General features: G+C 62.6%; 51 protein-coding genes (1 of these 51 cut by a window edge). 30 read left to right on the top strand and 21 right to left on the bottom strand.

Annotation, left to right across the window (positions count from 1 at the left end; all coding sequences use genetic code 11):
- A protein-coding gene (locus OO306_RS09600; protein WP_323055827.1) for a GNAT family N-acetyltransferase crosses the window boundary here: on the bottom strand, positions 1 to 9 show its 5' end (the start). The gene continues 396 nt to the left of window position 1, outside the view; only the first 9 of its 405 coding nucleotides appear in the window; the start codon lies at positions 7 to 9; its stop codon lies off the left edge, out of view.
- A gap of 340 nt (positions 10 to 349) precedes the next feature.
- On the opposite strand from OO306_RS09600, the gene OO306_RS09595 reads away from it, so the two are divergent.
- Entirely contained in the window at positions 350 to 607 is a 258-nt protein-coding gene (locus OO306_RS09595; RefSeq protein WP_027593162.1) for a DUF2790 domain-containing protein, read from the top strand.
- Between the two features lie 66 nt (positions 608 to 673).
- Here OO306_RS09595 and OO306_RS09590 read toward each other — a convergent pair whose 3' ends face one another.
- Positions 674 to 2035, bottom strand: coding sequence for a PLP-dependent aminotransferase family protein (locus OO306_RS09590; protein WP_265968491.1), 1362 nt, complete (start codon positions 2033 to 2035; stop codon positions 674 to 676).
- 76 nt (positions 2036 to 2111) lie between these two features.
- Here OO306_RS09590 and OO306_RS09585 point away from each other — a divergent pair, with 76 nt between their 5' ends.
- The 7 genes from OO306_RS09585 to OO306_RS09555 all read left to right on the top strand — a co-directional run bounded on the left by OO306_RS09585 (position 2112) and on the right by OO306_RS09555 (position 7172).
- Complete coding sequence (locus tag OO306_RS09585; protein WP_027593160.1) at positions 2112 to 3077, top strand: threonine dehydratase; 966 nt, start codon at positions 2112 to 2114, stop codon at positions 3075 to 3077.
- 54 nt (positions 3078 to 3131) lie between these two features.
- Positions 3132 to 3464: a type II toxin-antitoxin system HicB family antitoxin gene (locus OO306_RS09580; protein ID WP_008098794.1), complete on the top strand. Its 333-nt coding sequence runs from the start codon at positions 3132 to 3134 to the stop codon at positions 3462 to 3464.
- A gap of 79 nt (positions 3465 to 3543) precedes the next feature.
- A complete protein-coding gene (locus OO306_RS09575) occupies positions 3544 to 4188 on the top strand; it encodes a LysE family translocator (protein WP_027593159.1) in 645 nt (214 codons plus the stop codon).
- A gap of 424 nt (positions 4189 to 4612) precedes the next feature.
- The gene (locus OO306_RS09570) at positions 4613 to 5038 is read left to right on the top strand and encodes a nuclear transport factor 2 family protein (protein ID WP_265968490.1); all 426 of its coding nucleotides are present in this window, start codon (positions 4613 to 4615) and stop codon (positions 5036 to 5038) included.
- Positions 5039 to 5082: 44 nt separating this feature from the next.
- Positions 5083 to 5427, top strand: a complete 345-nt coding sequence (locus OO306_RS09565) for a YciI family protein (protein ID WP_027593157.1) — start codon at positions 5083 to 5085, stop codon at positions 5425 to 5427.
- 21 nt (positions 5428 to 5448) lie between these two features.
- On the top strand, positions 5449 to 5934 hold the full coding sequence (locus OO306_RS09560; protein ID WP_027593156.1) for an SRPBCC family protein: 486 nt from the start codon (positions 5449 to 5451) through the stop codon (positions 5932 to 5934).
- A complete protein-coding gene (locus OO306_RS09555) occupies positions 5934 to 7172 on the top strand; it encodes an RNA polymerase sigma factor (protein WP_265968489.1) in 1239 nt (412 codons plus the stop codon). Before OO306_RS09560 ends, OO306_RS09555 begins: the two co-directional genes overlap by 1 nt.
- Before the next feature lie 143 nt (positions 7173 to 7315).
- Here OO306_RS09555 and OO306_RS09550 read toward each other — a convergent pair whose 3' ends face one another.
- Positions 7316 to 7786, bottom strand: a complete 471-nt coding sequence (locus tag OO306_RS09550) for a MaoC family dehydratase (RefSeq protein WP_265968488.1) — start codon at positions 7784 to 7786, stop codon at positions 7316 to 7318.
- A 34-nt stretch (positions 7787 to 7820) separates the two neighbouring features.
- Positions 7821 to 8765: an alpha/beta hydrolase gene (locus OO306_RS09545; RefSeq protein WP_265968487.1), complete on the bottom strand. Its 945-nt coding sequence runs from the start codon at positions 8763 to 8765 to the stop codon at positions 7821 to 7823.
- A 230-nt stretch (positions 8766 to 8995) separates the two neighbouring features.
- Between OO306_RS09545 and fadD2 the strand changes: the two genes are divergently transcribed.
- Both fadD2 and fadD1 read left to right on the top strand, forming a co-directional pair.
- Positions 8996 to 10684: a long-chain-fatty-acid--CoA ligase FadD2 gene (gene fadD2, locus OO306_RS09540; protein ID WP_085272463.1), complete on the top strand. Its 1689-nt coding sequence runs from the start codon at positions 8996 to 8998 to the stop codon at positions 10682 to 10684.
- Between the two features lie 264 nt (positions 10685 to 10948).
- Positions 10949 to 12646, top strand: coding sequence for a long-chain-fatty-acid--CoA ligase FadD1 (fadD1, locus tag OO306_RS09535; protein WP_027593151.1), 1698 nt, complete (start codon positions 10949 to 10951; stop codon positions 12644 to 12646).
- A 101-nt stretch (positions 12647 to 12747) separates the two neighbouring features.
- On the opposite strand, the gene OO306_RS09530 is transcribed toward fadD1, so the two are convergent.
- A complete protein-coding gene (locus tag OO306_RS09530; RefSeq protein ID WP_265968486.1) occupies positions 12748 to 14055 on the bottom strand; it encodes an FAD-binding oxidoreductase in 1308 nt (435 codons plus the stop codon).
- A gap of 25 nt (positions 14056 to 14080) precedes the next feature.
- Positions 14081 to 15445, bottom strand: a complete 1365-nt coding sequence (locus OO306_RS09525) for a glutamine synthetase family protein (RefSeq protein ID WP_265968485.1) — start codon at positions 15443 to 15445, stop codon at positions 14081 to 14083.
- A gap of 554 nt (positions 15446 to 15999) precedes the next feature.
- On the opposite strand from OO306_RS09525, the gene hrpA reads away from it, so the two are divergent.
- Together hrpA and OO306_RS09515 are read left to right on the top strand one after the other, a co-directional pair.
- A complete protein-coding gene (gene hrpA, locus OO306_RS09520; protein WP_265968484.1) occupies positions 16000 to 19905 on the top strand; it encodes an ATP-dependent RNA helicase HrpA in 3906 nt (1301 codons plus the stop codon).
- A 174-nt stretch (positions 19906 to 20079) separates the two neighbouring features.
- Positions 20080 to 21201 (top strand): beta-ketoacyl-ACP synthase III, encoded by a 1122-nt coding sequence (locus OO306_RS09515; protein ID WP_099430154.1) that lies wholly within the window; start codon positions 20080 to 20082, stop codon positions 21199 to 21201.
- 196 nt (positions 21202 to 21397) lie between these two features.
- On the opposite strand, the gene OO306_RS09510 is transcribed toward OO306_RS09515, so the two are convergent.
- Positions 21398 to 22642 carry a putative porin gene (locus tag OO306_RS09510; protein WP_027593146.1) on the bottom strand — a complete coding sequence of 415 codons (1245 nt, stop codon included), beginning with the start codon at positions 22640 to 22642 and terminating at the stop codon, positions 21398 to 21400.
- 263 nt (positions 22643 to 22905) lie between these two features.
- Here OO306_RS09510 and OO306_RS09505 point away from each other — a divergent pair, with 263 nt between their 5' ends.
- A complete protein-coding gene (locus OO306_RS09505; RefSeq protein WP_265968482.1) occupies positions 22906 to 24033 on the top strand; it encodes a GNAT family N-acetyltransferase in 1128 nt (375 codons plus the stop codon).
- Between the two features lie 276 nt (positions 24034 to 24309).
- On the opposite strand, the gene OO306_RS09500 is transcribed toward OO306_RS09505, so the two are convergent.
- From OO306_RS09500 to OO306_RS09485, 4 genes are all read right to left on the bottom strand, one after another.
- The gene (locus OO306_RS09500) at positions 24310 to 26142 is read right to left on the bottom strand and encodes an ABC transporter ATP-binding protein (RefSeq protein ID WP_027593144.1); all 1833 of its coding nucleotides are present in this window, start codon (positions 26140 to 26142) and stop codon (positions 24310 to 24312) included.
- Positions 26143 to 26204: 62 nt separating this feature from the next.
- Positions 26205 to 26762 (bottom strand): peptidylprolyl isomerase, encoded by a 558-nt coding sequence (locus tag OO306_RS09495; RefSeq protein WP_265968480.1) that lies wholly within the window; start codon positions 26760 to 26762, stop codon positions 26205 to 26207.
- On the bottom strand, positions 26756 to 27568 hold the full coding sequence (locus OO306_RS09490; RefSeq protein WP_027593142.1) for an alpha/beta fold hydrolase: 813 nt from the start codon (positions 27566 to 27568) through the stop codon (positions 26756 to 26758). The genes OO306_RS09495 and OO306_RS09490 overlap by 7 nt, the downstream gene beginning before the upstream one ends.
- A gap of 13 nt (positions 27569 to 27581) precedes the next feature.
- A complete protein-coding gene (locus tag OO306_RS09485; protein ID WP_027593141.1) occupies positions 27582 to 28505 on the bottom strand; it encodes a LysR family transcriptional regulator in 924 nt (307 codons plus the stop codon).
- A 48-nt stretch (positions 28506 to 28553) separates the two neighbouring features.
- Here OO306_RS09485 and OO306_RS09480 point away from each other — a divergent pair, with 48 nt between their 5' ends.
- From OO306_RS09480 to OO306_RS09465, 4 genes are all read left to right on the top strand, one after another.
- The gene (locus OO306_RS09480; RefSeq protein ID WP_085272465.1) at positions 28554 to 28871 is read left to right on the top strand and encodes a 3-phosphoglycerate kinase; all 318 of its coding nucleotides are present in this window, start codon (positions 28554 to 28556) and stop codon (positions 28869 to 28871) included.
- A gap of 107 nt (positions 28872 to 28978) precedes the next feature.
- Positions 28979 to 29578, top strand: coding sequence for an FMN-dependent NADH-azoreductase (locus OO306_RS09475; protein ID WP_265968477.1), 600 nt, complete (start codon positions 28979 to 28981; stop codon positions 29576 to 29578).
- 283 nt (positions 29579 to 29861) lie between these two features.
- Positions 29862 to 30737, top strand: coding sequence for a carboxylate/amino acid/amine transporter (locus OO306_RS09470; protein WP_085272467.1), 876 nt, complete (start codon positions 29862 to 29864; stop codon positions 30735 to 30737).
- Between the two features lies 1 nt (position 30738).
- Complete coding sequence (locus OO306_RS09465; RefSeq protein ID WP_265968476.1) at positions 30739 to 31674, top strand: AEC family transporter; 936 nt, start codon at positions 30739 to 30741, stop codon at positions 31672 to 31674.
- Between the two features lie 114 nt (positions 31675 to 31788).
- Here OO306_RS09465 and OO306_RS09460 read toward each other — a convergent pair whose 3' ends face one another.
- Positions 31789 to 33075, bottom strand: coding sequence for a mechanosensitive ion channel family protein (locus OO306_RS09460; RefSeq protein WP_265968474.1), 1287 nt, complete (start codon positions 33073 to 33075; stop codon positions 31789 to 31791).
- Between the two features lie 104 nt (positions 33076 to 33179).
- Between OO306_RS09460 and OO306_RS09455 the strand changes: the two genes are divergently transcribed.
- Positions 33180 to 34541, top strand: a complete 1362-nt coding sequence (locus OO306_RS09455) for a DEAD/DEAH box helicase (protein WP_027593135.1) — start codon at positions 33180 to 33182, stop codon at positions 34539 to 34541.
- Positions 34542 to 34597: 56 nt separating this feature from the next.
- Here OO306_RS09455 and OO306_RS09450 read toward each other — a convergent pair whose 3' ends face one another.
- Positions 34598 to 34870 (bottom strand): hypothetical protein, encoded by a 273-nt coding sequence (locus OO306_RS09450; RefSeq protein ID WP_099455003.1) that lies wholly within the window; start codon positions 34868 to 34870, stop codon positions 34598 to 34600.
- A 271-nt stretch (positions 34871 to 35141) separates the two neighbouring features.
- Between OO306_RS09450 and OO306_RS09445 the strand changes: the two genes are divergently transcribed.
- The 4 genes from OO306_RS09445 to OO306_RS09430 all read left to right on the top strand — a co-directional run bounded on the left by OO306_RS09445 (position 35142) and on the right by OO306_RS09430 (position 37157).
- A complete protein-coding gene (locus OO306_RS09445) occupies positions 35142 to 35420 on the top strand; it encodes a BrnT family toxin (protein ID WP_265968472.1) in 279 nt (92 codons plus the stop codon).
- On the top strand, positions 35398 to 35652 hold the full coding sequence (locus OO306_RS09440; RefSeq protein WP_099430144.1) for a BrnA antitoxin family protein: 255 nt from the start codon (positions 35398 to 35400) through the stop codon (positions 35650 to 35652). Before OO306_RS09445 ends, OO306_RS09440 begins: the two co-directional genes overlap by 23 nt.
- Positions 35653 to 35729: 77 nt before the next feature.
- Positions 35730 to 36125, top strand: a complete 396-nt coding sequence (locus OO306_RS09435; RefSeq protein WP_027593132.1) for a hypothetical protein — start codon at positions 35730 to 35732, stop codon at positions 36123 to 36125.
- A gap of 105 nt (positions 36126 to 36230) precedes the next feature.
- Positions 36231 to 37157, top strand: a complete 927-nt coding sequence (locus OO306_RS09430) for a DMT family transporter (protein WP_265968468.1) — start codon at positions 36231 to 36233, stop codon at positions 37155 to 37157.
- A 133-nt stretch (positions 37158 to 37290) separates the two neighbouring features.
- Here the strand turns inward: OO306_RS09430 and OO306_RS09425 are convergent, their stop codons facing one another.
- On the bottom strand, positions 37291 to 38472 hold the full coding sequence (locus tag OO306_RS09425) for a YbfB/YjiJ family MFS transporter (RefSeq protein ID WP_265968465.1): 1182 nt from the start codon (positions 38470 to 38472) through the stop codon (positions 37291 to 37293).
- Positions 38473 to 38578: 106 nt separating this feature from the next.
- On the opposite strand from OO306_RS09425, the gene OO306_RS09420 reads away from it, so the two are divergent.
- Together OO306_RS09420 and OO306_RS09415 are read left to right on the top strand one after the other, a co-directional pair.
- A complete protein-coding gene (locus OO306_RS09420; protein WP_265968464.1) occupies positions 38579 to 39472 on the top strand; it encodes a LysR family transcriptional regulator in 894 nt (297 codons plus the stop codon).
- Between the two features lie 124 nt (positions 39473 to 39596).
- Positions 39597 to 39725, top strand: coding sequence for a PA1414 family protein (locus OO306_RS09415; RefSeq protein WP_256214945.1), 129 nt, complete (start codon positions 39597 to 39599; stop codon positions 39723 to 39725).
- Positions 39726 to 39803: 78 nt separating this feature from the next.
- Here OO306_RS09415 and OO306_RS09410 read toward each other — a convergent pair whose 3' ends face one another.
- Entirely contained in the window at positions 39804 to 41183 is a 1380-nt protein-coding gene (locus tag OO306_RS09410; RefSeq protein WP_027593128.1) for a sodium:solute symporter, read from the bottom strand.
- A gap of 154 nt (positions 41184 to 41337) precedes the next feature.
- The gene (speB, locus tag OO306_RS09405; protein ID WP_027593127.1) at positions 41338 to 42288 is read right to left on the bottom strand and encodes an agmatinase; all 951 of its coding nucleotides are present in this window, start codon (positions 42286 to 42288) and stop codon (positions 41338 to 41340) included.
- 224 nt (positions 42289 to 42512) lie between these two features.
- On the opposite strand from speB, the gene OO306_RS09400 reads away from it, so the two are divergent.
- The 3 genes from OO306_RS09400 to OO306_RS09390 all read left to right on the top strand — a co-directional run bounded on the left by OO306_RS09400 (position 42513) and on the right by OO306_RS09390 (position 45783).
- The gene (locus tag OO306_RS09400; RefSeq protein WP_027593126.1) at positions 42513 to 43406 is read left to right on the top strand and encodes a LysR family transcriptional regulator; all 894 of its coding nucleotides are present in this window, start codon (positions 42513 to 42515) and stop codon (positions 43404 to 43406) included.
- 136 nt (positions 43407 to 43542) lie between these two features.
- Complete coding sequence (locus OO306_RS09395; protein ID WP_265968463.1) at positions 43543 to 45108, top strand: PAS domain-containing methyl-accepting chemotaxis protein; 1566 nt, start codon at positions 43543 to 43545, stop codon at positions 45106 to 45108.
- 75 nt (positions 45109 to 45183) lie between these two features.
- A complete protein-coding gene (locus tag OO306_RS09390; RefSeq protein WP_265968462.1) occupies positions 45184 to 45783 on the top strand; it encodes a tRNA-uridine aminocarboxypropyltransferase in 600 nt (199 codons plus the stop codon).
- 142 nt (positions 45784 to 45925) lie between these two features.
- On the opposite strand, the gene OO306_RS09385 is transcribed toward OO306_RS09390, so the two are convergent.
- The 3 genes from OO306_RS09385 to OO306_RS09375 all read right to left on the bottom strand — a co-directional run bounded on the left by OO306_RS09385 (position 45926) and on the right by OO306_RS09375 (position 48637).
- On the bottom strand, positions 45926 to 47299 hold the full coding sequence (locus OO306_RS09385; RefSeq protein ID WP_027593123.1) for a TolC family outer membrane protein: 1374 nt from the start codon (positions 47297 to 47299) through the stop codon (positions 45926 to 45928).
- 380 nt (positions 47300 to 47679) lie between these two features.
- Positions 47680 to 48042 (bottom strand): YbaN family protein, encoded by a 363-nt coding sequence (locus tag OO306_RS09380; RefSeq protein WP_027593122.1) that lies wholly within the window; start codon positions 48040 to 48042, stop codon positions 47680 to 47682.
- A 7-nt stretch (positions 48043 to 48049) separates the two neighbouring features.
- Entirely contained in the window at positions 48050 to 48637 is a 588-nt protein-coding gene (locus OO306_RS09375) for a YecA family protein (protein ID WP_027593121.1), read from the bottom strand.
- 246 nt (positions 48638 to 48883) lie between these two features.
- Between OO306_RS09375 and recQ the strand changes: the two genes are divergently transcribed.
- Positions 48884 to 51028 (top strand): DNA helicase RecQ, encoded by a 2145-nt coding sequence (gene recQ / locus OO306_RS09370; RefSeq protein ID WP_085272475.1) that lies wholly within the window; start codon positions 48884 to 48886, stop codon positions 51026 to 51028.
- A gap of 150 nt (positions 51029 to 51178) precedes the next feature.
- Complete coding sequence (locus tag OO306_RS09365) at positions 51179 to 51616, top strand: MarR family transcriptional regulator (protein WP_027593119.1); 438 nt, start codon at positions 51179 to 51181, stop codon at positions 51614 to 51616.
- 29 nt (positions 51617 to 51645) lie between these two features.
- Here OO306_RS09365 and OO306_RS09360 read toward each other — a convergent pair whose 3' ends face one another.
- Positions 51646 to 53832, bottom strand: coding sequence for a patatin-like phospholipase family protein (locus OO306_RS09360; protein ID WP_027593118.1), 2187 nt, complete (start codon positions 53830 to 53832; stop codon positions 51646 to 51648).
- A 67-nt stretch (positions 53833 to 53899) separates the two neighbouring features.
- Here OO306_RS09360 and OO306_RS09355 point away from each other — a divergent pair, with 67 nt between their 5' ends.
- Positions 53900 to 54181: a SelT/SelW/SelH family protein gene (locus OO306_RS09355; RefSeq protein ID WP_027593117.1), complete on the top strand. Its 282-nt coding sequence runs from the start codon at positions 53900 to 53902 to the stop codon at positions 54179 to 54181.
- Here OO306_RS09355 and OO306_RS09350 read toward each other — a convergent pair whose 3' ends face one another.
- Positions 54182 to 55072, bottom strand: coding sequence for a DMT family transporter (locus tag OO306_RS09350; RefSeq protein WP_027593116.1), 891 nt, complete (start codon positions 55070 to 55072; stop codon positions 54182 to 54184).
- Positions 55073 to 55177: the final 105 nt, after the last annotated feature.

Raw genomic sequence — 55177 nt, 5'->3', positions numbered from 1 at the left:
ATCGAGCAGGCGACGCTCCGTGTCCGACAACTCGGAGCAATGCAGATAATCAGAAATGGCGTGTATCCCGTGTTTAAACAGCCAAGTTGGGCAGGTACGTGCCAGAGGCTCTAGCCCACTATTCCTAACCCATTATGTCGCAGATTGTTGCAAAACCGGCAAGGGTGAATATCCGACTTCGGGGTTCAACTATTGCAAACCGGGAGTAGACTTTTACTCATCCCACCAGCAGTACGACGAAGCGGGATCGGTACTTCGTGTCATCTTTGCAGTCGATGACAACTTCTCCGCGCCAGTGACGGCATTAGAAGTCAATCGATCAGCTTGATTGCGTTATAGGCAAACCCACATGAAACCATTACTGATTCTTGCATTGGTCGGTATGTCCTCGTTCGCCCTCGCCGATGAGGTCAAACCTGTCTCCAACGAGCCCGTGGCCCAGCAATACGACTACTCCATGAACTTGGATATCAAACGGGTCATCAACCTGTCGACCATCCCCAATGTCTGCGAAGTAGTGCCTGCGACCATGACCTACGAAGACCACCAAGGCCAGGTGCACACCATTCAGTACCGCGCCATGGGCGAGGGTTGCCAGCAGGGTTGATACTGCAACGCCAACCGCCTCTTCGCGCCGAGCCGTCGCGAAGAGGTGGCCAGGCCGGCCTCGGTGTCATGGGCTGGACATTACCTGGCGCACCACCTCCAGCCCGCGTTTCAGCTCGGCCCGGCTAGCCGCCGCCGACAGGCTGATACGCACCGCCTGCACCTCGGTCGCACCAATGGCGAAGACACTGGCCGGGACGATTTCCACACCCTGCTCGCGACACCGTCTTACCACCCCCTCCGCACCCTGCGGTGTGGCCAACCATGCGTGGGGTGAAGGCTGCGCTGTGTTGTGCAGGCCATCGCCCAGCAGCCTTCGCGCAAGGCGCCAACGCTCGGTAATTTCCGCCCGCTGCCAGGCCAGCCGCCGCGCAGCCGTACCGTCTTCGATCCACTGGCAGGCGATGTGCAGGTTCAACGGCGATACAGGCCAGTGGCTGGCTTGGGCATGCGGGTCGACCTGTGCCAGCAGCTGTGGGCTGGCCACGATCCACCCCAGGCGCAACCCGGCAGCCACGGTCTTGGACAAGCTACTGATGAAAATCCCTTGCTCGCCCAACAGGGGGTACAGCGGCGGCCTGTCGCTGAGTGCGCCATAGACATCGTCCTCGATCACCAGCAGCCCCAGGCGTTTGACGACCGCAGCGAGCGCTTCGCGGCGAGCGTCATCCATGCAGGCGCCGGTAGGGTTGTGCAGGGTGGGTGTGGTCACCAGCACACGGGCACCGCTGGCGCGGGCGACGCGGTCAAGGTCGTCGGGGCGCAGGCCTTGGCTGTCCAACGCCACACCATGCACGGGCAAGCGCAACTGTCGGCAGGCCGCCTTGATGCCGGGTGCGGTCAAGGCTTCGAGCATGACCGGCTCACCGGCCTGGCAGAACGACTGCAGCACCAGGGTCAGAGCTTGTTGCGCACCGCTACTGAGCAGCAGTGCGTCCGGGGGCAGGGCCAAGCCGCGATTGGCCAGCCATTGCGCGCCATGAATGCGGCCCAGCAGTAACTGCTCGGGCCCCAGGTAATGATCCAGCAGGCCACTCTCGTGCCGTTCCAGCAGGTGACGCAGGCTGCTTTGCAGGTCCTGATTGTGCGGGTCGGCCACCGGGACGTTGGTCGACAGGTCGATCAACGGCTGTTGCCCATCGTGGTGCTTGAGCCGAAACAGCGTCGCTTCCTTGCTGCCCGCCAGCACGTAGGTGCCGCGGCCGACTTCACCTGCCACCAAGTGGCGCGCGGCAGCTTCACGGTAGGCCTGCTGGGTGGTGCTGGGGTTGAGGTCGAGCTTCCAGGCCAGGCGCCGTTGGGGTGGCAGGCGGTCGCCGACCTTGAGCTCGCCGCGCTCGATGGCGTCGGCAATCGCATCGACCAAGGCCAGGTAGCGGGGTTGGTCATCATCTACAAGCGTTGGGATCCACACGAAATTGCTACCCATGCAATATAAGGTTGTACCCATACAATGCCCGGCGCTTAGGATCGGATCAACCACCTACCGATGAGGGATGATCGCCATGTTCGACTTGAAAGCCTTGCGCGAAGCCGCCGATTTCGTTCACCAGCATGTGCCCGCAACGCCCCAGCACGCCTGGCCTTTGCTGGCCGAGCGGCTGGGCTGCCAAGTGTGGGTGAAACATGAAAACCACGCGCCCACCGGGGCGTTCAAAGTGCGCGGCGGGTTGGTCTACGTGCGTTCGCTGCTGGCGGATGGCGCGCCGCCCCGTGGCCTGGTCACCGCCACGCGCGGCAACCACGGCCAGAGCATGGCACTGGCTGCACGCCAGGCGGGCATACCGTTGGTGATCGTCGTGCCCGAAGGCAACTCCACCGAGAAGAACGCCGCCATGCGCGCCCTGGGTGCCGAGCTGGTGGAGCACGGTGTTGATTTTGATGTGGCCCGGGAAGAGGCGGCCCGGCTGGCTGACGAATTGGGCTACATGATGGTGCCGTCGTTTCACCCGGAGCTGGTGCGCGGGGTAGCCACCTATGCCTTGGAACTGTTCGAGGCCGTGTCTGAGCTGGACTGTGTATACGTGCCTATCGGCATGGGGTCGGGCATCTGCGGGCTGATCCAGGCACGCAACCTGCTGGGGTTGAAGACCGAGATCGTGGGGGTGGTGTCCAGCGCGGCCGATGCCTATGCGCAAAGCTTCGAGCGCGGGCGCATCGTCACCACTGCCACTGCCGACACCTTCGCCGATGGCATGGCCTGCCGGGTACCGCACCCGGAGGCGTTCGCCTTGGTGTGCGAGCATGCCGCGCGCATCGTGCGGGTGAGTGACAGTGAAGTCGCCGAAGCCATGCGCGTGTACCACGAGGCCACGCATAACACCGCCGAAGGTGCGGGCGCTGCGGCGCTGGCGGCGTTGATGCAGGAGCGCGAGCGGCAAGTGGGCCGGCGGGTGGCCGTGGTGCTGAGCGGGGCGAACGTGGATCGCGCGCGTTATGCGCGGGTGCTGGCGGGTGATGAAAAATCCTGAATGACACGCAATAAGTGCTATCGTCTTTTGATAGCACTTGGCAGGAGTCAGCCTATGAGTTGCATGCGCTACAAGGGCTATGCCGCCCGAATCGAATACGATGAGCGTGACGACATTTTTGTGGGTCGCGTGCTTGGCATGCGCGACATCATCAGCTTTCACGCAAGCTCCGTTCCTGAGTTGCATGAAGCCTTCCGTGAAGCGCTCGAGGACTATCTCGCCGATTGTGCAGAACAGGGCATCACCCCTGAAAAGCCGGCATCAGGCAAGGTCATGCTGCGTATCCGGCCAGAAGTCCACGCGGCTGCCAGCATTGCCGCCCGGGCCGCCGGCAAGAGCCTGAACCAATGGGCGGATGAGGTATTCGAGCAGGCGGCCTTTGCCTGATCGAACACTTCTTCTTCCCATCCCCTGATCACTCGTGGCAGGCTCTACGGCGCTTAATTGGCCGGTCATCGAGTGCTCAATGCCTTTCTCCAATGGTTTTCTCCTCAGCCTGTCCCTGTGTCTGGACATCGGCATCGCCAACATCGCCATGATCACCTTGGCCATGCAGCGTGGTTTTCTCAAAGGTTTCTGGCTGGGGCTGGGGACCTGTGTGGGGGACTTGATCTATGCCGTTGCCGCACTGGCCGGGATGACCGTGCTGCTGCAGTTTGAAAGCGTGCGCTGGACCTTGTGGCTGGGCGGTTCTGCGCTGCTGGTGTGGTTCGCAGTGAAGATGCTGCTGGCGGCGTGGCGCGGCGGGCACATGGACACGCGGGCAGACGTGGTGGTGGAGTCGGGCTGGCGCGAGTTCTTGCGTGGGATCTTTTTGGCCATGTCCTCACCCACCGCGATTTTGTGGTTCGCGGCGGTCGGTGGGGTGCTGATTTCCCGATCCGGTGGTGGCAGCTTGCTGGAGGCCGGGTTGTTCCTCAGCGGCTTTTTTGCGGCGGGGTTGGTCTGGTGCCTGAGCCTGTGCGGCATTGCCAGCCACGGAGGGCGATTGCTGGGGGATCGATTGCTGACCTGGTCGTACCTGCTGTCGGCGGCGATTTTCTGCTATTTCGCGGTTTACGTGATTGTTTCGGGGTATCGCGAGTTCATTCTCGCCAGCCCTGGGGTTTGAGGCAGGGTGCTTGCCTTGGGTCTTTCAGCGCCTGGGAGATCGAGCGCCGCCCGCGCGGCGCTTCGCAGCACAAGGCTGCTCCTACATCTGTTTCGGGCCAATTATTCCTGAGGCATTAGCGCGCGGTCCCTAGGCGCCTGACACGATATCGAGTCGAACAAACAAGGCGGTCGCGCGCCTCTCTCATAGGCTTTACTGGCCGGAAACAGATGTGGGAGCAGCCTTGTGCTGCGAAGCGCCGCGCGGGCGGCGCTCGATCTCCCAGGCGCTAAATAACCCGAGGCGAACACCTGGTAGCCCTCACCCAACCTCAAGCCCATTTATTTTCACCGGCCTGTCGATTTCCGCCGCTACCGTTCGACTAACAGTTGAAAGCACAGGCCCCACCTGTGCCCAAACTGACAAACGATCGGAGGCCCCCCCGATGAGCACCGCAACCGAAAACGAACTCCGCCAATTGATCGACCGCTGGATGCAGGCCGTGCGCGACCGTGACATCCCCGGCATCACTGCGCCCTATGCCGACGACATCGTCGCCTTCGATGCCATCAAAACCCTGCAATTCAAAGGTAAGGCTGTTTACCAGGCCCACTGGGAAATGTGCATGGGCCTGTGCACCGGCCCGATGATCTTCGAGCTGGCCGAGCTCACCGTATACGCCGACGGCGACCTGGGCCTGGCGCACTGGTTGAACCGCTGCGGCCCGTCGGACGACGAGAGCCAATGCGGCTTCATGCGCGCCACGGTCGGCTATCGTCGCCAGGGCGGGCAATGGCAAGTCATCCATGAACACTGGTCGGCACCGTTCGATATGGAAACGCAAAAAGCCCTGTTCGATCTGAAGCCCTGATCTGATATCGCCAAACGCACTTTGCCAATGCCCTGGAGGCGACCATGAAATACCTGTGCCTGGTCTATTGTGACGAAGGGCTGCTGCACAGCCTGCCCGACAGCCCGGAAGACGCCGAATGCATGGCCTATGCCGAGGCGTTGCAGGGCGCTGGGCGCATGCTCGCGGCCGAGGCGCTCAAGCCGGTGCAAACCGCCACCACGGTGCGTGTGCGCAGTGGGCACATGAGCCTCACCGATGGGCCGTTCGCCGAAACCAAGGAACAACTGGCCGGCTTTTATCTGGTAGATGCCCGAGACCTGAACGAGGCGCTGAACATCGCCAAAGGCATCCCCGCCGCAAGGGTCGGCAGCGTTGAAGTGCGACCTGTGCGCGAACTGCAACCCTGACACTCACGGAGAACCACCAGCATGAGCCTTGCACACCCTGCGCAAGCGCAGCACGAGTTGTCCATCAGCCGATTGATCGACGCGCCCCCGGCCAAGGTGTTCCGCGCCTGGACCGAGCCCCAGTGGCTGATGCAATGGTGGGGGCCGCACGGCATGACCACCCCGGAATGCGAAATGCAACTGTGGGTCGGTGGCCTGTTCCGCACCCTGATGCGGGCCCCGGATGGCACCGAGTACCCGACCCAGGGCGTGTTCCTGGAGATTGCCGCGCCGAGGCGCCTGGTGTTTACCGACGCCTTCGGGCCGGGCTGGGTACCTTCTGACAAAGCGTTCATGACCGCTGTGGTGACCTTCGACGAGGAGCACGGCAAGACCCGTTACACCGCCCGCGCCTGGCATTGGAGCGCCGCCGACAGCCGAGCCCATGAAGAAATGGGCTTCCACCAAGGCTGGGGAGAAAGCCTGGACCGCCTGGTGGAGGTGGTGACCCAGCGGATGCCGGACTGATGGCAGGGCTGGCGCAGGTGCGCGCCGAAGTCGAGGCGGTGTACCGTCGCGATTCGCGGCGCATCCTGGCGACCTTGATCCGCTTGTTGGGCGACTTCGACCTGGCGGAGGAGGCCATGCACGATGCGTTCTTCATCGCTGTTGAGCGCTGGCAGCGCGATGGTATCCCCGCTAACCCTCGGGCATGGCTGGTGTCGACCGGCCGCTTCAAGGCCATTGATGCGTTGCGCCGACGTGCCCGCTTCGACCGCTCTCAGGCGGACCTGATCATGCTGCTGGAAGGCCAGGTGCAAGACCCCAGCGAAGAAGCGTTGCTCAGCGATGATCGCCTGCGGCTGATTTTTACCTGCTGCCACCCGGCCTTGGCCGCCGACGCGCAGGTGCCGCTGACCCTGCGCGAGGTCTGTGACCTGACCACCGAGCAGATTGCCCGGGCGTTTTTGCAAAGCCCGGCAACCATCGCCCAACGCATCGTGCGCGCCAAGGCCAAGATCCGCGACGCGGGCATCCCCTACCAGGTGCCGGCGCTCGATGAGTTGCCCGAGCGCCTCGAGAGCGTGTTGCGGGTGATTTACCTGGTGTTCAACGAAGGCTATTCGGCCTCGTCCGGCGACGTCTTGCTGCAGCAGGACCTGACAGACGAAGCGATCCGGCTCGGCCGCCTGCTGGGGCAATTGCTGCCAGACCCGGAGGTGATCGGCTTGCTGGCGCTGATGCTGTTGCAGGCATCGCGGCAGCGTGCGCGCATCGACGCGCAGGGCAACCTGGTGGTGCTTGAACAGCAGGACCGCAGCGTGTGGGACCGTGAGCGCATCGAAGAAGGCTGTGAGCTGGTGCGCCACGCCCTGCGAAGCCGCGGCTATGGCGCCTATACCGTGCAGGCGGCGATAGCCGCGGTGCATGCCGAGGCGGCCACGGCGGATGACACGGACTGGGACGAGATCGTCGGGCTGTATGACGTGTTGCAACGGCATTGGCCGTCGGCGGTGGTCGCGCTGAACCGGGCAGTGGCGCTGGCGAAACGGGATGGGCCGCAGGTGGGGTTAGCAGAGGTTGAAGCGATCCTGGCGGCGGGTGAGCTGCACGACTATCACTTGGCGCATGCGGCAAGGGCAGAGTTGCATGCTCAACTGGGCCATGTCGAAGAGGCCCGTGCGGCATGGCAGCAGGCGTTGGCGTTGACCCGGCAGGCGCCGGAGCGGCGGCATATCGAGCGGCGGCTCCAGGCCCTGAAATGAGCGGGCAGTACTGCCCCTGTGGGAGCGGGCTTGCCCCGCGAAGGGTTCACGCGGTGCAGGGCACCGGCTTCGCCGGTGTTCGCGGGGCAAGCCCGCTCCCACTCAATCAAGGGGCTGGCCTTGCGAAGAAACCCGCGCTGAAATCAGCTGGCCACGAAATTCGGTGGCGATACCAACTCGACCGTCTGCTGCTTGCGCGGCGCCAGGATCTCGGCCTCGCCCTCGACCACCAGCTCATCATTCTGGTTGTACACATTGGTGGCGATCCGCACCTTGAACTTGGGCAGCTTTTCGAGGATTTCCAGGCGTACGGTCAGGGTGTCGCCAATTTTCACCGGCTTCTGGAAGCTCATCTTCTGGCCCAGGTAGATGGTGCCAGGGCCAGGCAGCGTGCACGCCACCGCCGCACTGATCAGCGCGCCGCTGAACATGCCATGGGCAATGCGCTCACGGAACATGCTCTTGGCCGCGAACTCGGCATCCAGGTGCACCGGGTTGTGGTCACCGGACATCGCGGCGAACAGCTGGATGTCACGTTCTTCCACAGACTTTTCATAGCTGGCTGTCTGGCCGACTTCAAGGGCTTCGTAAGGCGTGTTGGTGACCTGGGACATCGGGGCTTCCTTAAGCGGTGGGCGAGGGCGGCTATCATTCACTGCGCGCAGGGCGGCCAAGGGCCAGCGCCTGTTCGAGCCAGCCGAGAATATCGGCGGTGACCTCGTCACGGTTGGTTTCGTTGAGCACTTCGTGCCGTGCCTCTGGGTAGATGCGCAGCTGTACATGCTGGTTGCCGGTCGCGCGTAACGCGTCGGCCAGATGGGTGAGACGCTTGCCGGTACTGACCGGATCACATTCACCGCCAATCACCAGCAGGGGCAGGTTCGGATCGATCTGCGCGAGGTTACTTGCCTGGCTGATCTGCGCCAAGCCTTGCAGCAGGTCGAGCCACAACTGGTTGCTGCAGCGAAAGCCACACAGGGGGTCTTTCACGTACAGGTCCACCTCGCCAGGGTCGCGGCTCAGCCAGTCGAAGGCGGTGCGGTTGGGCTTGAAGGCTTTGTTGAACGAGCCGAACGACAGCCACTCGATCAGCGCGCTCTTGCCCAGCGGCCCTTGGCGCCAGGCCTCGACCCGGGCAATCAGCCGCGCCACGCGGTACAGCGCCGCGGGCTGGAAGTTCGAGCCGCTGAGGATCGCCCCGTGCAGGCTGGCGCTGTGGTGCAGCAGGTACGCCTGGGCAATGTAGCTGCCCATGCTGTGGCCGAACAGGAACAGCGGCGTGCAGGGGTATTGCTGGCCGATGTGCTGGGCGAGCAAGCCGAGGTCATTGACCACGGCATTCCAGCCATGATGGCGGGCGAACAGGCCGAGGCTGCCCAGTTCGGCGGTGCGCCCGTGGCCGCGCAGGTCGGGGGCGAACAGGGCGAAGCCGGCCTCGCTCAGCGCATGGCCCAGGCGCTGGTAGCGCCCGGCGTGCTCGGCCATGCCATGGGCCAGCAGCACCACGGCCTTGACCGGCGTGGCCGGCAGCCATTGGTGTACGTACAGGCTGCAATGCTCGCTGGCGGGCAGCCAGAAGGCGTCGTGGGGCATGGCCGGTCCTTTGCGCGGGGGGTACGAGCACAGTGTATGCGCAACCGGCTGGATTGCAGGAAGGGCACAAATAAGATTCACAATGTTAATGGCGGAGCTTGGCGTATATGCCGCCTTGGGCTTACCTGCTAACGTCGGTTAAACGCCTGTTTGCCATTGGCGATCAGGTCAAAGGACTAAACGACCCGCTACACCCCCCGCAGCAGGTCCAGGCAGAGGAACAATAATAAATGCAAGCCGACTTCTGGAATGACAAGCGCCCGGCGGGCGTGCCTTCCACCATCGACATCCATGCCTACACCTCCGTCGTCGAGGTGTTCGAGCGCTCTTGCAAGCGCTTCGCCGACCGCCCGGCGTTCAGCAACCTGGGCGTGACCCTGACCTACGCCGAGCTGGAGCGCCATTCGGCAGCCTTCGCCGCCTGGCTGCAGCAACACACCGACCTGGTACCGGGCGACCGCATCGCCGTGCAGATGCCCAACGTCCTGCAGTACCCGATCGCGGTCTTCGGCGCGTTGCGTGCCGGGCTGATCGTGGTCAACACCAACCCGCTCTACACCGAGCGTGAAATGCGCCACCAGTTCAAGGACTCCGGCGCCCGCGCGCTGGTTTACCTGAACATGTTCGGCAAGCGCGTGCAGGAGGTGCTGCCCGATACCGGTATCGAGTATTTGATCGAGGCGAAGATGGGCGACCTGCTGCCCGCCGCCAAGGGCTGGCTGATCAACACCGTGGTCGACAAACTGAAGAAGATGGTGCCGGCCTATCAATTGCCCCAGGCGGTGTCATTCAAGCAGGTGCTGCGCGAGGGCCGCTCGCTCAGCCACAAGCCGGTGCCGCTTAGCCTGGACGATATCGCCGTGCTGCAATACACCGGCGGCACCACCGGCCTGGCCAAAGGCGCGATGCTCACCCATGCCAACCTGGTGGCCAACATGCTCCAAGTGCTGGCGTGTTTCTCGCAGCATGGGCCAGACGGGCAGAAGATGATCAAAGAAGGCCAGGAGGTGATGATCGCGCCGCTGCCGCTTTATCACATCTATGCCTTTACCGCGAACTGCATGTGCATGATGGTCACCGGCAACCACAATGTGTTGATCACCAACCCGCGGGACATTGCCGGCTTCATCAAGGAGTTGGGCAAGTGGCGTTTTTCCGGCCTGCTGGGGCTCAACACGCTGTTCGTCGCGCTGATGGACCACCCCGGCTTCCGGCAACTGGATTTTTCTGCGCTGAAGGTCACCAACTCCGGTGGCACCGCGCTGGTCAAGGCCACCGCCGAGCGCTGGGAGAGCCTCACGGGCTGCCGCATCGTCGAAGGTTATGGCCTGACCGAAACCTCGCCGGTCGCCAGTACCAACCCTTATGGCCAGTTGGCGCGGCTGGGCACGGTGGGTATCCCGGTGGCAGGTACGGCGTTCAAGGTAATCGACGACGACGGCAACGAGCTGCCGGTGGGTGAGCGGGGTGAACTGTGCATCAAGGGGCCGCAGGTGATGAAGGGCTATTGGCAGCAACCCGAGGCCACTGCGCAGACCCTGGACGCACAAGGCTGGCTGAAGACGGGTGATATCGCGGTGATCGACCCGGATGGCTTTACCCGCATCGTCGACCGCAAGAAGGACATGATCATCGTCTCGGGTTTCAACGTGTACCCCAACGAAATCGAGGACGTGATCATGGGCCATCCGCAGGTGGCCAACTGCGCGGCCATCGGTGTGCCGGACGAGCGTTCTGGCGAGGCGGTGAAACTGTTCGTGGTGCCGCGCGAGGGCGGCTTGAGCGTCGATGAGCTGAAGGCGTACTGCAAAGCCAATTTCACCGGCTACAAAGTGCCCAAGCACATCGTGCTGCGCGAGTCGTTGCCGATGACACCAGTGGGCAAGATCTTGCGGCGCGAGTTACGTGACATCGCTTGATAGCGGTGCAGGATACCTCTGGAACGGGCCTTTTGGCCCGTTTTGCGACATTTTGGATAAATACTCTAAAAATGACTTGTATCGTTCATTGAGTCATTTTTGTGACCGTGAGGCCTGTTTTGGCCTCTAGGCGACCCCTGGCAAAGCTGTTACTCTCGGGCCGCTTTCAGATGATCCGGTTTGCAATGAGCCGCCATCACATATCAATAATAAGCGCATCGACGCGTGAATCGAACTTCGCTGTTGCTGAAGGAGTGGGCTTCCATGATCGAACATTTTTGGAAGGATAAATACCCAGCCGGGATTACGGCGGAAATCAATCCTGACGAATTCCCCAATATCCAGGCGGTACTCAAGCAATCCTGCCAACGCTTTGCCGACAAACCGGCCTTTAGCAACCTGGGCAAGACTATCACCTATGGCGAACTGTATGCGCTGTCGGGGGCGTTTGCCGCCTGGCTGCAGCAACACACCGACCTGAAACCGGGTGATCGCATTGCCGTGCAACTGCCAAACGTCCTGCAATACCCGGTAGCGGTATTCGGCGCCATGCGTGCAGGGCTGATCGTGGTCAATACCAACCCGCTGTATACCACGCGGGAGATGGAGCACCAGTTCAACGATTCCGGTGCCAAGGCGCTGGTGTGCCTGGCCAACATGGCCCACCTGGCCGAAAAAGTAGTGCCCAAGACCCAGGTCAAGCATGTCATCGTCACCGAAGTGGCCGACCTGCTGCCGCCGCTCAAGCGCCTGCTGATCAACAGTGTGATCAAGTACGTCAAGAAGATGGTGCCGGCCTATGACCTGCCGCGTGCTGTGCGCTTCAACGACACCCTGGCGCTGGGCAAGGGCCAGCCGGTCACCGAGGCCAACCCGCAACCCAATGATGTCGCCGTGCTGCAATACACCGGCGGTACCACGGGCGTGGCCAAGGGCGCGATGCTGACCCACCGCAACCTGGTGGCCAACATGCTGCAATGCCGGGCGCTGATGGGCTCGAACCTGCATGAAGGCTGCGAAATCCTGATCACACCGCTGCCGCTTTACCATATCTATGCCTTTACCTTCCATTGCATGGCGATGATGCTGATCGGCAACCACAACGTGCTGATCAGCAACCCGCGTGATTTGCCGGCGATGGTCAAAGAGCTGAGCAAGTGGAAATTCAGCGGCTTCGTTGGCCTCAACACCTTGTTCGTCGCCCTGTGCAACAACGAGGGGTTCCGCGCGCTGGACTTCTCTGCGCTGAAAATCACCTTGTCTGGCGGCATGGCCCTGCAATTGAGCGTGGCCGAGCGCTGGAAGGCCGTTACCGGTTGCGCCATCTGCGAAGGTTACGGCATGACCGAAACCAGCCCGGTGGCCGCCGTCAACCCGTCCGAGGCCAACCAGGTTGGCACCATCGGTATTCCGGTGCCTTCGACGCTGTGCAAGATCATCGACGACAGTGGCAATGAACTGCCGCTGGGCGAGGTGGGTGAGCTGTGCATCAAGGGCCCGCAAGTGATGAAGGGCTACTGGCAGCGCGAGGACGCCACTGCCGAGATCCTCGACAGCGCGGGTTGGCTCAAGACCGGCGACATCGCGTTGATCCAGCCGGACGGCTACATGCGCATCGTCGACCGCAAGAAGGACATGATCCTGGTCTCCGGTTTCAACGTGTACCCCAATGAGCTGGAAGACGTGCTGGCCGGCTTGCCAGGTGTGCTGCAGTGTGCGGCCATCGGTGTGCCGGACGAAAAGTCGGGCGAAGTGATCAAGATGTTCATCGTGGTCAAGCCGGGCATGACCGTGACCAAGGAGCAGGTGATGGAGCACATGCGTGCCAACGTCACCGGCTACAAGGTGCCGCGCTACATCGAGTTCCGCGATACGTTGCCGACCACCAACGTGGGCAAGATCCTGCGCCGTGAGTTGCGCGATGAAGAGCTGAAGAAGCAAGGGCTCAAGAAGATCGCTTGAGCCTGTATTCTGGGCTGGCTTTGCTGGCCCTTCGCGGGCAAGCCCGCTCCTGCAGGTATTTCACTGTAGGAGCGGGCTTGCCCGCGAAAGGGCCGGCGAAATCAGCGCAATTTCTCGAGCATCTGGTAGTACCACATCCCTGCCGCCAACAGCGGATTCCCCAGCAAGTCCCCCATCGGCACCCGCACGTGCTTGCACTGCGCAAAGGTGTCGAACTTCGCCAGTGTCCCGGTCAGCGCTTCGGCCATGATCTCGCCCATGATGTGGCTGGTGGCAATGCCATGCCCGGAGTAACCCTGGCAGTACCAGACATTGTCCGAGAGCTTGCCCAGTTGCGGGATGCGGTTGACCACGATGCCCATGGCGCAACTCCACTGGAACTCGATCGGCACCCCTTTGAGCGCCGGGAAGGTGCGTTCGATGCAGGGCCGCAGTTCACCTTCGATGTCGCGTGAATCACGCCCGGAGTAGTTGGCGCCGCCGCCAAACAGCAAGCGCTTGTCGGCGGTCAGGCGGTAATAGTCGAGGACAAAGCGGCAGTCATACACCGCCAGGTCCTGCGGGTTGATCTGCTCGGCCAGTTCACCCAGCGGCGCAGTGGTAACGATGCCGCCCATGGCCGGGAAAATCTTGCCCTTGAGCTTGCGTTGCTCCAGCTTGTGGTAGACATCGCCGGCCAGCATCACCTGGCGGGCTTCGATGCGCCCCTCGGCGGTCACCACTGCCGGGCGCGGGCCGTGGACGATGTCCAGCACCTCTGAATGTTCGAAGATCAACGCGCCCAGGCTGTGGGCGGCGCGGGCCTCGCCCAGGCACAGGTTGAGCGGGTGCAGGTGCAGGTTGCGGCGGTTTTTCAAGGCGCCCAGGTACAGCGGGCTCTGCAGGTGCTGGGCCATGGCGCTGCGGTCGAGCATCTCGACCTGATCGCCCATGCCGCGACGCTCCGCCTCGGCCGCGAAACCGCGCAGTTCGTTCAAGTGCGACGGCTTCATCGCGGCATGCAGGTGGCCGCGCTTGAGGTCGCAGTCGATGCCGTAGCGTGCCACCCGTTGCTCGATGACCTGGTGCCCGCGCCAGCGCAGGTGCCAGATGAAATCATCCACCTCGCTGCCCAGGCGATCGCGCATTTGCGTGCGCATGGCTTCGTCGCCCGACAAGCTGCCGGTCACCTGGCCGCCATTGCGCCCACTGGCGCCCCAGCCGATGCGGTTGGTTTCGACAATGGCCACCTTCAGGCCGCGCTCGGCCAATTCCACGGCGGTGGCCACGCCGGTGAACCCACCCCCGATGATGGCCACGTCGACGTGCACGGTGCCCTTGAGGGTCGGGTATTGCGTGTGGTCATTGAGGGTGGCGCTGTAATAGGACGGCGCGCGTTGGGCCGGTCCCTTGTTCAATGCTGCGTTCATGGGTGTTCCTTGTTATGAATGGGGCTCAGGCCTGGTGCAGGTACCAGCGCCAGTCCTGTTCGCTGACTTCGGCCATGAACTGGCGGTACTCGGCGCGCTTGACCTTCAGGTACACCCCAAGAAATTCATCGCCCAGTGCCTCCCGGGCCCAGCCCGAATGCTGCAGGGCATCCAGGGCGGTCAGCCAGTCGGTGGGCAAGTGCTCGGTGGCCTGGGCGTAGCCGTTGCCTTCAACGGGGGCGCCGGGGTCCAGCTGTTCACGGATGCCGCGGTGGCTGGCGGCGAGGATGGCCGCTGCGGCCAGGTACGGGTTGGCATCGGCACCGCAGATGCGGTGCTCCACGTGTCGGCTGTTGGCTGGGCCGCCCGGTACGCGCAGACTGACCGTGCGGTTGTCGACGCCCCAGGTGGGCGCCAGTGGCGCGTAGCTGTTGGCCTGGAAGCGGCGGAACGAGTTGGCATTGGGGCAAAACAGCAGCAGCGAATCGCGCAGGTGGCGCAGCATGCCGGCCACCGCTTGGCGCAGCAACGGTGTGCCGGCCTTGTCCTCGCTGGCGAACAGGTTGTTGCCTGCGCTGTCGGCCAGGCTCAGGTGCATGTGCATGCCGGTGCCGGCCAGTTGTGCAAAGGGTTTGGCCATGAAACAAGCCTGCATGCCATGCGCATGGGCCACGCCTTTGACCAGGCGCTTGTAGCGCACGGCCTGGTCCATGGCCAGCAGCGCATCGCCGTGCTCAAGGGTGATTTCCACCTGACCAGGTGCGTACTCGGAGATCGCCGTGCGGGCGGGGATACCCTGGGCTTTGCACGCGGCGTAAAGGTCGGCGAGGAAGGGCTCGATCTGTTCCAGTTCACGCAGGCCATACACCTGCGTACTGCGCGGGCGCCCACCGTCGTTGTCCAGGGCCGGCTGCGGGCGGCCCTGGGCATCGCGTTTTTGGTCGAGCAGGTAGAACTCCAGCTCACACGCCATCACCGGGTGGTAGCCATCGGCCTTGAGCGCTTCGACAGTGCGCAGCAACACATGGCGTGGGTCGGCAATGCTCGCCGGCAGGCCTTCGCTGGGGTGCATGCTGACCTGCACTGCGGCGGTGGGTACGCGCCGCCAGGGCAGGCGCACCAAGCTGCCTTCCAGCGGGTAGGCGCGGCAGTCGATGTCGCCAACGTCCCAGACCAGGCCAGAGTTTTCGACGTCATCGCCATTGAGGGTCAGGCCCAGGATGGTGCTGGGCAGCGGGCGGCCGGTCTGGTAGACCGCCAGCAGTTCCTCGCGGTGCAGCAGCTTGCCGCGGGGGACGCCGTTGGCGTCGAGGATGAACAGCTCGAACAGCTCGATATCGGGGTTGTCGGCCAGGAATTGGCTGGCGTGCTCTACGGGTGCAAAGTGCATGATGAATTCGCTCACGGGCGCACAGGGCCACCGCGCATGCTGGCGGCCCAGTTGAGTCAAACGGCCAGGCGGTGGCCGGGTTGGGTCACAATGGCGTGAGCGAAGTGTCCGGTGGGCGCGCGTGACGGCAGTGCCACAAAGCCCAGAAGGCGAGGATGATGTGGACCAGCGGATTTTCCCCAGCACGGCTCCTGGCCTTCGGCAGCGAAGGGCGGGACGACGGTGGGGCGATAGGCTGGGCGGGAGTCATGCCTTTGATACTCACATGCGGCGTAAGGTTGATTAAAGCAGTGAATGGCAACCTTTACATCAGCCTTCACTAAACATAGCGCGCCTGCCTGATCGTTGTAGGAGCAGCCTTGTGCTGCGAAGAGGCCGGTGATAGCAACCGACATCACCTTTGTTGTCACCGGCCTCTTCGCAGCACAAGGCTGCTCCTACACACAAAGGTGCGGCCAGCGCGGACAGCAAAGAACCCTCAAATCTGCGACAATTGCGCCTCTTCAAATGCCGATCATGAAAAAGCAGGCTCACCTGCATCACTAAAAAGCCCCATGACAGACCAAGCCATCGACCAGCTCCTGAAAAACCTCGACCACGCCATGATCGCCGACCGCCACCGTCTGCGTCGGCAACTGCACGAGCTGCGCAAACGCCCGGACGAAGCGAAGCTCGCCCAGTGGGTGGAAAAGGTCCAGGCCTCCTGCGCGCAGGTCACCGCACGCCAGCAAAGCGTGCCAACCGTGCGCTACGACGACAGCCTGCCGATTGCTGCCAAGCGTGACGAGATCAAAAAGGCGCTGGCCGAGCATCAGGTGCTGGTGATTGCCGGTGAGACCGGCTCGGGCAAGACCACTCAGTTGCCGAAAATCTGCCTCGAGTTGGGGCGCGGTAGCCATGGCCTGATCGCCCACACCCAGCCACGCCGTATCGCCGCGCGCAGCGTCGCTACCCGTGTCGCCGAAGAACTCGGCACGCCGCTGGGCGGGCTCGTCGGCTACCAGGTGCGTTTCGAAGACCAGAGTGATGCCAATACCCTGGTCAAACTGATGACCGACGGCATCCTGCTGGCCGAAACCCAGCACGACCGCTTCCTCGAACGCTACGACACGATCATCGTCGACGAAGCTCACGAACGCAGCCTCAACATCGACTTCCTGCTCGGCTACCTCAAGACCCTGCTGCACCGCCGCCCGGAACTGAAGCTGATCATCACCTCGGCGACCATCGACCTTGAGCGCTTCTCCCAGCACTTCGATGGCGCACCGATCATCGAGGTGTCGGGGCGCACCTTCCCGGTCGAAACCTGGTACCGCCCGCTGACCAGCGAGCAGGACGAGGAAGGCAACCAGATCGAGGAAGACCTCACCGTCGACCAGGCGATCCTCGCCACCCTGGACGAACTGGCGCAACATGAGCGCAGCGAGGGCAAGGGCCCTGGGGATGTGCTGATTTTCTTGCCGGGCGAGCGGGAAATCCGCGACGCCGCCGAGATCTTGCGCAAGGCGCAACTGCGCCATACCGAGATTCTGCCGCTGTATGCGCGCCTGTCGCCCGCCGAGCAGCAGCGCATTTTCCAGTCGCACACCGGGCGCCGCGTGATCCTGGCCACCAACGTCGCCGAGACTTCGCTGACCGTGCCGGGCATTCGTTATGTGATCGACACCGGCACCGCCCGCATCAGCCGCTACAGTTACCGCGCCAAGGTTCAGCGCCTGCCGATCGAGGCGGTGTCGCAGGCCAGCGCCAACCAGCGTAAGGGCCGCTGCGGCCGGGTCGAACCGGGCATCTGCGTACGCTTGTACAGCGAAGAGGATTTCAACGGCCGGCCGGCGTTCACCGACCCAGAGATCCTGCGCACCAACCTCGCGGCGGTGATCCTGCAGATGCTGCACCTGCGCCTGGGGGCGATCGACGCGTTCCCGTTCATCGAGCCGCCGGATGGCAAGGCCATCAGCGACGGTTTCAACCTGTTGCAGGAGCTTTCGGCGGTCAACCGCGAGAACCAGTTGACCCCGCTTGGGCGACAGCTGGCGCGCTTGCCGATCGACCCACGGCTGGGCCGCATGCTGCTTGAAGGCGCCCGCCAGGGCAGCCTGCAGGAAGTGTTGATCGTGACCAGTGCCCTGTCGGTGCAAGACCCGCGCGAGCGGCCGCCGGAGCGCCAGCAGGCGGCCGACCAGGCGCATGCTCAGTGGAAGGATGTCGATTCCGACTTCGCCGCACTGGTCAACCTGTGGCGTGGTTTCGAAGAACAGCGCCAGGCGTTGACGGCCAACCCGTTGCGTAACTGGTGCCGAAAGAATTTCCTCAATTACCTGCGCCTGCGCGAATGGCGCGATGCCCACCGCCAGCTGGCGCTGATTTGCCGTGACCTGCAATTGACGGTCAACAAGGAACCGTCCGATTACCAGCGTATGCACAAGGCCATCCTCAGCGGCCTGCTCAGCCAGATCGGCCAGAAGACGGAAGAGGGCGATTACCAAGGTGCCCGTCAGCGGCGCTTCTGGGTCCACCCGTCCTCGGGCTTGGGCCGCAAGCGCCCGCAGTGGGTCATGGCTGCCGAACTGGTAGAGACCACCAAACTGTATGCGCGGGTGGTCGCCAAGATCGAGCCCGACTGGATCGAGCCGCTGGCCACCCACCTGGTCAAGAAGAACCACTTCGAACCGCACTGGGAGAAAAAGCGCGGGCAAGTGGTGGCCTTTGAACAGATCACCTTGTATGGGCTGATTCTGGTGGGGCGCCGGCCGGTGCACTTCGGCCCGATCGACCCGGTGACCTCCCGTGAGCTGTTCATCCGCGAGGGGCTGGTGGGCGGCGAGATCCAGTCGCGGGCCAAGTGCCTGGCGGCCAACAAACGCTTGCTTGAACAGCTCGACGAACTGGAGGCCAAGGCCCGTCGGCGCGATATTCTCGCCGATGAAGAGACCCTCTACGCGTTCTACGAAGCGCGCCTGCCCGAGGAAATCCACCAGACCGCGACCTTCGATGCCTGGTACCGCATGACCAGCCAGAAGGACGCCAACCTGCTGATCATGCGCGAAGAAGACGTGCTGGCGCGTGAAGCCAGTGAGGTCACCGCGGCGCAGTACCCGGACAGCCTGCAGGTAGGGGACTTGCGCCTGTCGTTGACCTACCACTTCGAACCGGGCCACCCCCGCGACGGTGTGACCGTGCGCGTACCGGCGCCGCTGTTGCCAAGCTTGCCGGGCGAGCGCCTGGAATGGCTGGTGCCGGGCCTGATCGAAGCCAAGTGCGTGGCGCTGGTGCGCAACCTGCCCAAGGCCCTGCGCAAGAATTTCGTGCCGGTACCGGACTTCGTCAAGGCCGCGCTGGCGCGCATGACCTTCGGCCAGGGCGCGTTGCCCCAGGCCTTGGGCCAGGAGCTGCTGCGCATGACCGGTGCGCGTGTGTCCGACGAGGCCTGGGCAGAATCGGTCAACTTGGTCGAAGGCCACCTGCGGATGAACATCGAAGTGGTCGATGGCCAGGGCAAGTTCCTCGGCGAAGGCCGCGACCTGGCCGAGCTGACCGCACGCTTTGTCGCCGCCAGCCAGGCCGCACTGGCCGTGCCACGCAGCGAAAACGCCGAACGCCCGGTGCAGGCCAAGGCCTTCAGTGAAGTGGCGCAGAGCACCCAGCAGAAGATCGCCGGCCTGTCGATGACCGTCTACCCGGCGCTGGTGGACGAAAACGGCACCGTGCGCGAAGGGCGTTTTTCGACCCAGGCCGAAGCCGAGTTTCAGCACCGTCGCGCCTTGCAGCGCCTGTTGCTGCAGCAGTTGGCGGAGCCTGCCAAGTTTTTGCGTGGCAAGCTGCCCGGGCTGACCGAACTGGGCTTGCTGTACCGCGAGCTGGGCCGTGTCGAGGCACTGGTCGAAGACATTCTGCTGGCCAGCCTGGACAGCTGCATCCTCGAGGGTGAACACCCGCTGCCGCGCGACGGTGCCGCCTTGGCCGGCTTGGCCGAGCGCAAACGTGGCAGTTGGGCCGAGCACGCTGAACGCCTGGCGCGCCAGACCTTGGAAGTGCTCAAGTTGTGGCACGGGCTGCAGAAACGCTTCAAAGGCAAGATCGACCTGAGCCAGGCGGTGGCGCTGAACGACATCAAGCAACAGCTGGCCAACCTGGTGTACCCGGGCTTCGTTCGCGAAACCCCGGGCGCCTGGTTCAAGGAGTTGCCGCGTTACCTCAAGGCCGTGGAGTTACGCTTGGAGAAGCTCGGCTCGCAGGTGCAGAAGGACCGCGTCTGGAGTGGCGAGCTGGCAAACCTCTGGGCCCAGTACAAGACCCGCGCCGACAAGCACGCCCAGGAGGGCAAGCGTGATGAGCAACTGACGCTGTACCGTTGGTTGCTGGAGGAATACCGGGTGTCGTTGTTCGCTCAGCAGTTGGGTACCAAAGTGCCGATTTCTGACAAGCGTCTCAGCAAACAGTGGGCTCAGGTGGAAGCCTAAACCGCAGAAGATGTGGCAATATTGATGCAATTTGGGGCCGCCTAGCGGCCTCTGTGGGAGCGGGTTTACCCGCGAACGAGGGCAACGCCCTCGCCTTCGAGTTGGCACTAAAGTGCTATTACGCATTTTCCAGCCAGCGCCCCGTGGCGATGGCCTTTGACCAGAGGAACGACCGTGCATAACGTCGTGATCAGCGGCACCGGCCTGTATACCCCGGCCCAGAGCATTTCCAACGAAGAACTGGTGGAGTCCTTCAACACGTGGGCGCAGCAGTTCAACCACGACAACGCCGCCGCCATCGAGCGCGGCGAGGTCGAGGCAGCGCCGCTGTCCGACGCCGCTTTCATCGAGAAGGCCTCGGGCATCAAGAGCCGCTTCGTGCTGGACAAGGCCGGCATCCTCGACCCGCAACGCATGAAGCCACGCCTGCCAGAGCGCTCCAATGACGAGCCGTCGATTCTGTGTGAAATGGCGGTGGCCGCTGCTCGCCAAGCACTTGAACGCGCGGGCCGTACCGCCGCCGACGTCGATGGGGTGATCGTCGCGTGCTCCAACCTGCAGCGCCCATACCCGGCCATTGCCATCGAAGTGCAAAATGCATTGGGCATCGAGGGCTTTGCCTTCGACATGAACGTGGCCTGCTCGTCAGCCACCTTCGGCATCCAGACCGCCGCCAACAGCGTGCAGCTGGGCCAGGCGCGTTCGGTACTGATGGTCAACCCCGAGGTCTGCACCGGCCACCTGAACTTCCGCGACCGCGACAGCCACTTCATCTTCGGTGATGCCGCCACCGCCGTGCTGATCGAGCGTGCCGACCAGGCCACCTCGAAGCACCAGTTCGAGATTGTCAGCAGCAAGTTGTGGACCGGGTTTTCCAACAACATCCGTAATAACTTCGGCTTCCTCAACCGCGCGGCGGAGGAGGGGGAAGGTGCTGCGGACAAGTTGTTCATCCAGGAAGGCCGCAAGGTGTTCCGTGAAGTGTGCCCGAAGGTGGCTGAGCTGATCGGTGAGCACCTTGAAGCCAATGACCTGCAGCCGAGCGACGTCAAGCGCTTCTGGTTGCACCAGGCCAACCTGAGCATGAACCACTTGATCGTCAAGAAGCTGTTGGGGCGTGAAGCCACCGAGGAAGAGGCACCGGTGATTCTGGACCGTTATGCCAACACCAGTTCGGCGGGGTCGGTGATTGCATTCCACCTGTACCAGGATGACCTGGCCGAGGGTGCGGTGGGCGTGCTGAGCTCGTTTGGCGCGGGGTATTCGGTGGGGAGCGTGATTTTGCGCAAACGCTGATTGCCGGGGCCGCTTTGCGGCCCTTTCGCAGCACAAGGCTGCTCCTACAGGGGAACGCGAACCGCACCGGTAGGAGCAGCCTTGCGCTGCGAATGGGCTGCAAAGCAGCCCCCTACAATGTCACACACAAAAAAAGGCAGGAAATACCGGATGGGGTCGGCATTTCCCGCCTTGAGTGAAGCAGTGAAGCGGTTGCTTAGAACTTGGCTTCCAGGTCTACCTGCAGCGTGTCTACGTCAGCATTGCTGTTCGGCAGCTGCGACAGATCGGTCTTGGCCATCAGGTACGCCGCGCCCAGCGAGAAGTTCTTGTCGATCTCGTAACCGACCTTGAACTTGTGGCCGCGAGAGCCGGTGAAGCCGTTGCCGAAGTCGGAGTCGGTGAACAGGCTGACCACGGCGTTACGTTGAACATCGCGGTAGTTGTAGTCCAGGCTCCAAGCGCCGACCTTGGTTTTCAGACCGGCCAGCCAGGCCTGGTCTTCACCGTCGGTGCTCTCGGTGTTTTTCACGTATTGGCCGTAGGCCGACAGCGGGATGGCGAAGCCAGTGAAGTCGAGCTGACCGAAGCCTTCCACCAGGTTGAACTCATTGGTGGTGTTGCCGAACGACTGCAGAATGGCCGCTTCCTTGTCGTTGTCGTAGCCATAGATGCTCGCACCCACAGTGACTTTCAGCACGTCGGCAGGGGCGAACTTGGCGCCCAGCTGGCCGTGGTAGACCTGCGCATCGTGCTTGTACTGCACGCCGTCGCCATCGACGTTGTCCTTGAGGGTGTACTGACCGGCACTGGCGAACACTTCGGCGCCGCCCAGGTCAGCCTTGTAGGTCGCGGCCACGCCTTCCGGGTTGATGTCGCTGTCCCAGATGATATCGCCCATGCTCACCCACGGCTGTGGCATCTTGCCGCCGATCAGGTGCAGGTTTGGCACTGCGGTCGGGTGCCAGTCGAGGTAGGCCAGGTCGACCCACAGCGATTTCTTGTCGAAATAGTTGTCGAAGCTCTGGTTGGTCGAGCGGCGGTCGGCGCTGCTACCGGTGGCGATACGCACGCCAGCATCGACTTGCGGGTTGATTTCGCTGTAGAAGCCGACACGGGCACGGACGCGCTGGCGGTCCTGGTTGCCGCTGCTGCTGTTCGGGTCGTCAACGTTGACGTCTTCGTAACGCAGGCGCACATCACCCTTGATCTGGGTCTTGGCGGCCCATGCCACTTTTTGTTCAAAGGAACTCATACGCTCGGACTGCGCTTTCTGGTCGGCCTTTTCCTTGGTCTCTTTTGCCAGATCGCCTTGCAGTTCGTTGTACTGCGCCTGGTTGATCGAGCCATTGGCGCGGAGCATTTCGAGCAGCTTGGCGTCGACAGCAGCACTGGCCGGAGTACTCAGAGCCAGCATCATGCCGGTGAGGCTCACTCCGGTAAGTGTGGAAACAAGACGCATAAGGTTCTCCCTACTAGAAAAAAATGGGGGAGGCTCAGCGCCCGCCCCTGTGTTGGCATGTCTTCGGAAAGGGCCTGAATAGACAGGTTCTGGGGTTCCGGAAAACAGGCGCAAGTATTGCGGGGGGGAATGACAGATTAATGTCTAATTAGTGGCACTGTTGTTAAGTAATCGGCAATGAACGGATTGGCCAGGTGATCGTCATTTGAGTGATGGGCCATTCTTCCGGGATACTGAGGGCCTTAAGACAGCGAGTCGAAACCGTGACCAGCCTGTACAGCCTTGCTCATCTGCGTGATCTTCCGGCGGCCACCTGGGATGCCCTGGTGCCTGCGGGCCAACCGTTTCTGCGCCACGCCTTTCTCAGCGCCCTGGAGGACAGTGGCAGCGTTGCACGCTCCACCGGCTGGGCTGCCGAGCACCTGGTGCTGGAGCGTGAAGGGCAGGTACGCGCCGTGCTGCCGGCCTACCGCAAGTGGCATTCGTTTGGCGAATACGTGTTCGACCACGGCTGGGCCGATGCCTGTGAGCGGGCAGGCATTGCCTACTACCCCAAGCTGCTGGGCGCCGTGCCGTTCAGCCCGGTCAGTGGCCCGCGCCTGCTGGCCGCCGACCCCGCCGATGGCCTGCTGGTGCTGCAAGCATTGCCCGAGTACCTGGGCAAGGGCGGGCTATCTGGCGCGCACATCAACTTCACCGACCCGGCACTGGACCAGCAGATGGCCGGCTTGCCAGGCTGGATGGAGCGGCTGGGTTGCCAGTTCCACTGGCGCAACCGAGGCTATCGGGACTTCCAGGACTTTCTCGACACGCTCAGCTCGCGCAAGCGCAAACAGATGCGCAAAGAGCGCGAGCAAGTGGCCGGGCAGGGCATCGACTTTCAGTGGTACCGGGGTGATGAACTGGATGAGGCGCAGTGGGACTTCGTCTACCTGTGCTACGCCAACACCTATGCAGTGCGCCGGCGCGCGCCGTACCTGACCCGTGAGTTCTTCAGCCTGCTGGCCGAGCGCATGCCCGAGGCGCTGCGGGTGGTGATGGCCAGGCAAGGCGGGCGTGACGTGGCCATGGCCCTGAGCCTGGTGGGCGGTGACAGCCTGTATGGCCGTTACTGGGGGTGCCTGGATGAATTCGACCGGCTGCACTTTGAAACGTGCTTCTACCAGGGCATGGACTTTTCCATTGCTGAAGGCCTGCAGCGGTTCGATGCAGGGGCTCAGGGTGAGCACAAGTTGATCCGAGGGTTCGAGCCGGTGCTGACGCGGTCGTGGCATTACCTGCTGCATCCCGGGTTGCGGCGGGCGGTGGAAGGGTTTTTGTTGCAGGAGCGGGAAGGGGTGCAGGGGTATGCCGAAGAGGCGCGGGGGATGTTGCCTTACCGCAGGGATTGAATTTTATGTCGCTTTCCCCGGCCTCTTCGCGGGGCAAGCCCGCTCCCACAGGTGCATCACTGATTTTAAGGGCAGTGATCTAGCTGTGCATTCCACAGGTGCATCACTGGTTTTAAGGGCAGTGATCAAGCTGTGCATCCCACAGATGCATCACTGGTTTTAAGGGCAGTGATCTAGCTGTGCATCCCACAGGTGCATCACTGGTTTTAAGGGCAGTGATGAACCTGTGGGAGCGGGCTTGCCCCGCGAAGAGGCCGGGGCAGGCAACCGCACATCTCAATCCACCCCAACAAACCCGCCGGTTTGGTGATGCCACAACCGCGCATACAACCCTTGCTGCGCCAGCAACTCACTGTGGCTGCCACTCTCGACGATATGCCCTTTGTCCAGCACCACCAGCCGGTCCATCCGGGCAATGGTCGAAAGCCGGTGGGCGATGGCGATCACGGTCTTGCCCTGCATCAGTGTCTCAAGGCTCTCCTGGATCGCGGCTTCAACCTCAGAGTCCAGCGCTGAAGTGGCCTCGTCCATGATCAGGATCGGTGCGTTCTTCAACAACACCCTGGCAATCGCGATACGTTGACGCTGGCCGCCAGACAACTTGACCCCACGCTCACCCACATGCGCATCGAAGCCGGTACGCCCCTGTGCGTCGGTCAACTGCGGAATGAACTCGTCGGCGCGGGCGCGGCGTACGGCTTCAAGCAGTGCCGCTTCGCTGGCCTCTGGGCGGCCGTACAGCAGGTTGTCACGGATCGAGCGGTGCAACAGCGAGGTGTCCTGGGTGATCATGCCAATCTGCGCACGCAGGCTGGCCTGGCTCACTTCGGCAATGTCCTGGCCATCGATGAGGATGCGCCCACCCTGCACGTCATACAGCCGCAGCAGCAGGTTCACCAGGGTCGATTTGCCCGCGCCAGAAGGGCCGATCAGGCCAATCTTCTCGCCCGGGCGGATGTTCAGATTGAGCCCTTCGATCACGTTGCTGGCTTTGCCGTAGTGGAAGTCCACATCGTCGAAATGCACCGCACCACGGCTCACCTTCAATGCCGGCGCATTGGGCTTGTCAGTGACGGTGACCGGCTGGGCGATGGTCTGCAGGCCGTCCTGGACCATGCCGATGTTCTCGAAGATGCCGTTGACCACCCACATGATCCAGCCCGACATGTTGACGATGCGGATCACCAACCCGGTGGTCAGGGCAATTGCCCCCACGGTGATCAGCGACTGGCTCCACAGCCACAGTGCCAGGCCGGTGGTGCCGACCACCAGCAAGCCGTTGAGGGTGGTGATGACCACGTCCATGCTGGTGATCACCCGAGAGGCCAGTTGCGTTTTTTCGGTCTGCTCGCGGATCGCCTCACGGGCGTACTGCTGTTCGTAGTCGGTATGGGCGAACAGCTTGAGGGTGGCGATGTTGGTGTAGCCGTCGACGATGCGCCCCATCAGTTTGGAGCGTGCGTCGGACGAAATCACCGAACGCGCCTTAACCCGCGGCACGAAGTAGAACAGCGCGGCGATGTAACAGGCGATCCACGCCAACAGTGGCAGCATCAGGCGCCAGTCGGCCTCGGCGAACAGGACCAGCGAGCTGACGGCATAGATCAGCACGTGCCACAGGGCATCCACTGCCTGTACCGCCGAATCGCGCAGCGAGTTGCCGGTTTGCATGATGCGCTGGGCAATACGCCCGGCGAAGTCGCTTTGAAAGAAGTTCAGGCTCTGCTTGAGCACATAGGAGTGGTTTTGCCAGCGAATCAGGCTGGTCATGCCCGGGTTGATGGTCTGGTGCACCAGCAGGTCGTGCAGGCCGAAGAACAGCGGGCGCAGCAGCAGGATCACCACCAGCATCCAGATCAGCTCACCGCTGTGTTCGCTGAAGAAGTTGGCATTGGGCGTGCCTTGGGCCAGGTCGATGATACGGCTCAGGTAGCTGAACATCGCCACTTCGATCAACGAAGCGACCAGGCCGACCACCAGCAGGGCGGCGAAGCTTGGCCAGACCTGGCGCAGGTAATACAGGTAGAACGGCCACACCGTGCTCGGCGGTGCTTCGCTCGGTGCCTCGCGAAAAATGTCGATGAGTCGTTCGAAACGGCGGTACAGCATGGGTGACAACACTCCTGTTGGTCCGGCCTTCAGGCGGGTTCACGTCCCTGTGAAACCTGCATTCAGTCGATACGTTTGGCGGACTTGATATAGACCGGATCGGCCGGCACGTCGCGCATGCCCTTTTTCACAGTGGTCGGTGAGTTGACGATCTGGTCGACCACTTCCATGCCTTTGGTCACCTTGCCGAACACGGCATAACCACGGTCACGGCCTGGGTTGAGGAAGTCGTTGTCAGCCACGTTGATGAAGAACTGGCTGGTGGCCGAATTCGGGTCCGAGGTGCGGGCCATGGACAGTGTGCCACGGGTGTTCAGCAAGCCATTGCTGGCTTCGTTGCGGATCGGATCTTTGGTGCCCTTCTGCACCATCTGATCGGTGAAGCCGCCGCCCTGGACCATGAAGCCCGGGATCACGCGGTGGAAGATGGTGTTGTTGTAGAAGCCGCTCTCGACGTACTGGAGGAAGTTCTTGGTACTGATCGGCGCCTTCTCGGCATTCAACTCGATTTCGACCTGACCGAAGCTGGTGTCCAGCAACACGTGAGGGGTCTTGTCGGACGCCATGACGCTGGTGGCGAAGGCGACCGAGCAGGCGGTGAGCAGGAGTTTTTTCAGCATGGGCTCAAAGATCCTTGAGAGGTGGAAGCAGCTGCAAGAAACTGCAGCAGGGTCTGGTTGAAGACCTCGGGTTGATCGAGGGGCGTAGCGTGCCGGGAATCGTCGATGACTACCAGCCTGGCCTGCGGCATCAGGGCTACGTAGCGCTCTTTGAGATGTATCGGCGTGTAATCGTGGTCGGCGGCAATCACCAGCGTGGGACAGCGAATTTGCCCAATGCGTTCCTGCACGCCCCAGTCGACGATGGCGTCGAAGCTCTTGAGGTAGGCACGTTTGTCGTTGCGTGCCCAGCGCTGCGCCATCTTCTGGCGCAGGTCAGCTTGGCCGGGCTTGGGGAACAGGCGCTGGGCCAGGCCTTTACCCACGGTCTCGACGCTGAGCAGGCGTGCCAGGCCCCAACGCTTGGCCCACCAGGCCCAGTCGCTGCGGGTGCGGCGCTTCACCTCCGGGGCGCTGTTGACAATGCACAGGCTGCGCAGCCAGCGCGGGTGATCGACGGCAAACTGGAAGCCGACCATCCCACCCATCGACAGGCCCACGAAGTGCACCGGGCCGGTCTGCAGGTGCTCGAGCAGGGCCAGCAGGTCTTCGCTGAAGGTGGCGATCTGGTAGCCGTCGCGAGGTTTGTCGGAGCGGCCGTGGCCGCGAATGTCCATGACGATGACCCGGTAGTGGCGGCTCAACAGCGGTATCTGCAGCTCCCAGTCCTGGCAGCTGGAGCCCAGGCCATGCAGCAGCACCAACGGTTCGCCCTGGCCGTATTCCTCGTAATGCAGTAAGCATCCTTCGTGTTCGAAATAGGCCATGGGCGCGGTCCTCTCAGGCTTGTGGGGGGGCTGCGAAGGGCACGTCCAGAGGCGCGGTGTCGAAGTTGCGCAGCAGGTCGATGAGAATCTGCGTAGCCGGGCCCAGGGTCTTCTCTTTGCTCGAATAAAGGTAGAACAGTGGGTGACGGCTGCCACCCTGATCCAGCGGCAACGGCTTGAGCACGCCTTCACGCAGTTCGCGCTCGATCATGTGCCGCGGTAGCCAGGCAAAGCCCAGGCCGCTGCTGACGAAGGTGGTGGCGGTGCCCAAGCTGCCGACGGTCCAGCGCTGTTCTGCGCCCAGCCAGCCGACATCCAGCGGTTGTGCGCGGCCAGAGTCGCGGATCACCACCTGCAGCTGGCTTTCCAGGTCCTGGAAGGTAATTTCTCGGCCCAGGCGGTGCAGGCTGTGTTCGGGGTGGGCAACGGCGATGAACTCTACCGCGCTCAGTTCGGCGCCCAGGTAGCCGCCGATGCTGTAGCTGCTGATGGCCAGGTCGGCGATGCCTTCGCGTAGCACTTCTTCGACGCCCGACAACACCTCTTCACGCAGGCGTACCCGGCAACCGCGGCTTTGCGGCATGAACGCACTCAGCGCACGGACCAGCCGGGCGCTGGGGTAGGCGGCGTCGACCACCACGCGCACCTCGGCTTCCCAGCCTTGCTCCATGTGATGGGCAAGGTCTTCGAGCTGGCTGGCCTGTTTGACCAAGTGGCGTGAACGGCGCAGCAGCACGTTGCCAGCTTCGGTGAGCACCGCCTTGCGCCCATCGATGCGCAGCAGCGGAACACCGAGCTGCTCTTGCATGCGGGCCACGGTGTAGCTGACCGACGACTGCGAACGGTGCAGCGCCTCGGCGGCCTGGGCAAACCCCCCGTGATCGACCACTGCTTGCAGTGTTCGCCACTGATCAAGGGTTACGCGCGGCGCTTTCATGTTTCGCTCCTGTTGTCCTAAGCTGCGCTCTTCCAAGGAGAGCGCCCCATGAAGAAATGTTGTGCGGCAATACTGATGTGCCTGCCCCTCGGTGCCATGGCTTACCCCATCGATGTGGAGAAGCAACTGAAGGACGGGGTCAAGCTCGACTACACGGCCTACGATACCGCCTACGACATTGGCGCCATCACCCTCAACAACTATGGGCAGGTGCCTGCAGCTTGCAAGGTGATGTTCCGCAACGGCCCGGAAGCGCCGCGGGTGCGCCGGGTGAACGTGCCGGCAGGTAAAAGCGTCGACGTCACCGCCAAGTTCAATCGCCAGATCATCAAATTGCGGATCAGCGTGAACTGTACAGCGGAATAAACTGATTAATCGATTGATTGAACCCACTTTTTACGCTTTTTTATCGATAGGTCAAGCCTTAATCTCACCTCCATCGAATCGCACCCTTTTTGCCGATGGAGGCACCCATGTCCCGCGTACTGATCATCGAAAGCAGCGCCCGCCAGCAGGATTCCGTTTCCCGTCAACTGACCCGCGACTTCATCCAGCAATGGCAGGCCGCCCACCCGAGCGATGAGATCACCGTACGTGACCTGGCTGTGACCTCGGTGCCGCACCTGGATGCCAACCTGCTCGGTGGCTGGATGAAGCCCGAAGCGCAGCGCAGTGCCGCTGAACTCGAAGCGCTGGCCCGCTCCAATGAGCTGACGGATGAACTGCTGGCGGCCGACGTGCTGGTGATGGCTGCGCCGATGTACAACTTCACCATCCCCAGCACCCTCAAGGCCTGGCTGGACCACGTGCTGCGCGCCGGCATCACCTTCAAGTACACCCCGACCGGCCCGCAGGGCCTGCTGACTGGCAAGCGCGCCATCGTCCTGACCGCCCGCGGTGGCATTCATGCCGGCGCCACCAGCGACCACCAGGAACCCTACCTGCGCCAGGTGATGGCGTTCATCGGCATTCACGATGTGAATTTCATCCATGCCGAAGGCCTGAACATGAGCGGCGACTTCCACGAGAAGGGCATCAACCAGGCCAAGGCCAAGCTGGCTGCGGTGGCCTGAGCGTCAACGAATTCCCAACCCTGACACCTGTTTTTGCTCCTTTGGGTGTACCTGCCCGGCCTAATGGCCGGGTTTTTTTTGCCTGGGATTTCTCGGTTGCTTGTGCCGGCCCTTTCGCGGGCAAGCCCGCTCCTACAGGGAATTCACTGTTCTCAAGGCCCGTGGTGTACCTGTGGGAGCGGGCTTGCCCGCGAAAGGGCCGGCACAGCCCCCACACTTCTCATGGTTGAACTCACGCGGCGCAACCCGCTAAGGTCGCCGCCTTGATCCACGAGAGGCAACCATGGGCTACCTGATTATCGTCGCGCTGATTCAGGCGTTTTCCTTCAGCCTGATCGGCGAGTACCTGGCTGGGCACGTCGACAGCTACTTTGCCGTGCTCGCGCGGGTGCTGCTGGCGGGCCTGGTGTTCTTGCCGCTGACCCGCTGGCGCCAGGTCGAGCCGCGCTTCATGCGTTCGATGCTGCTGATCGGTGCGCTGCAATATGGCATTACCTATGTCTGCCTGTACCTGAGCTTTCGCGTGCTCACCGTGCCAGAAGTACTGCTGTTCACCATCCTCACGCCGTTGCACGTGACCCTGATCGAAGATGCCTTGAACCGGCGTTTCAACCCATGGGCGTTGCTGGCCGCGCTGGTGGCCGTGGCGGGGGCTGCAGTGATTCGTTTCGACAGCATCAGTGGTGAGTTCTTCATCGGCTTCCTGCTGCTGCAACTGGCCAACTTCACCTATGCCGCCGGCCAGGTGCTGTACCGTCACCTGATCGCCCGAAACCCCAGCGACCTGCCGCACTACAAGCGCTTCGGCTACTTCTACCTCGGGGCCTTGATCGTCGTGCTGCCGGCGTTTTTGCTGTTCGGCAATGCCCAGCACCTGCCAAGCACCGATGTGCAATGGCTGGTGCTGTTGTTCCTCGGGTTGTGCCCGACCGCGCTGGGCCTGTACTGGTGGAACAAGGGTGCATGCCTGGTTTCCGGGGCGACGCTGGCCGTGATGAACAACCTGCATGTGCCGGTGGGTCTGTTGCTCAACCTGTTGATCTGGAACCAGCACGAGCCACTGGGGCGGTTGCTTATTGGCGGCGCGGTGATTCTGGCGTCGGTGTGGATGAGCCGGTTGGGTAGCCGCACTGACGCCGCGCTGATCCGCAAGGCCTGATATGCATACCCTCTTTGTCATCGTCGCGCCGATCTTTGCCCTCATCCTGGTCGGCTACCTGTGCCGTCGCGCCAACAAGCTCGGCGACAAGGCCGCAGCCGAGATCAACAAGATGGTGGTCTGGCTCTGCTTGCCGGCCTTGCTGTTCAAGGTGACCGCCACTGCGACCTGGAGCGAGATCTGGCACCCAGGCTTCATCGTGGCGTTTGGCACGGGCGCCCTGGCCATGTTCGTGATCACGCTGGCGTGGCGGCTGTACAGCGGCCATAGCCTGGTCGCGGCGAGCATCGACGGGCTCAGTGCGGGGTATGCCAACACCGGCTACATCGGCATCCCCCTGTGCCTGTTGCTGTTCGGCCAGGCGGGCTTGCAGCCGGCGCTGATCTCGTCGTTGATCGTGGTGTGCCTGGTGTTCGCCATTTCGCTGACCTTTATTGAGGTCGGGCTGCAGGAAGAGCGGCAGGTCGGCCGGGCGGTGCTGGTGGTGAGCAAGGCGCTGGCGAAGAACCCGCTGGTGATTTCGCCGGTGGTGGGGGCGGGGTGGGCCATGAGCGGGTTGGGGCTGGCCGAGCCGGTGATGCATTTTCTCGACATGCTGGCGTTGGCCACCACGCCGTGCGCCTTGATATCGCTGGGCGCATTCCTGGCAGAAAAGCGCGCGGGTGCGCAAGCCAGCCCGTGGCCGTTGGTGGGATTGAAACTGATTGGGCAGCCGGCCCTGACCTGGGTGCTGGCGTACAAGGTGTTCAGCCTGCCGAGCATGTGGGCGGCTTCGGCGGTGCTGCTGGCGGCGCTGCCGACCGGGACCGGGCCGTACATGCTGGCGGAGTACTACAACCGCGAGGCGGGGTTGATTTCGCGGACGATCCTGTTGTCGACCGTGGCTTCGTTGGTGACCCTGACCGGGTTGTTGTACCTGCTGGGGTATGCGGGGTGATTCGGGGGCGCTTTGCGCCCCATTCGCAGCACAAGGCTGCTCCTACAGGGAGCGCGTACCTCCTGTAGGAGCAGCCTTGTGCTGCGAATGGGCTGCAAAGCAGCCCCGGCGATCTCAAGCCTCGCTCATCTCTTCCAACCGGTGCGACACTCGCCCGCTCAACCCCACCCGCATGTCATTGCCACTCGGCTGCTGATACAAGCTCAAGCCAAACTCCGGCAACACCGCCAGCAGATAATCGAAGATATCCCCCTGAATCCGCTCGTACTCCGCCCACACCGTGGTGGTGGTGAAGCAGTAGATTTCCAGCGGCACACCCTCGGCGCCGGTCTGCATCTGCCGGACCATGCAGGTCATGCCCTGATGCACATTGGGGTGGTTCTTCAGGTAAGCCAGCGCAAACGCGCGGAAGGTGCCGATATTGGTCAGCTTGCGGCGGTTGGCGGACAGCTCGGCCACCGGCCCCAGCGCTTCGTTCCAGGTTTGCAGCTCCTGGCGCTTGCCTGCCAGGTAGTCGCCCAGCAGGCGCACCTGGGTCAGGCGCTGTTCCTCTTCGCGGGTCAGAAAACGCACACCTGCCGCGTCGATGAACAGGCTGCGCTTGATGCGCCGGCCGCCTGACTGCTGCATGCCGCGGTAGTTGCGGAACGATTCGCTCATCAAGCGCCAGGTCGGGATCGAGACGATGGTCTTGTCGAAGTTCTGCACCTTCACCGTGTGCAAGGTGATGTCCACCACATCGCCATCGGCACCGACCTGGGGCATTTCGATCCAGTCACCCACATGCAGCATGTCGTTACTGGTCAATTGCACGCTGGCCACGAACGACAGCAGGGTGTCCTTGTAGACCAACAGCAGCACCGCCGACATGGCACCCAGGCCCGACAGCAGCAGCAACGGCGAGCGGTCGATAAGCGTGGCGACGATGACGATGGAGGCGAAGATCCACAGCATCATCTTGGCCAGTTGCACATAGCCCTTGATCGAGCGGGTGCGGGCATGTTCGGTGCGCGCGTAGATGTCGAGCAAGGCATCCAGCAGGCACGACAGGGCCATGGTCATGAACAGCAGGGTAAAGGCCAGGGCAACGTTGCCGAGGAAGTGCTGCGCCGTGTCGGACAGCTCCGGCACCAACTTCAGGCCAAACTGCAGCACCAGCGACGGTGTGGTCTGGGCCAGCCGGTGCAACACTTTGTTGTGGCGCAGGTCATCCAGCCATTTCAGCGCCTGTTGGCGCGCCAGCAGGCGGGTGCCGTGCAGCATCAGGAAGCGCGAAAGGCGGCCGACGACCAGAGAAATCAGCAGCAGAACGGCCAGGCCGATGGCGGCGTGGAGCATGGGATGTTGATCGAGGGTGCCCCAGAGGTCGAGGGAGTCACGCCAGATTCGTTGGATATCCATGGGGTTTTGAACAGTCTGTATTGCCAAACGAAGCGCCATTAGAGCGCGGATGCCGATAAAGTTGCCAAAAGAAATTCGGCTATGGCGGCAGAAAACGTTACCCTATGCAACTGAATTTCCCGCACTTGCCTGAGGTTACCTCCGTGTTTTCCCAATTCGCCCTGCACGAACGCCTGCTTAAAGCCGTGGCCGAGCTTAAATTTGTCGAGCCGACCCCGGTGCAGGCAGCGGCCATCCCCCTGGCCCTGCAAGGGCGTGACCTGCGTGTGACCGCGCAGACCGGCAGCGGCAAGACCGCGGCATTCGTCCTGCCAATGCTCAATCGCCTGGTTGACCTGAGCGGCCCGCGCGTGGAAATCCGTGCGCTGATCCTGCTACCCACCCGTGAGCTGGCACAACAGACCCTCAAGCAGGTGCAACTGTTCTCCCAGTTCACCTACATCAAGGCTGGCCTGGTTACCGGCGGTGAGGACTTCAAGGAACAGGCCGCCATGCTGCGCAAGGTGCCGGACGTGCTGATCGGCACCCCGGGCCGCCTGCTCGAGCAACTCAACGCCGGCAACCTGGACCTGTCCCACGTCAAGGTCATGATCCTCGATGAAGCCGACCGCATGCTCGACATGGGCTTTGCCGAAGACATGGAGCGCCTGTGCAAGGAGTGTGAGAACCGTGAGCAGACCCTGCTGTTCTCCGCCACCACAGGCGGCGCGGCCCTGCGCGACATCATCGGCAAGGTGTTGAAAGACCCTGAGCACCTGATGCTCAACAGCGTCTCGCAGCTGGCCGAAGGCACCCGTCAGCAGATCATCATGGCTGACCACGACCAGCACAAAGAGAAGATCGTCCAGTGGTTGCTGGAAAACGAGACCTACCAGAAGGCGATCATCTTCACCAACACCCGTGCCCTGGCCGACCGTATCTACGGCCACCTGGTGGCCAAGGACGTGAAGGCCTTCGTCCTGCACGGTGAGAAGGACCAGAAAGACCGCAAGCTGGCCATTGAACGCTTCAAGCAGGGCAGCTCCAACGTGCTGGTGGCAACCGACGTTGCCGCCCGTGGCCTGGACATCGACGGCCTGGACCTGGTGATCAACTTCGACATGCCACGCAGCGGTGACGAGTACGTGCACCGTATTGGCCGTACCGGCCGAGCGGGGGGCGAAGGCCTGGCGATCTCGTTGATCACCCACAACGACTGGAACTTGATGTCGAGCGTCGAACGCTACCTCAAGCAGCAGTTCGAGCGCCGGGTGATCAAGGAAGTCAAAGGCACCTACAACGGGCCTAAAAAGGTCAAGGCTTCGGGCAAGGCTGCCGGTACCAAGAAGAAAAAGGTCGAGAAGAAGTCGGGTGACAAGAAGGCTGGCGCTAAGCGCAAGCCGACCGCCAAGCCAAAGGCCAACGCGCCACTGGCCAGCTCCGACGGCATGGCGCCGCTGAAAAAGCGCACGCCAGCAGCTGAGTAAGCCGTCTGCAGCCCTATCGCCGCCTTGCCGGCGATAGGGCCTTTACCGCCTCTGCGTCACTCCGCTTTCTTCTCCGCTGTCTTCAATTCCTTGATTCGCGTATCGATCAGCTGGCACTTGTCCGGCAGGTCCTTGCTCGCCGTCCCCAGCTCCATACCCTGGAGCTCATCGTTGATCTCCTTGGCCTTCTGCGGGTTCTGTTCGGTCAGCTGGCTGACCAGCCCGGCCAGTTCTTCGCGCTTCTGGGTGGCCTCCTCCGGCGTGCAGGCCCAAGCGGGCAGGGCGCAGAGCAAGGCGGTTGCACAGGTGATGCGCAGCAGCGATTTCATCCTTTATACCTCTCGCGTTGGCTATGCGTGGTGGAGGGTTCGGCTCCCTGAGAAGTTCAGCATCTGCGACAGGTGGCCTCCAGCTTTGCAGTTCCGTCCTGACTGATCCGCTTCAGAAGGCCTTTGCTGATGCTCTTTTCCTATCGAGTAGTAGTCCCTTTCTCTAACGCCTTCTAACCGCCGAGGTGCCATTGATGAGGGGTAGCCATACCGCTAGTCTTGGCAGAAAAGAGGGGGTACTGTATGTACGACTGTAAATACAGGTCGTCTCATGTTTTTTGAGTGGGATGAAGCCAAGAATGAAATCAACATCCGTAAACACGGCATCGACTTCGCCGATGTGCCAGACATGTTCAACCATCCTATGCTCACACGACGAGACGATGATGTGGCATGTAGTGAAGAGCGCTGGGTTTGCCTGGGCTGGCTCAAGGCGCTGATAGGCGTTGTGGTTTATACGGAAAGGCGAGGCGAGGTAATACGCATCATATCCGCACGCAAAGCCACCAAATGGGAGGCCAAACACTATGACCAAAGCATCGAAAACTGATTGGGGCCGTTTGGCCCGGCAGGAAGACAAGGATATCGATACTTCCGATATCGCCGAGTTGGATCAGGATTTTTTTCGCCAGGCCGACCTGCGGGTTCCTGCAAAGCAGGCGGTGACCATTCGCCTGGACGCTGATGTTCTTGCCTGGTTCAAGGATCAGGGCGCCGGGTATCAGACGCGTATAAATCAGTTGCTGCGCCAGTACATGCAGGCTCAGCAAAGACAGCGCTGATATCTTTCTGAACGCAGCCTGTCAGCGGCAGGTCCCAACCTGTGTACCCCTTCCGTCCACAGCAGGAGCCTGCCGCCATGAGCACCACCTACGACTGGGACTTGATCGAACGCTTGCTGCATGAAGTGCAGAACAGCGCCGGTCACAGCTTTACGCCACGCCCCTACGCCGAGCAGCACGCCGCGGCGCTAGCCGCCAAAGGCCAGCCGATAGGCGATCTGGACCACTTGAAGACCCGGGCCTGCGAATACGAAAAACTGTTGTTCGAACGCGGCTTCATCGAAAGTCGGCCTGATGAAGAGGGGGGCAACGGCGAAAACTTTGTCCTCAGCGAACGCGGTTCGCGCCTGTTAAGCCTGATCGACAGCAGCATCCCGGGCTTCGAGCACCCGCGTCAGGTCTTGGATGAACAAGCCGATGCGCTGGATGAAGCGACCTTTGAGCAGGTGTCATCGAAGGCACAGATTGCTTGAGGTCGTTTTGAGGGTGGCACGGGTGGGCCTGTAAACCCGATAATCGGCAGTCTTTGAAGACTGCCGAGCTGATCCCATGCCAATGATTACCCCAAAGGCCCGCCGATGAGCGCGGCCCGGAAGAACCCCGACGCCTTCGCTTTCCAGGTCATGCTTGGGTTATGCCTGATCTGGGGCTGCCAGCAAGTGCTGATCAAGACGGCTGCCGTCGACATCGCTCCGGTCATGCAGGCCGCCTTGCGCAACTGCATCGCCGCCGTGCTGGTGGGCCTGATGATCTGCTGGCGCGGTGGTTGGGAGCAGGTGGGCAGCACTTGGCGCGCCGGGTTGTTGGCGGGCGGGTTGTTTGGTGTCGAATTCCTGTTCATCGCTGAAGGGTTGAAGCTGACGTCGGCAGCGCACATGTCGGTCTTCCTCTACACGGCACCCGTTTTCACGGCGTTGGGCCTGCACTTCATGCTGCCCAGTGAGCGGCTGCGGCTGCTGCAGTGGTTGGGGATCTTGCTGGCCTTCGGTGGGATCGCCACCGCGTTTGCCGGTGGCATGTCGTTTGAACAAATGGACAGCCGCACGTTGCTGGGCGATGCCTTTGGCGTTGTGGCGGGGCTGGCCTGGGGTGCGACGACGGTGGTGGTGCGCTGTTCCCGGCTTTCGGAAGCACCGGCGACCTTGACCCTGTTCTATCAGTTGGCAGTGGGCTTTGCCGGGCTGCTGCTGATTGCCTTGCTCAGCGGCCAGATCGGCGCGGTGTCGCTGACGCCTTTGGCGGTGGGCAGTGTGCTGTTCCAAGGGATCGTGGTGTCGTTTGTCAGCTACCTGACCTGGTTCTGGTTGTTGCGCAAATACCTGGCGTCTAACCTCGCGGTGTTTTCGTTCATCACGCCGCTGTTCGGCGTGACATTCGGCGTGCTGCTGCTGGATGAGCCGTTGAGCGTGAACTTTGTACTTGGCGCGGTGATGGTGTTGCTGGGTGTGGTGCTGGTGAGCGCCGAGCCTTGGGTGAAGCAGCAATTGCGCAAATGGGTGGGGTGATAGCCGCTGCCCTAGGCTTCACTGACCGTCAACCGAAACCCCTGTAGGAGCAGCCTTGCGCTGCGAAGAGGCCAGTGACAACAACGTAGATGCTCGCTGCTGCCACTGTCCTCTTCGCAGCGCAAGGCTGCTCCTACACGGATTGCGCGGTGGTTGAAGGGGCCGCCAGGCAGCTGGGGTTGGCATGCGCTGCAGTCAGCACCAACACCCCGGCCACTGCCAACCCGCTCGCAGCCAGCAGCAATGCCAACTCCAGGCTCCCCGAGTAGTGGTTGCTGACTGCCGCCAACAACGGCCCGCTGAGTTGCCCGAGCGCAAAGCACGCAGTGAGCAGCCCGGCATTACGCTGCGTCGCGTGTGGCGCCAGCTCTCGCGAGCGCTGCATCACCAGCTGCATGCAGGCCAGGAACGGCGCGCCGCACAGCACCACACCCAACCCCAAGCCAAGGCCACCGCCCATCAGGCATGCCAGCACGCCGAGCCCTTGCAGCCACAGGGTGGCGGTCAGCCAGGCAGAGGTCCGGCCGGCCCGGCGCACGCTCACCAGCAGCACGCCCAGCGCGGCAGCCAGGCCAAAGGCCGGCCAGAACAGGTCGGCCATCCACTGGCCGCGAAACTGCTGGTTGGCCATCTGTGACAAGAAGGTGGCCGGCAGGATGTAACCGACGCCGTACAAGGCATAAACCAGCCCAAGGCGCGCAATCCCGGCATTACCTACCCTACCGGGCTGCGCAGTGGCCGGGTGCACCGTTTGCGCTTGCGCCTGCGGCAACCAGGGCCGTACGGCCAACAGCATCATCAGCGCCGCCACCGCGTAGATCAGCCACAGCGCTGCCGAACCCAGCCCCAACCCATGCGCAACCAGTGCCAGCAGCCCGGTAACGGCGATCCCCAGGCCCGGCCCGGCAAACACCAAGGCGCCCAAGCGGGGTTGATGGTGTGCGTTGGCAACCTGCTGGCTGAGGCTGGTGATCATCACCAATACCCAGGCGCTGGCCACGCCGGTACCGAAGCGCAATAGCAGGTGGCTCCAGAAGCCATCGGCGGCCCACGAGGCCAAGGTCAACAGCACGCACAGCCACAGGCCACCCTGCAGGCGCAGGCGTACCTGGGCAGGCTTGCGGGCGAACATGCCATCCACCGCACCGATGAAGTAACCCAGGTAATTGGCCGCCGCGACCAGCCCGGCGGCCGTGAGGTCGAACTGGCCTTCGGCGATCAGTTGCGGCAGTTGTGGGGTCAGGGCGAAGCGGCCGATGCCCATGGCCATCATCAGCGCCACGGCGCTGGCCAGCAGTTGTATACGGGGCGACATGGAAGGGCTCCTGCACGTTGGTAAGCGATGGATGGCAGGTTAGGGGGCTTTCGCGTTCAATAAAATTGAATAATGATGATGAAGTTGTTCTGTTTTGGAGAAAGGTATGGAGTTCAGCCAACTGCGCATCTTCCAGGCGGTGGCCGAGGAAGGTTCGGTCACACGCGCCGCCGAGCGCCTGCATCGGGTGCCGTCGAACCTGTCGACGCGCCTGCGCCAGCTCGAAGAACAATTGGGCGTGGAGCTGTTTCTGCGCGAGCGCCAGCGCCTGCAATTGTCGCCCGCGGGCAAGGTGCTGCTGGACTACGCCAACCGCTTGTCGGCGCTACGTGACGAGGCGATGGCGGCCGTGCAAGGTGGCCAGCCGGCTGGGGAGTTTGTGCTGGGCACCATGTACAGCACCGCAGCCACCCACCTGCCGGCGTTGCTGGCGCGTTATCACCAGGCGTACCCGGCGGTGAACCTGCAGGTGCGTGCAGCGCCCAGCGGTGAGCTGTTCGAGGGCTTGCTCAGCCATGGCCTGGACGCGGCCTTGGTGGATGGCCCGCCAAGCCTGGCCGGGCTGGACGGTGTGCCGCTGTGCGACGAACAGCTGGTGTTGATCACCAGCCCCGAACACCCGCCCGTGCACACGGCAAAAGACGTGGCAGGCAAGGCGGTGTTCACTTTCCGCCAAGGCTGCTCGTACCGAATGCGCCTGGAGGCCTGGTACGCCCACGCTCATACGCCGATGGGGCGGGTGATGGAGATCGAGTCGTACCAGAGCATGCTGGCCTGTGTGATTGCCGGCGCAGGTGTGGCCATGATGGCGCAGTCCATGCTCGACAGCCTGCCTGGGCGCGACCGGGTGCGGGTCCACCGGCTGCAGGCACCCTTCGATCAGGCGGTCACGTGGTTGATGTGGCGCCAGGGCATGCGCGGGGCAAATTTGCAGGCCTGGATCGATCTGCAACAAAGCGAAACGATTAACCAATCGTCGGAATGCGCCGTTCAGGCTTGATCCGCGTCAAAATGGCCCTTATCTCTAGGACCAGATGCATGCGCAATACAGGACATCGGGCTATGATCTGTATGAAACATCACTGGATTGATTGACCGTGAGGCTGACCCGTCAAGGGGGCACTATGAAGAAACCACTGTTCAACTGGCTCCACGACTTGGCTGTCGCACTGGGGTTGATTCCACCCCCCCTGCAGCCGGTGCCGATCCCGACTGATGAAGAGCAGCGCAAGCGCCAACCGCGTCGTCGCTGAAATGACAAAGGCCGCCGCATCATTGCTGATACGGCGGCCTTTTTGTTGCGGTGAATCGTCTGTATGGCTTAGTGCGTATCAGGCCAGCTTGACTGCTGCCATCGATTTACGCGACATCAGGCTGACCGCCACAAAGCTCACCAGTCCAACTGCCAGGCTGTAGTAGATCGGCGTGTTGGCTTCCAGCCCATCCTTGAACATGAACAGCAGCGCAGTAGCGAAGCCCAGCGACATGCTGGCGATGGCGCCTGCGGTGGTTGCGCGTTTCCAGAAGATCGCACCAATCAGCGGGATCAGCATGCCGCCGACCAGCAGGTTGTAGGCCAAGGTCAGGGCGTTGATCACATCGTTCACCACCAAGGCGATACCCAGTACCACCAGGCCGGTCAGCAGGGTGAACAGACGGCTGATGGCCAGGCTCGACTGCTTGCCGCCACGCAGCTTGGGCAGCAGGTCTTCAGTCAGGGTGGTGGACGCGGCCAGCAGGCCGGCGCTGGCAGTCGACATCATGGCCGCCAGGGCCGCCGCCATCAGCAGGCCACGAATGCCATCGGGCAGGGTGCTCTTGATCATCTCCGCAAAGGCATTGTTTGGGTTGGCCAGGTCGGGCATCAGTACGTGCGCGGCCATGCCGATCAGGGCGCAGGCCAGGCCGTACACCACGCAGTAGACGCCTGCGGTGGTACCGGCACGTTGGCAGACCTTCTCGTCACGGGCAGTGAATACGCGCTGCCAGATGTCTTGGCCGATGAGGATGCCGAAGAAGTAGATCAGGAAGTAGGTGATGATGGTGTCCCAACCGATGGTGGTCAGCTGGAAGCTGGCCGCAGGCAGTTTGGCCACCAAGGTGTCCCAGCCACCGGCCTTGTACAGGCACACCGGCAACAGGATGAACATCAGGCCGACGGTCTTGATGACGAACTGGACGATGTCGGTCAGGGTCAGCGACCACATGCCACCGATGGTCGAGTACAGCACCACCACGCCACCGCCGAGCATCAGCGACATCCAGAACGGCAACTCGAGCAGCACTTGCAGCACGGTCGCCATGGCCAGGGTCGAGGTCACGCCGATCATCAGCGCGTATGCCAGCATGATCGCCGCACTGGCCTGGCGTGCCATCGGGTTGTAGCGCCGCTCCAGAACCTGGGTCACGGTGTAGATGCGCAGGCGCAGCAGCGGTTTGGCGAGGAACAGGTTGAGGGCGATGATGCCCAGGCCCAGGGCTGCGCACAGCCAAAAGCCAGAAATGCCGTGGACATAGCCCAGGCGCACAGTGCCGACGGTGGAGGCGCCGCCGAGTACGGTAGTGGCCATGGTGCCCATGTACAGGGTCGGGCCGAGGTTGCGTCCGGCCACCAGGTAGTCTTCCTGGGTTTTTGCCCGACGCATGCCATACCAGCCAAGCCCGAGCATGCCGGCGGTATAGATCATTACAACGATGATGTCCAAGGCCATTGGGGGTCTCCCGATTATCTTTATTATGGCGAGATCGACCGCACGGGCTTAGCGCCACCCGGCGGTCTAGTCTTGTGTTGGCGGGCCTCAGTGGCCCTCCCTCATGGCTCCTGCCGGGGTATTGCAGTCAAGCGGTGCCGTGCTATCGCCAGGATCAGCGACGCACGACGCCCGGCAGCACGCAGAGCATCTCGAACAGCAGGTTGGCGCCGAGCAGCGAGGTGTTGCCGGTGGTGTCGTAAGGCGGGGAGACTTCGACGAGGTCACAGCCGATCAGGTCCAGGCCGTGGCAGCCGCGAATGATCTCCATCGCTTGGATCGTGGTCAAGCCTCCAATTTCAGGCGTGCCGGTGCCAGGGGCCCAAGCGGGGTCGATACCGTCGATGTCGAACGACAGGTAAACCGGGCCGCCGCCGACTTTTTCACGGACTTCGGCCATCAGCGGTTCCAGCGATTTGTGCCAGCATTCCTCGGCCTGCACCACGCGGAAGCCCTGGCGACGGCTCCAGTTGAAGTCGTCGGCGGTGTAGCCCTGTGCGCGCAGGCCGATCTGCACCACGCGGTCACAGTCGAGCAGGCCCTCTTCCACGGCGCGGCGGAAGGTGGTGCCGTGGGCGATCTTCTCGCCGAACATGTGGTCGTTAACGTCAGCGTGGGCATCGATGTGCACCAGGCCGATCTTGCCGTGCTTTTTATGCAGGGCGCGCAGGATCGGCAGGGTGATGGTGTGGTCGCCGCCCAGGGTCATCGGGATAACGTTGTGCTCGACGATTTCGTCGTAGGCTTCTTCGATGATGCGCACGGCATCGAGCAGGTTGAAGGTGTTGATGGCCACGTCACCGATGTCGGCGACCGACAGCGAGTCGAATGGCGCAGCCCCGGTAGCCATGTTGTACGGGCGGATCATCACCGACTCGGCGCGGATCTGACGCGGTCCGAAGCGGGTGCCGGAGCGCAGCGAAGTGCCGATGTCCAGAGGCACGCCGATGAATGCGGCATCCAGGCCGGCGGCGCTTTGCAGGTGGGGGAGGCGGAGCATGGTGGCGATGCCGCCGAAACGCGGCATTTCGTTGCCGCCCAGTGGTTGGTGGAGAGTCTTGTCCACGGTGGGCCTCATCAGTCGGTCGATTGTTGTGTTTGTTCGAACCTGTGCCGCGGCGCGCCTGTGTAGTCTGGTTGTGCCGGCGGGCAGGACATTTCGGCCGAGTTTGCGCAAGGTAGTGCGTAGGAAGAATCGCTACCGGCAAATACTTACTTCAGGAATTTCTGAACTAATGCCCGCGCAACCGGTTAGACTTCACGCATTTACTGTTGCGGAACCGTTGCACCATGACCTCGACCCTGCCCGATCTGAAACTGCTACGCATCTTCGTCAGCGTGGTGCGTCACCAGGGCTTCGCCAACGCCCAGCGCGATTTGAACCTGTCGACGTCAGCCATCAGCACGTACATGAGCCAGCTGGAGGGCGGGTTGGGGATTGTGCTGTGTCACCGTGGTCGCGGCGGTTTCAGCCTCACCAGCAAGGGCGAGCTGTTTCATCAGGAGAGCCTGCGCCTGCTGGCCGAGCTGGATGGCTTTGAGCAATATGCCGCAGCCCTCAAGGGTGAACTGCGCGGCACGCTCAACCTGGGCGTGATCGACTCCACCGTGGGCGACCGCGCGCTGCCCCTGGCCGAAGCCATCGGCGCCTACAGCCAGGAGCACCCGGCGGTGCACTTGCACCTGTCGGTGTCCAGCCCGTACGAACTGCAATTGGGTGTACAGGACAACCGCCTCGACCTGGCCATCGGGGCGTTCTCTTCGCGCATGAGCGGCCTGGTTTACCAGCCGCTGTACCGTGAGCAGCACTGGCTGTACTGCAGCAGCCGCCATCCGTTGTTCAACGAGCGGCGCATCCCTGAGCAGGTGGTGACCCAGCAGCGCATGGTCGGGCGCGGCTACTGGAGCCAGGCAGAGCTGGCCCGGCATGGTTTCAAGCACAGTGCGGCGACGGTGGAAAGCATGGAGGCGCAGCTGATCCTGATTCTCTCCGGTGCCTACATTGGCTACCTGCCAGAGCATTACGCCCAGGCTTGGGTGGAGAAGGGCGATCTACGGGTGTTGTCGCCCTCTACCTTCGGCTATCAGGCGCCCTTTTCGTTGATCATTCGTCGTGGCCGCAGCCGCGAGCCGTTGATTCAGACGTTCCGCGACCTGCTTAAAAGCCAGCTCAACGTGGGTTGATACACAGCCTGTCCATGCATTCCGTCGGGACGGGCTCAATTCCTACAGAACATGACCGCTAACCTGATAGCGCTCTGCTAAACATCAACTTGCGCTGATGATTCCTCCCTATTTCATCCTGCAAGGATCGCCCAAGATGCGCATGAATTTGCCCGTCACTGAGCACGAAAGAACCTTCTCCAGCGATCAACGCCTGATCTCCACGACGGACCTCAATAGCCGCATCACCTACTGCAATGACGCCTTCGTGGCGATCAGCGGTTTTACCTACGACGAACTGGTCGGCCAGACCCACAACCTGGTGCGTCACCCCGACATGCCCCCAGCGGTGTTCGGGCACATGTGGGACACCATCAAGCAAGGCAAACCCTGGATGGGCGTGGTCAAGAACCGCGCCAAAAACGGCGATTACTATTGGGTCAGCGCTTACGTCACCCCGGTGTATGAGCAGGGCAGGGTCAGTGGCTATGAGTCGGTGCGCTCAGTGCCGACACGTGAGCAGATTCGCCGTGCCGAAGCGCTTTACGCGCGCTTGCGTGCCGGCCGTTCGCCGGTGTCGTGGGCGGCGCGGCTAGGGCATGAATTGGGGCATGGCTGGCCACTGATCGGCGCGGGCCTGCTGTCGGCGGCAAGCTACCTGTGGCTGCCGCCCTACGCGGCCCTGGGGGTGCTGATGACCAGCCTGTTGCTGGCCTGGTACCTGGTCGAGCATCACCACAGCCAGGCCATTCGGCGCACACTTGGCGAGCACCCGAAAGCCTTCACCAGCCCGTTGGTGGCGTTGACCTACAGCGACAACCTGGGCCTGCAGGGCCAATTGGACATGGCCATCATCAGCGAAGAGGCCCGCTTGCAAACCGCCTTGACCCGCCTGGTGGATGCCGGCGTTGGGGTTAAGTCGCGGGCCGCGCAGTCGGCTGACCTGTCCGACGCCCAGGCGCAGATGCTTGACCGCCAGCGCAACGAAACCGACCAGTCCGCCACGGCCATCGCGCAGATGGCGGCGACTATCCAGGAGGTTACCCACAACGTGCAAAGCACCGCCCATGCAGCAGGCGATGCCGACCAGCTGGCGCAGCAAGGCAGTGAGTTGGCCCAGCAGAGTCTCAAGGCCATGGGCAGCATGAGCGATGCGGTCAACGACATCGGCCAGGCGGTCAACGCGTTGGCCGAGCAGACCCAGTCGATCGGTAGCGTGGTCGATACGATCACCTCGATTGCCGAGCAAACCAACCTGCTGGCGCTCAATGCCGCCATCGAAGCAGCGCGCGCCGGGGAGCAGGGGCGCGGCTTTGCCGTGGTGGCCGATGAGGTCCGCTCTTTGGCCCAGCGCACCCGTGCCTCGACCGAGGAGATCCATCAGATCATCGCCTCGTTGCGGGCAGGGGCAGAGCGGGCAGTGAGCACGGCCAGCCGCGGCGAGCAGATTTCGCGCGACAGCGTACACAGTGTCGAAGCGGTGCAAGCGGCGTTGACCGGTATCGCCCAGGCGGTCAGCCGGATTACCGGCATGAGCCAGCAGATGGCGACGGCTTCTGAGCAGCAAAGCCATGTTGCCGAGGATATCAACCAGCAGATCGTGAGGATTGCACAGCTGTGTGATCAGAGCGCCGGGCAGGCCAGGCAAGGGGCGGAAATCAGCCAGGACCTGGAGCGTATGGCGGAGTATCTGCATAGCCTGGCGGAGCGTTTCAACCGCTGACGTTCAGCGTATCCCACAAGGAAGTGGGGCTTTTCTACAGGGCTATGGCACACTGCGCCCGGTAAGGAGAAGCCGATGCCCAGACCCCGCTGCGAGCGCTGCCAGCGCCCGCTCGACCACTGCCTTTGCCCACTGATACCCTCGCTCGACAGCCGCACCCGCGTGGTTCTGCTGCAGCACCCCAGTGAAAGCTCGCACGCCCTGAATACCGCCCGCCTGGCCGCCCTTGGCCTGGTCAATGCCGAATTGCGCGTTGGCGAGGTGTTCGAAGACCTCGTTGAATTGCTGCAGACACCAGGCTACCGGCCGGCGCTGCTGTTCCCGGGTGAGCATGCCCAGGTGCTGACGGCTTATGGTGAGGGGGATGACAGGCCCTTGCTGTTGATCGTGCCCGACGGTACCTGGCGCAAGGCACGCAAGCTGCTGTACCTGAATCCGTTGCTGGAGGCCTTGCCGCGTGTGACGCTGGGGGCGGTCGCGCCTTCGCGCTACCGGTTGCGCAAGGCGCCGGAGCCGGGTGCATTGTCGACCCTCGAGGCGGTGCTGGAGGCGCTGAACGTGCTGGAGCAGCCAGCCCGGTTCGATGCACTGCTCAAACCGTTCGAGGCGCTGATCGAGGGGCAGATCAAGGCCATGGGTGCCGAGACGTTCCAGCGCAATCACGGCACTCCATAAACGTGTAGGAGCAGCCTTGCGCTGCGAAGAGGCCGGTGAAAACAGCCAGGATTAACTGCGCTTTCACCGGCCTCTTCGCAGCACAAGGCTGCTCCTACACGTGACGTGGATCAGTCAACAGTCAGGTTGCCCCGACTGTTGATCAACGCATCTCAGGCAGCTGTGCGTCGGTCTTCACCTCATTGCTGGCGATGGCTTCTGGCGGCAGCGAAATACGCTGCTTGCTCAACAGCTCACCCATGGTTGCCAACACGCGGTACATCGAGAACTCCTCGGTGTAACGCACTTCGGTGTAACGACGGTCGGCGTTGTACAGCTCGTTCTCACTGTCGAGCACGTCGAGCAGGGTACGTTGGCCAAGGCCGAACTGATCCTGGTAAGCCGCGCGCACGCGCTTGGTGGTTTCGGCGTATTCACGCGCAGTCGGGGTCTGCTTGCGCGCGTTGTTCATGGCGTTCCAGGCCAGGCTCAGGTTCTCGGTCAGCTCGCGCAGGGCGTTGTTGCGGATGTCCAGGGCCTGGTTGATCTTGTGGGCATCGGACTGCAGGCGGGCCTTGTCGCTGCCGCCGCGGAACACGTTGTAGTTCAGCTCGACACCGGCCTGCCAATCGTTATTGCTGTGGCCCTTTTCACCGCCAAGGTTGTTGTTGGCACCCGTGGCCAGCACAGCGTCCAGGCGTGGGTAGAAGGTCGACTTGGCCACTTCGTACTGCCGCTCGGCCGCATTGACGTCGGCCTGGGCGGACTTGATGTAAGGGTTGTTCTGGCGCATGCCTTCCCGGGCATCGTCGAGGGTGCCAGGAATTTCAACCTTGATCGATTGCGGCCCTTCCAGTTCATCGGGGTGTTTGCCGATGACGCTGAAGAAGTTGGCCTCGGCATCGGCCAGGTCGACTTCGGCGGTGTCCAGGTTGTTCTCCGCCAAGGCACGGCGGGCGCGGGACTGATCGAGGTCGGCGGTGCTGCCGACGCCGCGCTCGGTGCGCAGGCCGATCTGGTCGTTTACCCGCAGGTGGGCTTGCAGGTTGTTCTTGGCCAGCGTCACCAGCTCACGGCGCTTGAGCACTTCGAGGTAAACCTCCACTGCGCGCAGGGCAACATCCTGGGCGACCGCCTGGGTGTAGTAGGCGCGGGAGGTGGCGACCGCTTCGGTGCGGCCTACTTCGTTCGAGGTGTTGAAGCCATCGAACAGCATCTGCCGCAGGCGCAGCTCAGACTGGGTGTAGCTGAGGGTGGCCTTGTCATGGTTGCGCGTACCGTCGGGGTTGGTGCCGCGGGTATTGAGGTTGTCCGAACGCTGGCGGCCATAGCCTGCGACCAGGTCAACGGAAGGGTAGTAGCCGCCGCGCGCGAATTTCACGTCTTCATCGGCAGACAGCTTGCTGTTGCGGTTGGAGCTGATCTGCGGATGGTAGTCCACGGCGCTCTGAACAGCCTCGGTAATCGACATCGCCTGTACGTTGGCACACGCCATTGCCAACAGTAATGCACTGGTGATGGGGGTCAAAACGCGCATGGGTACCTCTCCCTGATCCTAAAATAAGTCCTGCTGGTCGCCAAAAAAATGACGATATAGTTATCATGCAAATCGTTTCAGGTTTTTAACAACAGAGCTAAGAACATTCAATCAAAGTGATAAGAAGATTTTCTCATAACAAATATTGATAATTGAGTTATCAGGTCTAAGAGGGCGCGGGCGACGCTGAAGGACCGCCGAAATCAAAGCGGCTGAAAGTCTCGTTTTTCAAGGTTTACAGCGAGTTCCAGAACTTTTGCAGCTAAAAAAAAGGCTGGATAGGCGAAATAGATATTTGGCGACAAAAAAATGACGCGCAAGGATTTAGGCCCGCTATGTGTTCATCGAGAGGGTGCTATTACTGGCGCACGCAGCATTGATCACTGCTTGCGCAGGGTCTTTTGCTTGAGGATATAGAGACTGACCAGCACCGCGCTGGTGAGCATGAACGCTCTAGCCCAGAACAGCGGTACCAAGTAGCACGACAGGCCAATGCTGGCCCACATCAGGCCGATGGCGTAGACCTTGCCTTTTAGCGGTATGCCTTCGCCACTGAGGTAATCACGGATCCACGGCCCGAGCTTCGGGTGATGGACCAGCCAGTAGTGAAAGCGAGGCGAGCTGCGCGCGAAACACGCCGCCGCCAGTAGCAGAAAAGGGGTGGTGGGCAACACCGGCAGGAATATCCCCAGCACCCCCAGCGCAACGCTGAGCCAGCCAACGGCCAGCAGCAGGTAGCGCACAGCCGACTCAGTGGTGGCGTGGCTTGAGCAGCGCGGGCTTCTCATCAGGAGCGTGCAGCAGCAGGAACAGCGCGCTGAGTGCTTCCGGGATCTGCACGATCATGTCGTCCTGCAGGTTGGCATTGCTGGCGATGTCGGCGAACTCTGGTTGCTCGTCGAACAGGCCCGAACCGACCATGATCGGCAGCAGCATCTCGCTGACTTCTTCTTCAGCGTTCTCGAACCAGGCCTCTTCACGTAGGAACACGCCCTCCATGAAGCCGATGCACCAGCCGCGCAGGTCGGAATCGTCCGGCTCGTCGGTCAGGTCCAGGTCGCATGGCAGGTCGAATTCTTCATCGCTGGCCAGTTGACGCGCGATGTGCGCCTTCAGTGCCACCAGGGTCGCTTCGATCTCGGTGCGCTGGGCATCGCTGGCGTAGTGGGGTTCTTCGGCGAACAGGGCGTCGATCCACTCGCGCTCAGGTACGTCCTCGGCATTGATCGACAGGGCCGTGAGGTAGCCGTGAGCGGCGACGTAGTCCAGCGCTTCTTCGTGCAGCTCGTCGGCGTCGAGGAAGGCTTGCAGGCGGGTGAGTTGCTCGGCGAAGGACATTACAGGGCTACCTTGGGGAATAAACGATACCGAATTCTAGCACCTTGCAGCGTTGGCGGGGCAAAGGGAACGTCTGTCACAGCGGCACCCTGCGTGGGTTAGCACTGGGGTATAATCCGCGATTTTTCATCCAGGGGCGGTCTTTGTCGGCCGTCTGGTAAAAACCGCTTACGCATTCGGCGTGTGCGGGGCGGGTTTTTCGTCCAGCCTGTCTCCAGGATGGTACGGCGATTTGTGGAGTTGCACATGCTCGAACAGGCTCAGCGCGTTCTCAAGGATATCTTCGGCTACGACAGTTTCCGTGGGCGCCAGGCAGCAATCATCGAATGCGTGGCCAACGGCGGCGATGCGCTGGTACTGATGCCCACCGGCGGCGGCAAGTCGCTGTGCTTCCAGGTGCCGGGGCTGCTGCGCCCAGGCCTGACCGTGGTGGTTTCGCCGCTGATTGCGTTGATGGACGACCAGGTCGCCACGCTCGACGAGCTTGGCGTGGCCGCGGCCGCACTCAACTCGACGCTGAGCGCCGAGCAACAACGTGAGCTGGCCGGGCGCATGCGCCGCGGTGAGCTGAAGATGCTGTACCTGGCGCCTGAACGTCTGGTTCAGCCGCGCATGCTCGACTTCCTGCGCGACCTGGACATCTCGTTGTTCGCCATCGACGAGGCCCACTGCGTGTCGCAATGGGGCCACGACTTCCGTCCGGAATACCTGCAGTTGGGCCAACTGGCCGAGCTGTTCCCGCATGTGCCGCGCATCGCCCTGACCGCCACCGCCGACATGCGCACCCGCGAAGAGATCGTCCAGCGCCTGCACCTGCAGGGCGCCGAGCGTTTTCTTTCCAGTTTCGACCGGCCCAACATCTTCTACCGCATCGTGCCCAAGGAGGCGCCGCGCAAGCAGCTGATGGCCTTCCTCGGCGAGCGTCGCGGCAACGCAGGCATCGTCTACTGCCTGTCGCGCAAGAAGGTCGACGAGACCGCTGCCTTCCTCTGCGACCAGGGCTTCCCGGCGCTGCCGTATCACGCCGGCCTGGCTGCCGAAACGCGATCCGCCAACCAGCACCGCTTCCTCAACGAGGAAGGCTTGATCATGGTCGCCACCATTGCCTTCGGCATGGGCATCGACAAGCCCAACGTGCGCTTTGTCGCCCACCTCGACCTGCCCAAGTCGCTCGAGGCCTATTACCAGGAGACCGGCCGTGCCGGCCGTGATGGCTTGCCGTCCGATGCCTGGATGGCCTACGGCCTGCAGGACATGGTGATGCTCAAGCAGATGCTGCAAAACTCCGAGGGCGACGAGCGCCACAAGCGCGTCGAGCAGCACAAGCTCGATGCCATGCTGGCCCTGTGTGAAGAAACCCGCTGCCGCCGCCAGTCGTTGCTGGCCTACTTCGACGAAACCCTGGAGCAGCCCTGCGGGCATTGCGACAACTGCATCGACCAAGTGCAGACCTGGGACGCCACCGAACCTGCCCGCCAGGCGCTGTCGGCCGTATTCCGTACCGGCCAGCGCTATGGTGTCGGGCACCTGGTGGACGTGCTGCTGGGCAAGGACACAGAGAAAGTGCGCAATTTCGGCCACGAAAAGCTTTCGGTGTTCGGTGTCGGCAAGTCGCTGGCCGAGGTCGAGTGGCGTTCGCTGTTCCGCCAGTTGGTCGCACGCGGCCTGGTAGATATCGACCTCGAAGGGTACGGGGGCCTGCGCCTTTCCGACAGCTGCCGGCCGCTGTTGCGCGGCGAGGTGACCTTGCAACTGCGCCGCGACCTCAAGCCGCAGACGGTGGCCAAGAGCGCTGGCAGCGGCGGCAGCCCGGCCAGCCAGTTGGTGCGTGCCGAAGAACGCGAGCTGTGGGAGGCGCTGCGTACCTTGCGGCGCAAGCTGGCCGAGGAGCACAGCGTGCCGCCTTACGTCATCTTCCCCGATTCGACGCTGCTCGAAATGCTGCGCAGCCAGCCCGCCAGCCTCAGCGACATGGCCCAGGTCAGCGGCGTGGGTGCGCGCAAGCTGGAGCGCTACGGTCAGGCCTTTCTGGAGGTGCTCAACAACAGCGGTGGCACCGATGAGGCGCCCAAGGTGGTGCTCGACCTGCGCCACGAGCTGGTCAGCCTGGCGCGCGCGGGCATGACCCCCGCGCAGATCGCCGGCCAGCTCAATTGCAGCGAAAAGAACGTGTACAGCCTGCTGGCCGAGGCCATCGGCCGCCAGGAACTGAGCCTCGATCAGGCCCTCGACCTGCCGGAAGACCTGATGATGGAGGTGCAGGACGCTTTCCTCGACGGCGAAGGCGAGCTGCCGCCAGTTTCGACTATCGCGCCCTTGTTTGGGCCACGGGTACCGGAGGGGGTGCTGTATTGCATACGTGCAGCATTGGCCGCGGAGTTCGACGTTTAACAGCCGGCAGGTTCGAGGCCAGAACCGCCAACTGCTGACCTTTGTCATGCTTTTTGACGATTATGGAACACTGGCAAGCGCCCGAGCCTTGCCACGTGGTCCGGGGCATGGTTAGCTGCCTAATAATTAGATCTATTCAATGAGTTGCTTATGCCCCTGACCGACAACCAACACCGCTTCGGCATGCAGCTGGCCCAGATGTCCCGGGGCTGGCGTGCCGAGTTGGACCGCCGCCTGGCCGGGTTAAACCTGTCCCAGGCGCGCTGGCTGGTGTTGCTGCACCTGGCCCGTTTCGAAGAAGCACCGACCCAGCGTGAGCTGGCCCAGAGTGTGGGTGTCGAAGGCCCGACCCTGGCGCGCTTGCTCGACAGCCTGGAGGCGCAGGGCTTGGTGCGCAGGCAGGCAGTGCTTGAAGACCGGCGGGCGAAGAAGATTTTGCTGTGCCCACCGGCCAAGCCGCTGATCGAACAGATCGAGACCATTGCCAACGCGCTGCGGGTAGAGCTGTTCACCGGGGTGGATGAGGCGGACCTGGAAGTGTGCATGCGGGTGCATGCGAAGATTCTGGGTAACCTCGAAAAGTCCTGATTACGGGGGCCGGATACGGCCCCATTGATTCAGAAGGTATGCCCCAAGTTCAGGTACACCGCCTGCTCATGCGCACTGTTGGCCCCATAGCTCAAGTTCAACGGCCCCAACGGTGTCTCCAGCCCCAGGAAGATACTCGCCGCATTGATGTAGCCACTGTCGAATTCATTGTCGTTGTTCCACGCCCGCCCACGTTCCAGCGAGCCGCCGATGTACAACGGGAAGTCCAGCGGCACGTAGGCCCGTGGCGTCAGGCGGCGGTAATAGACCATGCGCAGCAAGCTGATGTTCTGCCCCGACACCGAGTCCTGGCGGAACCCTGACAGTTCCCGCGCGCCGCCCATCACGAAGCTTGAGGTCACCACCTCGGCATCATCCAGCGTGCGCCCGTAGCGCCCGCCCAGCACCCAGGTATTCGGGCCACTGCTGATGGCCTTGTCCAGGTTGAATAGCCACTGGCGGTAGTCCTGGTCGGAGTCGAGCGATTTGTCGTACTTGCGCAGGGTCAGGCCGATGTCTTCGCCGCTGTGCGGGAAGTACACGTTGTCGAGGGTATCGAACGAGTACTTGAGCTCGTAGAACCCTTCATTGAAGCTGACCTTGGGCAGGTCCTGGTCACCGATACGCACTTCGGCTTCCCCCCAGGCCTTGCCCGCGCCAAGGCGCACTTCGCCATAGGTGCCGATCTGCCGGCCGAGGTTGAGGCCAAAACCATAACGTTCCAGGCGGTACTCGGCGATCGGGTCGTTGTCCAGGGTCGCCTCGATGTTGCGCGAGCCTATGTCCAGGTAGGGCGCGACGAAGTAGCGCGAGCCCACATCCAGCGGCTGATAGAACTCGCTGTAAAGCTCTTGCTGGTCGCCGATTTGGGCGCGGGTCAGCCATTCGGCGCCCAGGCTGTTGATGCCGTTGACCCGGTAGCTGGCGCCGAGGTTGAAGGCGCTGTCGCCGCGCAGGTCATCCGACAGGTTCAGGCCTAGGCGCAGGTAGTCGGTGCCGCCGCGTCTGCCCCGGGCATTGATCACCAAGGTGTTGTCAGCGCCCTTGTGCACCACGCGGTACTGCACCCGGTCGAAGTAGTCCAGGCCATACAGCGTGCCCATGTCGGTCTGCAGGCGGTCGAGCTCCAGCGGCGCATCGATCGGCTGGCGGATATAGGAGCGGATCACGTCATCGCTGACCTTGGAGTCGTTTTCCACCCGGATCGCAGTAATCACCGGCGTGCGCTGACGCGGCGAGCGGGCAACGGCCAGGCTGCTGTCGCCCTCGGGCTGGCGCAACGCGGCCAGGCGCGGGTCGAGCAGGCGGGTGGCGCGGTAGCCGGCCTCGATCATCTCGCGGGCGCGGCCGAAGTCGGTCACGCCAAACGCGGCCAGCGTCGGCTGGATCAGGATGTCGTCGCGGTGCAGGCTGGCCAGTTGTTCTTCGGAGTTGCGCCGGGTCATCAGGGTGATCGACTGGTTCAGCACATCGACCACTGTGGCCAATTGCTTGCGGTCACGCAGCGGCGTACCGATGTCGACCACGATGGCCAGGTCCACACCCATGTCGCGGGCCACATCCAGTGGGATGTTGTCGACCATGCCGCCATCCACCAGCAAGCGGCCATCCAGCTCGACCGGGGCGAACACCGCGGGGATCGACATGCTGGCGCGGATCACCTGGGGCAGGTGGCCGCGGCGGAACACCACCTTTTCGCCGCTGGCGATGTCGGTGGCCACCGCACGGAAGGGGATGGGCAGTTTGTCGAAGTCGCGGGTGTCGGCGGTATGGGCCAGCTTGCTTTCCAGCAGCAGCGCCAGGTTCTGGCCCTGGATCACGCCCAGCGGCAGGCCCAGGCTGCCGTCGTCGCGAAAGCTTAGCTTCTGCTTGACCAGAAAATCACGGTCGTCCTGCTTGCGCCGGAACGGCACGTCCTTGCGCGGTGGCGCATCCGACAAGGCCTGTTGCCAGTCCAGGGTAGTGGCCAGCTTTTCCAGTTCTTCGACGCTGTAACCCGAGGCGTACAGCCCGCCGATCACCGCCCCCATGCTGGTGCCCGCGATGGCGTCGATGTGCACGCCTTGTTCCTCCAGGGCCTTGAGCACGCCGATATGGGCAAGGCCCCGGGCAGCGCCGCCAGAGAGCACCAGGCCAACCTTGGGCCGTACCTGCTCGGCGGCATTGACCGTGGCAGCAACCAGCATCAGCAAAAAACAGAACAGCAAACGGCGCATCGTGAGTCTCAAACCGTGGGCAAAAGACCGCTAGTATAAGCGGCCCCTTACCTGGAGATGCTTCGCAATGGCCATCAGCAAGCCTGAAATCGTCATCACGTATTGCACGCAGTGCCAGTGGCTGCTGCGCGCTGCCTGGCTGGCCCAAGAACTGCTCAGCACCTTTGCCGACGACCTTGGTCGGGTAGCGCTGGAGCCGGGTACCGGTGGCATCTTCCGCATCACCTGTGATGGCGTGCAGATTTGGGAGCGCAAGGCCGACGGTGGGTTCCCGGAGGCCAAGGTGCTCAAGCAGCGGGTGCGTGACCAGATCGACCCGCAGCGCGACCTGGGCCACAACGATCGCTGATCAGGCCCCTTCGGCCAGCGGCCGTGGCTTTACGGGTTGTTCGGCGGCCAGGCGGCTGGACAGCACGATGGCGAAAATGATCAGCGCACCACCCAGCAGCATGCGCACGGTGGGCGTTTCGGCGAACACGGCCCAGGCCACGGCGATGCCGTAGACCGGCTCCATGCCGAACACCACGGCAGCCGTGCGCGCCTTGATCACAGCCAGGCTGGCGACAAACAGGCTGTGGGCCACGCCCGTGCAGAAGACGCCGAGCAGGGCGATCCACAACCAGTCCATCGGCGTCACCGCGCCCAGCCCGGGTGCTGCGAACGGCAACAGGCACAGGCTGACCACCAGGTTTTGCCACAGCGCTGCCTGCACGGCGGGCAAGCGGCCGGAGCCGGCGCGGTTGGTCAGCGACAGCAACGAGAACAACAGCCCCGACAGCAGCGCCCAGAGCAGGCCGCCAGTGGCCTCGCTGGCCAGGTCGAAGGCCGGTGTGACCAGCACCAGGCCGATGCTCACCAGCAGCACCAGCACGGCTTCGTTGCGCCGGATGCGTTCGCGGAACAGCAGGCCTTCGAGGATCACGGTAAAGGCTGGGAAGCTGGCGAAGCCCAGGGTGGCGATGGCCACGCCGCCCACCTTGACGGCGATGAAGAAGCTGACCCAGTGCCCCGCCAGCAGCACGCCGCCGAGCAGCAGGCGGCGCACATCCTGGCCACTGAGCCGGTGCCAGCCTTGGCGGGCAAAACTGGCGAACAGGGCCAGGGCCAGGACTGCAAAAACGGCGCGGCCGAAAACGATGATGGCCGGGCTGGCGCTGGCGGCCAGCTTGCCGAAGACGCCGGTAAGGCCGAAGAACAGCGCGCCAATGTGCAGGGCGCCTAGGGCTGTGCGGTGGTTCATGGTGGTCCTTGAGCAAGAGTATGTCAGTACTGGCCCTTTCGCGGGGCAAGCCCGCTCCCACAGGTTTTCTGGTGCCTTGGGGTTGGTTTGTACCTGTGGGAGCGG

This window comes from Pseudomonas sp. DCB_AW, from assembly GCF_026240895.1.
Taxonomy (GTDB): Bacteria; Pseudomonadota; Gammaproteobacteria; order Pseudomonadales; family Pseudomonadaceae; genus Aquipseudomonas; species Aquipseudomonas kermanshahensis.
This window is presented reverse-complemented; position numbering and strand designations above follow the sequence as displayed.

What these genes read in the sequence shown, in the direction of transcription:
- OO306_RS09425 (WP_265968465.1), bottom strand. Translation starts at nt 38,472, where the DNA reads ATGTCGCCCCGTATACAACTGCTGGCCAGCGCCGTGGCGCTGATGATG.
- OO306_RS09565 (WP_027593157.1), top strand. Translation starts at nt 5,083, where the DNA reads ATGAAATACCTGTGCCTGGTCTATTGTGACGAAGGGCTGCTGCACAGC.
- OO306_RS09460 (WP_265968474.1), bottom strand. Translation starts at nt 33,075, where the DNA reads ATGGATATCCAACGAATCTGGCGTGACTCCCTCGACCTCTGGGGCACC.
- OO306_RS09410 (WP_027593128.1), bottom strand. Translation starts at nt 41,183, where the DNA reads ATGGCCTTGGACATCATCGTTGTAATGATCTATACCGCCGGCATGCTC.
- OO306_RS09465 (WP_265968476.1), top strand. Translation starts at nt 30,739, where the DNA reads ATGCATACCCTCTTTGTCATCGTCGCGCCGATCTTTGCCCTCATCCTG.
- OO306_RS09560 (WP_027593156.1), top strand. Translation starts at nt 5,449, where the DNA reads ATGAGCCTTGCACACCCTGCGCAAGCGCAGCACGAGTTGTCCATCAGC.
- OO306_RS09500 (WP_027593144.1), bottom strand. Translation starts at nt 26,142, where the DNA reads ATGCTGTACCGCCGTTTCGAACGACTCATCGACATTTTTCGCGAGGCA.
- OO306_RS09575 (WP_027593159.1), top strand. Translation starts at nt 3,544, where the DNA reads ATGCCTTTCTCCAATGGTTTTCTCCTCAGCCTGTCCCTGTGTCTGGAC.
- OO306_RS09385 (WP_027593123.1), bottom strand. Translation starts at nt 47,299, where the DNA reads ATGCGCGTTTTGACCCCCATCACCAGTGCATTACTGTTGGCAATGGCG.
- OO306_RS09570 (WP_265968490.1), top strand. Translation starts at nt 4,613, where the DNA reads ATGAGCACCGCAACCGAAAACGAACTCCGCCAATTGATCGACCGCTGG.
- OO306_RS09555 (WP_265968489.1), top strand. Translation starts at nt 5,934, where the DNA reads ATGGCAGGGCTGGCGCAGGTGCGCGCCGAAGTCGAGGCGGTGTACCGT.
- OO306_RS09390 (WP_265968462.1), top strand. Translation starts at nt 45,184, where the DNA reads ATGCCCAGACCCCGCTGCGAGCGCTGCCAGCGCCCGCTCGACCACTGC.
- fadD2 (WP_085272463.1), top strand. Translation starts at nt 8,996, where the DNA reads ATGCAAGCCGACTTCTGGAATGACAAGCGCCCGGCGGGCGTGCCTTCC.
- fadD1 (WP_027593151.1), top strand. Translation starts at nt 10,949, where the DNA reads ATGATCGAACATTTTTGGAAGGATAAATACCCAGCCGGGATTACGGCG.
- OO306_RS09445 (WP_265968472.1), top strand. Translation starts at nt 35,142, where the DNA reads ATGTTTTTTGAGTGGGATGAAGCCAAGAATGAAATCAACATCCGTAAA.
- OO306_RS09355 (WP_027593117.1), top strand. Translation starts at nt 53,900, where the DNA reads ATGGCCATCAGCAAGCCTGAAATCGTCATCACGTATTGCACGCAGTGC.
- OO306_RS09525 (WP_265968485.1), bottom strand. Translation starts at nt 15,445, where the DNA reads ATGCACTTTGCACCCGTAGAGCACGCCAGCCAATTCCTGGCCGACAAC.
- OO306_RS09470 (WP_085272467.1), top strand. Translation starts at nt 29,862, where the DNA reads ATGGGCTACCTGATTATCGTCGCGCTGATTCAGGCGTTTTCCTTCAGC.
- OO306_RS09395 (WP_265968463.1), top strand. Translation starts at nt 43,543, where the DNA reads ATGCGCATGAATTTGCCCGTCACTGAGCACGAAAGAACCTTCTCCAGC.
- OO306_RS09375 (WP_027593121.1), bottom strand. Translation starts at nt 48,637, where the DNA reads ATGTCCTTCGCCGAGCAACTCACCCGCCTGCAAGCCTTCCTCGACGCC.
- OO306_RS09485 (WP_027593141.1), bottom strand. Translation starts at nt 28,505, where the DNA reads ATGAAAGCGCCGCGCGTAACCCTTGATCAGTGGCGAACACTGCAAGCA.
- OO306_RS09495 (WP_265968480.1), bottom strand. Translation starts at nt 26,762, where the DNA reads ATGCTGAAAAAACTCCTGCTCACCGCCTGCTCGGTCGCCTTCGCCACC.
- OO306_RS09480 (WP_085272465.1), top strand. Translation starts at nt 28,554, where the DNA reads ATGAAGAAATGTTGTGCGGCAATACTGATGTGCCTGCCCCTCGGTGCC.
- OO306_RS09455 (WP_027593135.1), top strand. Translation starts at nt 33,180, where the DNA reads ATGCAACTGAATTTCCCGCACTTGCCTGAGGTTACCTCCGTGTTTTCC.
- recQ (WP_085272475.1), top strand. Translation starts at nt 48,884, where the DNA reads ATGCTCGAACAGGCTCAGCGCGTTCTCAAGGATATCTTCGGCTACGAC.
- OO306_RS09510 (WP_027593146.1), bottom strand. Translation starts at nt 22,642, where the DNA reads ATGCGTCTTGTTTCCACACTTACCGGAGTGAGCCTCACCGGCATGATG.
- OO306_RS09350 (WP_027593116.1), bottom strand. Translation starts at nt 55,072, where the DNA reads ATGAACCACCGCACAGCCCTAGGCGCCCTGCACATTGGCGCGCTGTTC.
- hrpA (WP_265968484.1), top strand. Translation starts at nt 16,000, where the DNA reads ATGACAGACCAAGCCATCGACCAGCTCCTGAAAAACCTCGACCACGCC.
- OO306_RS09400 (WP_027593126.1), top strand. Translation starts at nt 42,513, where the DNA reads ATGACCTCGACCCTGCCCGATCTGAAACTGCTACGCATCTTCGTCAGC.
- OO306_RS09420 (WP_265968464.1), top strand. Translation starts at nt 38,579, where the DNA reads ATGGAGTTCAGCCAACTGCGCATCTTCCAGGCGGTGGCCGAGGAAGGT.
- OO306_RS09585 (WP_027593160.1), top strand. Translation starts at nt 2,112, where the DNA reads ATGTTCGACTTGAAAGCCTTGCGCGAAGCCGCCGATTTCGTTCACCAG.
- OO306_RS09415 (WP_256214945.1), top strand. Translation starts at nt 39,597, where the DNA reads ATGAAGAAACCACTGTTCAACTGGCTCCACGACTTGGCTGTCGCACTG.
- OO306_RS09360 (WP_027593118.1), bottom strand. Translation starts at nt 53,832, where the DNA reads ATGCGCCGTTTGCTGTTCTGTTTTTTGCTGATGCTGGTTGCTGCCACG.
- OO306_RS09545 (WP_265968487.1), bottom strand. Translation starts at nt 8,765, where the DNA reads ATGCCCCACGACGCCTTCTGGCTGCCCGCCAGCGAGCATTGCAGCCTG.
- OO306_RS09580 (WP_008098794.1), top strand. Translation starts at nt 3,132, where the DNA reads ATGAGTTGCATGCGCTACAAGGGCTATGCCGCCCGAATCGAATACGAT.
- OO306_RS09490 (WP_027593142.1), bottom strand. Translation starts at nt 27,568, where the DNA reads ATGGCCTATTTCGAACACGAAGGATGCTTACTGCATTACGAGGAATAC.
- OO306_RS09440 (WP_099430144.1), top strand. Translation starts at nt 35,398, where the DNA reads ATGACCAAAGCATCGAAAACTGATTGGGGCCGTTTGGCCCGGCAGGAA.
- OO306_RS09435 (WP_027593132.1), top strand. Translation starts at nt 35,730, where the DNA reads ATGAGCACCACCTACGACTGGGACTTGATCGAACGCTTGCTGCATGAA.
- OO306_RS09450 (WP_099455003.1), bottom strand. Translation starts at nt 34,870, where the DNA reads ATGAAATCGCTGCTGCGCATCACCTGTGCAACCGCCTTGCTCTGCGCC.
- OO306_RS09365 (WP_027593119.1), top strand. Translation starts at nt 51,179, where the DNA reads ATGCCCCTGACCGACAACCAACACCGCTTCGGCATGCAGCTGGCCCAG.
- OO306_RS09530 (WP_265968486.1), bottom strand. Translation starts at nt 14,055, where the DNA reads ATGAACGCAGCATTGAACAAGGGACCGGCCCAACGCGCGCCGTCCTAT.
- OO306_RS09550 (WP_265968488.1), bottom strand. Translation starts at nt 7,786, where the DNA reads ATGTCCCAGGTCACCAACACGCCTTACGAAGCCCTTGAAGTCGGCCAG.
- OO306_RS09430 (WP_265968468.1), top strand. Translation starts at nt 36,231, where the DNA reads ATGAGCGCGGCCCGGAAGAACCCCGACGCCTTCGCTTTCCAGGTCATG.
- OO306_RS09475 (WP_265968477.1), top strand. Translation starts at nt 28,979, where the DNA reads ATGTCCCGCGTACTGATCATCGAAAGCAGCGCCCGCCAGCAGGATTCC.
- OO306_RS09595 (WP_027593162.1), top strand. Translation starts at nt 350, where the DNA reads ATGAAACCATTACTGATTCTTGCATTGGTCGGTATGTCCTCGTTCGCC.
- OO306_RS09590 (WP_265968491.1), bottom strand. Translation starts at nt 2,035, where the DNA reads ATGGGTAGCAATTTCGTGTGGATCCCAACGCTTGTAGATGATGACCAA.